Here is a 48,878-nt window from a genome sequence, read left to right as displayed (position 1 = left end):
CTCACCCGTCCGCCGCTAACCTTACCCCGAAGGGTAAGATCCGCTCGACTTGCATGTATTAGGCACGCCGCCAGCGTTCGTCCTGAGCCAGGATCAAACTCTCCATAAAAGTTAGTTTGACTTGCTCTAAAACGTTGTTGCTATTTCGATTCAACCTTGCGGTTGTATCGGGCAGTTTCGCTCGTTGTTCAGTTTTCAAAGAACAATCTCTTTCTTGTTCGTGTCGCCCGTGTCTCAGCGGCGACTTTTATAATATATCACATCCGCCTAGATTAATGCAAGCACTTTTTTTAATTCTTTTTTCGAACCGTTTTTCGTGCTCGTCCATTTCCTTGGCGCGAGATATAATGTAGCACATCAAGACAGCGCGCGTCAACTGACTTTTTATAGTTCTAATTTTCTGAACAATCTTCACACCGTTAAACAACGAATAACTGGACCCCCGCCATCATGACGACACCCGGTACACCAAGCACGACGGCCGTGCTGATCGTAATGGGATTAAGCGGGATGCGCAGCCCTTCGATAAGCCCCGTTTCATTCACGAGATACAAAACCCCGGCCGCCAAGACCAGGTGAAGCAGAAATCCGCGCAGCCAGTTCCAAGATAATCTATTCTTAAGCAGAATAACAATTAACATCAATGAGGACCCGATCAGCATGGCCAGCCAAACCGTTTTCATTTTGCAATTCCCTCCCATTGCGGCCAAGGGCCGGTCATTTTTTTAGCCTTGCAAAGCAGCATGGTATACCTCTTCTCAGCGGTAATGATAGCATGGATCGCATAATCCACCTGTTCATGTCCCCGGGCATATTCGAAATAACGTTTGGCGCTCTCCCATTCCTTTAGCGCTTCGCTTATTTCCTCCTTCAGTTTGCGCTTTCGCTCAAGCTCTTCAAGATCGAATGACTGCCTTTTGTCCACTCTCTGCCCCTCCTTGTCCACCCCGAGTAATACGGCTTCCTTCTATGTGTATAAGCCTGTATGCGAGATTAGAACTTGGGGAGACATGAAAGCCCTGTATGGACCGGAAATTAAAAAAGAACCGCTTAAGCATAGATAATCCATGCCTAGCGGTTCTTCCACCATTAAATAATTGCAAGGTTAATTAAGTTCTCGACGACCTTCCAAAGCTTTGGAGAGCGTTACTTCGTCCGCGTATTCCAGATCGCCGCCTACCGGCAGACCATGAGCGATCCGGGTCACCTTGATGCCGAATGGCTTAACCAAACGCGACAAGTACATCGCCGTTGCCTCGCCCTCTATATTCGGATTCGTAGCGAGAATCAGCTCCTGCACTCGCTCGTCGCTGAGCCTGCGAAGAAGCTCCGCGATGCGGATCTCATCCGGGCCGATTCCTTCCATCGGAGAGATAGCCCCTTGAAGCACATGGTAGTATCCTTCGAATTCTTTGGTGCGTTCCATCGCCACAAGATCCTTAGATTCTTGAACGACGCAAATGACGGAACCGTCGCGAGATTTGTCCTGACAGATCTTGCAGGGGTCCGTATCGGTAATATTACAGCATACGGAACAGTAAAAGAGATTTCGTTTGACGCTGACCAAGGCCTTGGCAAAGTCAATAACGTCGTCTTCTTTCATCCGCAGCACATGGAAAGCCAGCCTGGCGGCGGTTTTGGGACCGATACCAGGCAGGCGAGTAAAAGCGTCAATCAGTTTGGCTATCGGTTCCGGGTAAAACAAAAGGGGAACGCTCCTTTCAAGCTAACAGGAAAACGGGAGGACTCTGCTTAGAACAGACCTGGAATTTTCATGCCGCCCGTAAATTTGCCCATATCTTGGTTCGCAAGCTCGTCAGCTTTGGTCAGCGCGTCGTTCACGGCCGTCATTACGAGGTCTTGCAGCATTTCGACGTCGTCCGGATCTACCGCTTCCGGTTTAATGACGATATTCAGCAGCTTCTTGTGGCCGTTTACGGTAACCGTAACGACTCCGCCGCCAGCCGTGCCTTCCACTGTTTTGGTCTCGAGCTGCTCTTGGGCCTTCAGCATTTGCTCCTGCATCTTCTTCACTTGCTTCATCATTTGATTCATATTGTTCATTTCGATTCACCTCTGGTTAAATTTTGGTTTAAGCTTTCTCTTTGACTACGACTAAGTCTTCACCGAACAGCTTTACCGCTTCATCAACCCACTCGGGTCTCTGTGGAGGACTCGGTGCTGAATCGTCGCCTTCATGCTCCAGCTCCAGCACTTCTCCAGGCTCGTCGCCCGCGCCATCCAAGGCTGTCTGCCACTCCTTCTGCATGACCGTGACTAACCGTATCGGATACCCTAGGACATCCGAGGCGATCCGTTCGATAATGTCGCGGTGATCCGGCTTCTCGGTGGTTTCCCTATGAATCTCGTTCTTGAAGGCAAGCAGCAGGTTACCGCTGTCCACCGAAACGAGATCCCCGTTCTTAAGCCAGGCGTGAAGCGTCACCTTGGCGTCTTTGACCCGGTTCAATACATCGCCCCACTTGGAGCGCGCGATGCCCGATTCCGGACTGCTGACCGACGCGACATACGGATCCAGCTTAACTTTGGACCTAACCTTGCCGCCGCCTGCTCCGCCGCCGAAACCGCCGCGCAGTGCGCTTCTCGAATTCGAAGCGGCGCTTCTGCCATCGCTTGCTCCGGCCTCAGCCCCCGGTTGGGCGGCGACGCCGTTCTTCATTAAGCTTTCAAGCTTCCGCTCCAGCGTTTCGACCTGCATGCGCAGTTTGGTTACCTCTGCGCTATCGGCGCCTCCCGAGGAGGAGACCAGCTGCCCCGCGGCCGCCCCTCCCTCATCGCCGATGGAACAGAGCTTCATTAACGCCACTTCAAACAAGGTTTGCGGCTGGGAGGCATGCTTTAATTCTACTTGGTATTTGTTCAGGATATCAATCATCGCGAACAGCCTGGACGAGGAATAAGCCTCCGCCATAGTCTGGAACCTCTCCCGGTCCACCACGCGCTCTGTCACGGCCCCGCCGTTCGGAGCAAGCTTCAGGACGAGCAGGTCACGGAAGTAGTACATAAGATTCTCCATACACTTGTCCGCTGCTTTGCCTGCCTGCATCAAGCTCTCGACAAGAGGCATCAAAGCAGACACATTGCGGTCGCGCACGGCCTCGGCAAGCTGATAGAAATGATCGGCCGCCATTCCTCCCGTTACGTCAATCGCGGCGTCCAGCGTTATCCGGCTGTCGCCGAAAGCGGCAACCTGCTCCAGAAGGCTGATCGCGTCGCGCATGCCCCCCTCGGATAATCTCGAGATATAAGCAAGCGCATCCTCGTCTGCGCTGATTCCCTCTTCCTGGCATATCTGCATGAGCCGCCCCGTCTGCTCCTCCAAGGAAACCTGACGGAAATCGAATCGTTGGCAACGTGAAATAATGGTAGCAGGCAGCTTGTGCGGTTCGGTTGTCGCAAGGATAAAAATGACATGCCCCGGCGGTTCTTCGAGCGTCTTGAGCAAAGCATTGAAGGCCTCCGTCGTAAGCATGTGCACCTCGTCAATGATGTACACTTTGAAACGGACTTCGGACGGCGCATATCTCACTTTGTCGCGAATATCCCGGATCTCGTCGATACCCCTATTGGAAGCGGCATCAATCTCGACCACGTCCATAATATGGCCTGCGGTTATGCCTTGGCAAGCCGCGCACTCGTTGCATGGCTCGATCGCCGGTCCGCGCTCGCAGTTAACGGCTTTGGCAAGTACTTTGGCGGTCGTCGTCTTCCCCGTGCCTCTCGGCCCGTTAAAGAGATAGGCATGCGAGACGCGATTTTCTCGGATTGCGTTTTGCAAGGTTTGAATGATATGCTGCTGCCCGACCATGTCCTGAAACGTCTGAGGACGCCAGGCACGATATAATGCGATATGTGACACGCGACTCTTCCCTTTCGGCTTGCTCCTAAGCAGCATTTTTCTGATTCATCTATTATACTACACCTCGGCATCAAGCAAAATGTTTTCGTCCGAACAAATAAAAAAAGACCTCCGGGTTAATTGATCTCCGGATGTCTTCTATTATTGTTTATTTAGAACCGTGCACCTGCCCTCGATACATGCGATCCGAGCGGCATTCTTGCTACACAGCTCGAGTCAGGCACTCCCCCGGCACATGAACTAACTTGCTTACGGCTGCTTCCTTCCGGACCTGACCGGGTTCACAAGCGTCCATTGCGGAGGACCCAACTGTCAACACTGCTTGCAAGCGCCAAGCCTCACATCAGCATAACCTAAGACAGGAATTCAACCTCGCTACAGCGGATTGCGAGTTACAGGGCACCGCTACCTCCCCATCTAGCACGGCAAGGACAAGTATATTACATTCCCAAGCAAAGCGCAAGCTATGGTGGAATTTGCATGCCTCGAGGCTGTAAATTCCCCGATGGGTGTGTTTACATGTGCCGATCACGATCCCCTATCAGTCCGTTACCTTCACATGAACGTCATACCTCGGAAAATTCGATTGGAGAACGCTCTGCGCCTCGGCGCGAATTCCTTTGCGCTCCTGCTTCGTTGCATGGCCGTTCACGCGAAGCGTCACATTCAGCTCGTCGCCGTTGAATCCCGCTTCCGCTCTCTCGATGCCCTTCATAGGGCGGATGAGCTGATTGATGAGTTCCATGTCTTTATCATATAAAGTTCCGCTTCGGTTCAATAAATTAGGATTCGTATTCGTGTAACCGAGATAGCCGTCGTTCTGGTAAGATTTCGCGTTATAGCCGGCTTCCTTGCCGCAGCCCGCCGCCAGCAATACCGTTCCGAACAAGCCGATCCACAGCATTCTCCACATGCGCCTTCCTCTTCTGATCCCTTTCGTTTGACTCATAAAAAAACCTCCCTTTAACCATAGGATGGCTGAGGGAGGTTCTTGTATTCTGCCAAATAAAGGCCGAATGGCTGTATGCATTAAATGCCGTATTTCTTCTTGAAACGGTCGACGCGGCCGCCGGCATCCAGGAACTTCTGCTTACCCGTGAAGAATGGGTGACATGCGGAACAGATCTCTACGCGAAGAGTCGGTTTGATCGAACCTGTCTCGAACGTATTGCCGCAAGCGCAAGTTGCTGTAACGACGTGGTATGTCGGATGAATACCTTGTTTCATCTCGTTCACCTCTTTCTGCCCTGGATCACATGCGGACCCAGAGTTAAAATCACACTCAAAGGATTATATCACGACTGGGCACAATAGCGCAATCACCTTGTAAACGTCCTGCGAAGGTCAGCGGGCGGCACATGTGTGTAGGAGCCAATTACGACGTCCGGAAGCTCCTGACGGAAGATCTCAAGCATTTGCTTCATGCCGTAAATTTCCCCTTGCGCCTTCGGTATGAGGGCAAGATAGCTCTCTGGATCGATGTTCAGATTACGCATCTGGATCAGCTTAAGGCCGGTCCGCTTGGCAAAGCCGATCATCGCCTCGATCTCTTCCTCGCGGTCTGTGACGCCAGGGAAAATCAAATAGTTGATCGAGGTATAGACGCCCTTATCGGTTGCGTACTTCAGCGAGCGCTCCACGTTCTGCAAAGTATAGCCCCTAGGCTTATAGTAGGCGTTATAATGCTCGTCGATGGCGCTGATGGTACTCACCCGCATCAGGTCAAGGCCTGCGTCGACGATCGCCCGCATGAAGTCCGTCAGACCCGCGTTCGTGTTGATATTAATATAACCAAGCGAGGTGCGTTCTCTCACCTGCTTCATGGCTTCGACGATAATCTTCACCTGCGTGGACGGCTCGCCTTCGCAGCCTTGCCCGAAGCTGATGATCGACTCGGGCTCCTTCAGATGCTCGAGCATGATCTCCACGACTTCATCGACGGTCGGCTTGAAGTTCATGCGGGTCTGAGGCGCAGGGAATCCGCTGTCCTCCGGCTGCTCCGAGATGCAGCCGAAGCATCCTGCGTTACAGGAATACGACACGGGAACCGCGCCTTCCCAGCGGCCCAGGAACGTATTCGAAGAAGTCAAACATTCGTAGCCAAGGGCGCAGTGGGACAGGTGCTTATACAGACGGTTGTCCGGATACTTAGTCAGCAGCCGGTCCACCTGAACTTTCAGCTCCTTGCGATCGCAATTGAGCGGATCCCAGCGCTCGGGATCGTCGCATTGCTCCGCGGTTACGTAGAACCCGCCGTCCTTCCAGACGACAGCCGTATAGCCGAAGAGCGGAAGCTTCTCCTTCTTGTCCGACTTCACGTAGCCGGGCAGGCAGAGGCGCGTATACCCTTGCGGCAGCAGCGCGCCTACCGCTTGCGCTCCGCCAGGAAGCGCCTGCATTTCCCCTGTGTCGGGATTCAGCCCTATAGGTCTCGTAAAAGGCAGGCTGACGAGCGTCGCCCCTGCAGGCAGCGGAATAAGCTCATCCTCCATAATTTCCACGATCATATCTCCGCTGCGTCCGAGTCCGATATAGTCAGGGTGGTCGAACACGTTGCCGTGCTCGTCCGCATATACGAGATTCATGATGTACTCCTTTCCTCCGGCACTACGAGCTATGCGTCGTTCTGGCGACCGGCCTGCGGTTCGCCGCGGATGTCTGATTGCTCTTCATAGCCGGACGATCCGGCTTGGACGGCGCGTCCGCGGATGTATCCAGGGACATCAGGAACTGCTCGTTATTATCCGTATTCTTCAGCTTCTTAAGGAAGTTGTCTACAAAATCCGGGGTATCCGTCATGCTCTTGCGGATTGCCCATACTTTATCCAGCTCTTCCTTCGTGAGCAGCATCTCCTCGCGGCGGGTACCCGATCTGCGCATATCCAGCGCGGGAAAGATCCGGCGTTCCGCAAGCTTGCGATCGAGATGCAGCTCCATATTGCCCGTTCCTTTGAATTCCTCGTAAATAATATCGTCCATGCGGGAGCCCGTCTCGATCAGCGCGGTCGCGAGAATCGTGAGGCTGCCTCCTTCCTCCACGTTGCGCGCCGATCCGAAGAACCGCTTCGGACGGTGGAACGCCGCCGGGTCGATACCGCCGCTAAGCGTTCGTCCGGATGGAGGGATGACCAAATTGTAGGCTCGCGCGAGACGCGTAATACTGTCAAGAAGAATGACGACATCCTTCTTGTGTTCAACTAGACGAAGAGCTCTCTCCAGGACAAGCTCCGCTACTTTGATATGATTTTCGGGCAGCTCGTCGAACGTCGAAGCGACGACCTCGCCTTTCACCGAACGCTGCATATCCGTTACTTCCTCCGGACGCTCGTCGATAAGCAGCACAAAAAGCTCGATATCCGGATGATTCTCCGATATGCTGTTGGCGATTTCTTTAAGCAGCAGGGTTTTGCCCGCTTTAGGCGGCGCGACGATGAGACCCCTTTGACCGAGGCCAACGGGTGCCAGCAAATCCATCATGCGGGTAGATAGCTTCGACTGCGAGGTTTCAAGCACTAGCTTCTTCTCGGGATATAGAGGAGTAAGGGCAGGAAAGTGGAGTCGTTCTGAAGCTGTTTCGGGATTCTCGCCATTGACGGCATTCACTTGGAGTAGTCCGAAGTACCGTTCGTTCTCCTTCGGCGGCCGGCATTTGCCGGATACGAGGTCGCCGTTCCTTAAGTCAAATCTGCGTATCTGCGAAGCCGAGATATAGATGTCTTCCTTGCTCGGCAAGTAGTTGATGGGACGCAGAAAACCGAATCCCTCTTGCAGGATGTCGAGCACGCCTTCCATGAACATGAGCCCGCTCTTCTCGGCCTGCGCACGCAGGATCGCGAAGATCAGCTCTTTCTTCTTGAGTGTTCCGTAATAAGCGATCTGATATTGCTTGGCGAGCTTGTACAGCTCGGTCAGCTTCATGCCTTCCAGATCCGCTATTTGTAGATCCGACATATTCTCACCACTTTATTCAAAATAGTAATAGGACTGATTAATCAGCCTTTCCAAGGATAGGAAAACCTATACCCGACGCGGCAAGGCGGAGAGGAGTCCTATGACTCCTTCTCCCGCCATACTTCCGCGCCCAGGCTGGTTAAGTTCTCCACTAAATGATCATACCCGCGATCGATGTATTCGACTCCGGTAATTTCCGTGACGCCGTCTTCCACCGTTAATGCCGCGATGACCAGCGATGCGCCTGCTCTTAAATCGGCGGCTTTCACCTTGGCCGCATTCAGCTTGCCGCCTTCGATAATGGCGGAGCGGCCCTCCACCCGGATATTGGCGCCCATGCGCGCAAGCTCGGGGACATGCTTAAACCTCGTGCCGTATACGTAATCCGTCAGAATACTGACGCCTCTGGCTTGCGTGAGCAGCGTCGTCATCGGAGACTGCAAGTCTGTAGCAAAGCCTGGATAGACCAGCGCCTTGACGTCGACGGCGTTATAATCCGGCGCGCCGATGATCCGAATCGCTTCGTCCATCTCTTCGACGATGACGCCCATCTCTTCAAGCTTGGCGGTCAACGCCTCCAGGTGTTTCGGAATGACGTTATCAATAAGCACATCGCCGCGCGTCGCCGCAGCCATAATCATATAAGTGCCGGCTTGAATTCGATCGGGAATAATGGAATGACGACAGCCATGAAGACGGGGAACCCCTTCGATACGGATCGTCTCGGTTCCGGCGCCTTTGATCGTGGCGCCCATGGCGTTAAGAAGGGTAGCTACATCTATGATTTCAGGCTCTTTTGCCGCGTTTTCGATAATGGTTGAGCCTTTGGCCCGAGAGGCCGCGAGCATAATATTAATCGTTGCTCCAACACTTGCGACATCCAAATAAATTTTCGCCCCGCGCAATTCCTTGGCGGAGATATGAATGGAACCGTGCTCGTTCGTAACGGTGGCGCCTAGAGCTTCAAAGCCTTTGATATGCTGGTCGATCGGCCGCGGCTCGAAGTTGCAGCCTCCTGGCATCCCGATTATCGCTTCGCCGAAGCGTCCTAGCATCGCGCCCATCAAATAATAAGAGGCCCGCAGCAGTTTAACTTTGCCGTTCGGCATCGGCTTCGAGGTCAGCTTCGAAGGATCAATCCGCATCGTATCGCCGTCCCGTTTCACCGTGGCCCCAAGTTCTTGCAAAATTTCGCTGTACACCGCCACATCGCTGATGAGCGGCAAATTGTCGAGCACAACCTCGGATTCCGCCAGAATGGCTGCCGGAACGAGCGCAACCGCGCTGTTCTTGGCCCCGCTGATCTGGACGGTTCCGCGAAGCGGTCTCCCGCCTCGTATCATTAATTTCTCCATGAAATGTTAATCCTCCCGTTAGCCCAGAAGAGAACAAAAGGAAAAACCACCGAAGCGAACTAGCTTCCGCGTACGCATGATGCCCGCTAGCCCGCCAGGCGGTTTCTCCTCTTTGCTCCATTGCTTATGCTTGGTTGTTGCTTCCGAACAAGCGGATCCTATCATATATCGCGCATTATTTAATCATTACGGTCTTTATCCTAGAATGCAGACGTCAAGCCTTGTTCTGAGCTATTATATCATAATGCTCCGCCTAATAGTAAAGCTAGTTTTGCCCTGCCGCAACAGCGGACAAAAAAATAAGCATCGCGGCTCCGTAGAACCGCGATGCTCGAGTTCCGATCCCTATTACGAGCCGACCGCGAAGCGGCCCGGACTATTGCCTCCCTGCAGCTGCTTGTTCACTTCCATCCGCATCTCGTCGATGTCGAACGGCTTGGTGAAGTGCATCAGGGCGCCGTGATCCGTCGCTTCCTTGATCATGTCCAGCTCTCCGTACGCTGTCATCATGATGACTTTGATCGAAGAATCGATCGCTTTAATGTGCTTCAATATTTCAAGTCCGTCCATGCCCGGAATCTTCATATCGAGCAGAACCAAATCCGGCGATTCGCGTTTGACGATTTCCAGGGCGATCTTTCCGTTGGCGGCCTGAAACGTGTTGTAGCCTTCGCTGCTAAAAACCTCAAGAAGCAATACGCGGATTCCATTCTGATCGTCTACGATTAAAACCTTCTTCTTCTCCAACCTTCATCAACTCCCCGAATCAAAACATCATTTTTCTTATATATTCGTTAGACTCGGGGGATTTCCTCCTAATTCCAAACAAAAAAACTTACTGGAATGAGAGGATAGGTAACATAAAGGCGAAGAACAGGCGTTTTAACGTTCCGAGTAAGCCAGCGCCGCATGCACAAAGCCTTGGAACAGCGGCTGCGGGCGGTTCGGTCTGGACGTGAATTCCGGATGGAATTGCACCGCCAGGAACCATGGATGGTTCGCCAGCTCGACCATCTCAACAAGACGGCCGTCAGGGGAAGTGCCGGAAATCCGCAGTCCCGCGGACTCGATAGCTTCTCTATATTCATTGTTGAATTCGTACCGATGACGATGGCGCTCGTAAACCAGCTCATCCCCGTACTCGCGCGCCGCGACCGTCTCAGGCACGATCTTGCACGGATACAGGCCAAGACGCATCGTGCCGCCCAAATCCTCGATGTCCTTCTGGTCCGGCAGCAAGTCGATGACCGGATACGGCGTCGAAGAGTTGATCTCCGAGCTGTTAGCTCCGGCCAGACCAACGACGTTGCGAGCGAACTCGATGACGGCAACCTGCATGCCGAGGCAAATGCCGAAGAACGGCACGTTGTTCTCGCGAGCGTAACGGATCGCGCAAATCTTGCCTTCGATGCCGCGGTCGCCGAAGCCGCCCGGCACCAGAATGCCGTGAACGCCTTGCAGCTCGCCCGCCACGTTCGCGTCCGTCAGCAGCTCCGCGTCCACCCAGCGGAGCTTGATCTCGGAGTCAAGCGCGATGCCCGCGTGGCCAAGCGACTCAACGATGCTGAGATAGGCGTCATGCAGCGCCACGTATTTGCCGACAATCGCGATTTCCGTCGTCTTGTGCAGCGATTTGACTCGCTGAACCAAGCTTTCCCACTCGGCCATATCCGGCTGATCCGTCGTCAGCTTCAGATGGTTCACGACGATCTCGTCCAGGCCTTGCTCTCTCAACATAAGAGGAACTTCGTACAGGGTGGAGGCGTCGCGGCACTCCACGACCGCGTTCGCGTCGATATCGCAGAACAAGCCGATCTTGCGCTTCATGTCCTCGGCAAGCGGATATTCCGTACGGCATACGATCACGTTAGGCTGGATGCCGATGCTGCGAAGCTCTTTGACGCTGTGCTGGGTCGGCTTCGTCTTCACTTCGCCCGCTGCTTTGATGTATGGAATAAGCGTGACATGAATGTACATGACGTTGTCGCGGCCGATGTCGCTCTTGATCTGGCGAATCGCTTCAAGGAACGGCAAGCTCTCGATATCGCCGACCGTGCCCCCGATCTCCGTAATGACGACGTCGGAACCGTGCTCGCGTCCCGCGCGGAAGACGCGGTCCTTGATTTCGTTCGTGATATGAGGGATAACCTGCACCGTACCGCCCAAATAATCGCCGCGGCGTTCCTTGGTGATGACGTTCGAGTAGATTTTGCCCGTGGTGACGTTGCTGTTCTTGGACAGGTTAATGTCGATGAAGCGCTCATAGTGCCCAAGGTCCAGATCCGTCTCCGCCCCGTCGTCCGTTACGAACACTTCTCCATGCTGATAAGGGCTCATCGTTCCCGGGTCTACGTTAATGTAGGGATCGAATTTCTGGATGGTTACTTTCAGGCCTCTATTCTTCAGCAATCTGCCAAGAGAAGCTGCCGTGATCCCCTTGCCCAAGGATGAAACTACGCCGCCGGTTACAAAGATATATTTGGTCACTGTGATGATACCCTCCATGCTCCTATGTGTATTTAAGATTGCCTAAGTCTCCTAAAATTACCCTCTTCAAACAAAAAAAGTGACACCCGTAGCAACGGGGGCACTTTTCTCATCTGCATATGATATGCGTTATTTGTTATCCGAATCTTAAGCCCATGCAATAGTTTACTCCGGGCTCATAGGACATGTCAAGCGAAAGTAGCGCTCAAGCGAAAACAGCCCCCGCCGTCATCCGGCAGGGGCGTTTCGCGGCGATTCCACTATTTCTCGTCGTCTTCTTCGTCGTCGTCGAACGAGTCTTCCTCGTCCTCGTCTTCCGAGTCCAGCTCGTCTTCGTCAACCTCTTCGTCGATGTCCTCGTCCTCGATTTCCACGTCATCGTCGACTTCGGCGTCTTCTTCGGCTTCTTCGAAATCTTCGGCGTCTTCGTCGTAAGCGTCGAAGTCCTCGTCGTCCGCCGCGTAGCTGTCGTCTTCCTCGTCCGCAAATAGATCTTCGTCATCCAAATCGTCGTCATCGTTAATAATGCGGGTTCTCTTCGCGTTGCCGACCGGATCCTCGGACTTCTCGACCGGATACCAGCGCTTCAATCCCCACATATTGCTGCCGACGCAAGCGAAGCGTCCGTCGATATTGATCTCCGTGTACACCTGCGCGATGAATTGCTTGATGCCATCCTCCGACAGTCCGCGTATCTTAGCGATCTCCATCATGAGATCACGGTAATAGTAGGGCGTATTGGCCGCCTTCAGAACCTCGAACGCCAAGTCGACCATAGGCATTTCCTTCATGCGCTCGGGATCCAGCTTCAGTACGTAATTGCTGCCGCTCATATGGACACATCCTCTCTTGCTTAGAAATTATGTACGCAATCCTTAATCGTTGATATGCAAGCTAGTCACAGTATAGTAAAACCTATTTCATTCAAAAAATCAAGCACGCGAAGCTTGAAGCCGAAAACGGCAAAAAGCGGAGGGGAGGCCCCTCCGCTTTGACTGTATCCATCCGACCTGGCCGCGGGCGGCTTCAATCGGAAATGCAAGAGCATGGTTAGCTCTTCATTTATCCTATGTGCGTGTGCGGATTTTGACACCGTTCGCAGCCTATTTGCTGAAAAAAAGGCAGGTTGCTCATGCGGCTCCCTTCGCTGCTTCATACAATGATGAAGCATCGTCCTTCGGGAGGGGAAGCCAAAAGTGGATACCGCCGCATTAATACGTTGGTTACAGCAAGCGATGACAAGAAACGATGTTTCTAAGGACAAGAGAATCATCCGGTTCCAGAACGGCAGCGAATACCGCCGCTTCCTTCACAAGCTGAAGCAGAACGCTTCGAGCTCTACCGTCCTGAAAGCCGTACGGCCCTTGCCGATCATTCAGGGCATCACCTGCATGCTAGGAGCGGACGAAAGACTGCCGGAAGGGTTATCCGGACGCACATGGATGGAGAAGGACTGCCGGATCAGCGTCAGCCCATCCTCGCAGAAAGCGCCCGCCATCGAGAACGGCATCCCTTGGGGCGTGCAGCAAATCAAGGCGCCGCTCGTATGGGGCGTGACGACCGGCCACCGGGTAAAGGTAGGCGTCATCGATACCGGGGTCGACTTCAACCATCCCGACCTGCGCCATTCGCTGCTTCGAGGCATTAACCTGTTAAACCGGAGCAAAATGCCTTACGACGACAACGGCCACGGCACGCACATTGCCGGGACGATCGCCGCCGCGAACCAGATGCAAGGCATGATCGGCGTGGCGCCGAGAGCGATCATCGCTCCGGTCAAGGCATTCGACCACAACGGCAGCGCCTTCGTCTCCGATATCATACTCGGGATCGAATGGTGCGTGCGCAACGGCATCGACGTCATCAACATGAGCTTCGGCATGAAGACGAGAAGCAAGGCGCTCCTCGGCGCCGTCACGAACGCTTATAATTCCGGCGTCATTATCGTCGCCTCGTCCGGCAATGACGGCAAGCTGCGATCCGTCGATTACCCCGCCCGCTATCCGCAAACGATATCCGTCGGCGCAACCAACAGGCTGCGGCGCGTTGCCCCGTTCAGCAACCGCGGCCCCTATATCGACATTTACGCCCCCGGGGACAAAATCATGTCCGCCTGGCTGCGCGGCAATTATAACGAAATGAGCGGAACCTCTATGGCCACTTCGCACGTGAGCGGCGCTATCGCGCTTCTGCTCTCCCTCAGACCAGGGCTTACGCCCGGCGACATCAAAGCCATCATGAAACGATCCATGCAGCCTCTGCGAAGCAGCAAGACCCGCCGAAGCGTCGGCGAGCTGGATGTGCTGCGCATGCTTCAAGCCGCCGAGCGAATGTAGCTCCGCGGCTTGCTTGGCTTCCTTATTTTTTTGGTTCGAGCCGCAACAAAGAACCCCCTCTCTGCGTTTACTTCATATGTAAATTTATACGATTTCTACATATCGGAGGGGTAGCATGAAAAAGTTTGTATTGGGATTTCTTTGCGCATCCGCGTTCTTTGTAGCCGGCGCCGCAGCGTTCGCGTCCAATGAGATCAAAGCGTTGATCAGCTCGATCAACGTCAGCTTTCATGTACATGGCGAAACGAATGATTTAAGCTCGGATAACACCATCGCTTTGAATTACAAAGGGCAGCTGTACGTCCCGCTTCGCGCATTCACCGAGAAGGTAGGCGGAGACGTCCACTACAAAGAAGAAGAAAACGGCGGCAAGATGGTCGATATTTATCTGGCAGACGACCGGGATCTAGAGCTTCAAGACAAAGACGGGTATGTTCGCATGGGGCACCTGGATGTCAAATTCGCAGAGGAAGGCGATCCTTCGTCTATCTCGGGAACGATCAAATTTACGAGAAGCATCCCGCAGAACAAAGATATCGTGCTTGCGATTCTCGATCGGGACGGCAAAGAAGCAGGAGTAACCGAACCGCTGCGGCTGTTGAATCAGAAGGTATCGCAATCGGTAGGAGGAGACATCGCTTCCTTTGAGGCCGCCTTCCCCTACATGAAGCCGGTCGATGGCTATAAGCTCGAAGCGCGGGTCGTCGACAAAACCGACTGGACGTTCTTCCAGTCTTACGGCAATCTGCATGGCGCCGGCGGCGTCCAGGGCTACCCTCTTGTCGCGACGCTGGGAGGCGATGTCTCGAATCCAAAAAACGTGCCGTTCGAGCTTAACGTGAATCTGATTAACCTGGATGAAGAAAACACCATCTCTATTGTTAAGCCCGTTTCCTTCGATATCGAGATCATTCAGCTGAAGGATGATAAGACGATTCCGATCCGGACGATTCGAACCAAACCGTTCGCCGGGGAACTCGTTCGCCAATTGGGAGGCGTCGTCACCGCTGTTCAATGGGACCAAAAGAACGACAAGGGCGTTGTCGTTCCGCCGGGCGAGTACTGGGCCCGCTTGAAGCTGCCGGTTACCGCTCAAGGCGAGCATTCCAGCTACGTGTTCGAAAATTCCATGAGAGCGAAGATTCCGGTGTTTATCGACACGCCACTCCCATAAAAAAATGCGGGCCTCCCCTCGTGGGGACGGCCCGCATTGTTCTATTCGGCGGAATGCCTACATACGCTCCGGCGCCGATACGCCGACCAGTCGCAGCACGTTCGCGATGGCGACGCGAACCGCTCCGAGCAGCGCAAGCCTTGCGGCCGTCTGCTCCGCGTCTTCGGTGATGACGCGTTCCGCACGGTAATAGCTGTGAAGCTCCGCGGACAGCTCGTAGACGTAGCGGATCAGCCGGTGCGGCGCGTATTGCGCTGCGGCCTCGGCCACCTCCTGCGGCAGCTCGCCGACCTTGCGGATGAGATCGAATTCCGCTTCGGTGTTCAGCTTGCCGAAGTTTACCGATGCGATGTCGGGAATTGCGATACCCTGCTCTTCCGCTTGTCTGTAGATGCTGCAAATACGCGCATGAGCGTATTGCACGTAAAAGACCGGGTTCTCGTTCGACGTCGAGATCGCAAGGTCCATGTCGAAATCGAGATGCGAATCCATGCTTCTCATGGAGAAGAAATAACGGATCGCGTCGACGCCGACCTCGTCCATCAAGTCCTCCATCGTCACCGCTTTGCCCGTCCGCTTGGACATCTTCATCTTCTCGCCGTTCTGGAACAGGCTGACCATCTGGGCGATCAGCACCGTCAGCTTCTCGGGATCGTTGCCGAGCGCGGCCATTGCCGCTTTCACGCGCGGAATGTAGCCGTGGTGGTCGGCGCCCCAGATGTTGATCATCCGGTCGAAGCCTCTCGCGAACTTATCGCGGTGATAGGCGATGTCCGGCGTCAGGTACGTGTACGACCCGTCGTTCTTCACGAGGACGCGGTTCTTGTCGTCGCCGAACGGCACCGTCGAGAGCCACGTGGCACCCTCTTCCTCGTAGACATGGCCGGAAGCCTTGAGCGCTTCGAGCCCTTGCTCGACTTGGCCGCTCTCGTAGAGGGACGTCTCGCTGTACCAGACGTCGAAGCCGACGCGGAACCGGTTCAGGTCGCGCTTGATCTTCTCCAGCTCCTTCTCCAGGCCGAAGCTGCGGAAGTACGCAAACCGCTCTTCGTCCGAGAGGCTAAGCAGCTTGTCGCCCTGCTCTTCCGCAAGCCCTTTGGCGAAGCCGATAATGTCCTCGCCGTAATAGCCGTCCTCCGGCATCCCGGCTTCTTGGCCGAGCGCCTGGCGATAACGAGCCTCCAGGGACAACGCCAGATTCTCTACCTGCTTGCCGGCGTCGTTAATATAATACTCGCGCGTCACTTCGTATCCCGCGAAATCGAGCACATTGCAGAGCGAATCGCCTACAGCGGCTCCCCTGGCATGGCCCAGATGCAGGCTGCCTGTCGGATTCGCGCTAACGAACTCGACCTGCACGCGCTTGCCTTCTCCTGCGGTCACGCGTCCGTAGTCCTCTCCCGCATCCAGCGCCTGGCGCACGATCGGATACAGATAGCTCTTATCCATCCGGAAATTAATGAAGCCCGGTCCCGCGATCTCCGCGGACTGAATCGAAGCGCCCTTCTTGTCAAGATTCGCGATAATCGCCTCCGCGATTTGGCGGGGATTCTTCTTCGCCAGCTTCGTCAGCTGCATCGCCGCGTTTGTCGCCAGATCGCCATGTGACTTGTCCTTCGGCACCTCCAGCACGAAAACCGGCAGCTCCTCCCTCGCCGCCAGACCGGCCGCAACGGCTGCGTCCGCGATCGCCGACTTCACTTGCTCATACAAATTGTCCAGTACATTCCCATTCGAACTCATGCTTCATGATCCTCCTGTAAATGGAGGCGGATGTGGAACCGCCCCGATAATTGCTCGCTTACGTACAGCTCATACCGCCAATCCAGCGTGAACGGCGGCATCGACGGAAGCGCCGCTCCCGCATCGCCGCGCGCCTTGGCCTGCAGCGACAGCGACTTCGTTCTCGTCTCCAGCTCGAACGTCGTGAGAGCCGACCGATAGGTGCCGATCCTCGTCTGTCCCGGGACAAAGAGCTGCTCCGACTGAACGCCGCCGCTCCGCTTAAGGAAGAGCTCGCCGGGCGAATAGCGCACTATGGCTCGCGTGCTCTCGCTCTCCGCGTACCGGATGTATAGCGAACGCTCCTTGCGGAACCACTCGCCTTTGTGTTTATGGGTGCTCTTCTCTCCGTCCGCTTTGCTTTCTATCATAATAATGGCCTTGCCGCTGTCGTTCATTGCTTCGCTCCCGCATGTCTTTCATTCGTATGTTACTACTATATACAGGAAACCCCGCAATTTCAACGGCGGAATGCGGGGCCGCGGCGACGAGCGCATAGGAGCAGGAGTGATAGAGACGGACTCTGCGCCCTAGCCGGAGCCGCCGTCAATCCCCAGTCGCATAAGGAACGATCTTGCGCCACGCTTCGATCCGATCCTCCAGGTTTCGCATATGCTTCGTCGGGATCGGGCTCGTGGACGGCAGCTTGAGCAGCGCGATTCCCTCGAACACCGGATGCTTGCCGAACGCCCGGCGGAACGTGTCGTACGCTTTGCTTCCATTAAAGGCGATACAGCGAATGCCGGGGAACTTGGTCAGCAAGCCGGGAAAATCATTCGGTACTTCCCCCTTGATGTTCACGTCCAAGCTTCCTTCCCGCTCGCATGATTCGATGACGTCCCACAGCGCCAGCCGATTCTCCCTAATGAACCGGATGCGGTTCTCGTAGATGGGATCCGGAGGAGGATAATCCTCTTGCCCTTCCTCGCGCTCTTGGAACAACCCATAGATGACCCGCCAAAAAAAGTTTTGCGGATGTCCGTAGAACTGCCCGTGCTCGAGCGATTTCACGCTCGGCGCCGTCCCCGCGATCAACACCCGGGAACGCTCATCCGCCACAGGCGGAAATGAATAGATGCGCGACATAACCTCGCCCCTTTCTACCCTCCATTATATCCCTTACCGCGAAGCGCATGCGAAAGGGAGAGGTAACCGCGGACGAAAAGGCGCACGCGGGCAAAAAAGAAGAGTCATGCATCAAGCATGCCTCTTCCTCTAGGCTTCATAAGGTCACTATTCCAGATAATAACCGCGCAACAGCTCCAACTCTTCCGCGCTAAGGCCCAGCCCCTGCCGCCAATACCCTTCGAAGCTGCCGTAGCGAGCGTCGATCTCCTCGAAGGAAGCGGCCAAATATGCGGGCTTAGCCGCCATAAGCGCTTCGATCACTTCGGAAGGCAGCTTGGCGAGCATCGCGGAATGCTGTTCGGCCTGCGCGCTGCCGATCATCGCCGACCTGAACCGCTCCGAGAAGTCGTTCGTCATCGCGTAATCCTCCAGGATCGTGTCCCGGTCCACGCCAAGCGCCTGCAGGACGACGGATGCAATAAAGCCCGTGCGATCCTTGCCCGCCGCGCAGTGGAATAGGGTCGGCGCGCCCTCGCGCTGCAGCAGCCTTCGGAAGTACTCCGCCGTCAGCGCCGTATTGCCGACCATGCCCCGGTTCATGTGCGCCAGTATGTCGACCGTCAAGCTCTGCGCGGACATCATCTCCTCCGGATTGGCCGAAGCGAGGAAGCTCAACTGCTCGTTCACCGCCGAGCCGATCGGCGGACTCGGGCTGACCGCAAGCTCCGCGTCGGAGCGGAGATCGCAGATCCATGCCAGCTGGAGCGAAGCCAGGTAAGCAAGATCTTCCTCGGTCAAGCGCGACAAGTCCGCGGACCTGAACAGCTTGCCCCACTTGACGGAACGCCCGTCGCCAGCCCGGTAACCGCCCATGTCGCGGAAATTCAACGCCCCCTTCAGAGGCACGACACGCTCCGCTACCCTGACGCTTCTCCCGTCCTCGAATTTGACGAAGAAGTAACCGCGGACATACGGCTTCGGATCCGCGAACGTCAATTCGCGCGCTTGCGTGACGACCGCGATTAAATGCGCATCTTCTTCTATTAAATACGGAGAATCGCTGCGATAAATCGTCGCTTTGCCCACCGTAACGGGCGGGTGCCAGGACAGCCGAAGCTGTTCTCCGCCCAATCTCTCCAGCTTCACGGTCTGAATGCCCAGCTCCTCAGTTCCCCAGGCTTGTTCTTGTACGTTCATATTCGTCTCTCCTTCAAATATAGTGGCGGCATTCCTATTCAGTCACGCCCGTTTCCGCATGCGCAGCTTCAGCCGGTTGGATACGATCTCCACGCTGAATACCATAATGAATATGACAAAGCCGACAAACAATGCCTGATCGAACCTGTAGCTGCGCATCGCGTGGGACAGCTCGAAGCCGATGCCACCCGCTCCGACGGCGCCCAGAATGGTCGATTCGGCCAGATCGCCTTCGAACCGCATGACGCACCAAGCGAGCAGCGCGGACAGCGCGCAAGGCAGGACGCCTTGAAGAATGATCTGCAGCCAGCTTGCGCCCGTCGAACGAAGCGCCTCGATGACTCCTTCATCTACTTCTTCAAGCGACTGGGCGAATACCTTCACGAGGCTCCCCGCCGCGCCAACCGTAATGGCCAGCACGCCGGGAAGCGGACCCATGCCGACGGCCACGATGAAGATGAGCGCCCAGATGAGCGTCGGGATCGCTCGCAGCAGGGAAGCCGCGCTGCGAACCAGCCAGCCCACCGTCTTATGAGGCGTCGTGTTGTCGGCCGCCAGAAAAGCGAGGAAGAAGGAGATGATGATCGAAAGCACCGTACCCAGAATCGCCACCTGAATCGATTCGACCGCCGCGGCCAGCACATGCTTCCATTGCGACGCGTCGGGCGGGAACATGAGGGAGACCGTCTTCGCGAACTTCTCCGCTCCCGACAGCAGACGGGCGTAATCCAGATTCAGCTGGATGAGACTGAAGACGAAGAAGACGACGGCGAACAAAGCGTACCAGCGAAGACCGTGATTGCGGTTTGCTTTCGGCGTTTCGGAGAGCTTAGCCTCCAACGTTATGAGCGATGCTGCATTTTCCAACCTGTTCGCCATCTAGATGATCCTCCTCCTGATCCGGTTCGTCAGCATCTCCGTCGCCAGCACGATGACCAGCACCAGAATAACCGCCATGCTTACATCCTTGTATTGAAACAGCTTGATGCCGGACTGAATCGCAAACCCGAGCCCGCCGCCGCCTACCATGCCGACGATCGTGGACGCTCTTACGTTAATCTCCAGATTATAAAGCGACCAGCCGATAAAGCTAGGCAGAAATTGCGGGAGCACCGCCTGCCCGATGACCTGCCAATAGCTGGCCCCCGCCGCGCGGAGCGCCTCGACCTGTCCCATGTCGATCTCCTCGAGCGACTCCGCAAAGCAGCGAACCAGCATGCCGATGGAGACGATTAACAAGGACAAGGTACCGACCAAATTGCCGAGACCGAATGACGCCACCAGCAGTATCGTCCAGATGATGACCGGGATGTTCCGGAACATCGCGGAGAACGCGCGCAGCGCCACCTGCAGGACGGGATGCGGCGATGTGGTCGCCGCGGCGAAGATCGACAGCGCCCCCGCGATGATCGAGCCGATGAACATGGCTACGAAGCTCATATAGATCGTATCGAGCGCCGGCCCGATCAGATCGGGCAGACCCGATATATCCGGCGGCATCAGATCGACGAACAGGAACCGCGCCCCGTCACCGAAGCCTCCCCACAAGGCCGGCAGGCTGAAGCTCGTGCCGAACGCCGACCAGACCGATAAGCCGACGATCAAAACCAAAACAAGAATGAGCTGATCCCGTTTCGTGCGCTTCATTCTCTCAAGCTGTTCCGCGCTCATGAGTTACGCCGTCTCCTTCCGCGCCATATCCGTCTCGGCGAGCTCCTGTGCTTCGGCCGGCTTCTGGTTGTAGATCAACCGAATCATCTCGTCCGTCAACTCATCCGGCGTGCCGTCGAACACCTTCTGGCCTTTATGAATGCCGATGATGCGGGACGCGTACTTCTTGGCCATATCCACCTGATGCAGATTGCACAGGCAGGCGATGCCGTCCTCGGAGCAGAAGCGGTGCAGGCTGCTCATCACCGTCTCGGAGGCGGCCGGATCGAGACTCGCGATCGGCTCGTCGGCCAATATGAGCTTCGGCTTCTGCGCCAGCGCCCTGGCAATGCCTACACGCTGCTGCTGACCGCCGCTAAGCTCGTCGGCCCGCTTATGCATCTGCTCGCGAAGCCCGACGCGTTCCAGCAGTCGTCTGGCTTCCGCCACATCGTCCTTCAGGAATAATCCAAGGGCTCCCCGCCAGCTGCTCATGTAGCCCAGTCTGCCGTGGAGGACGTTGGTCAGCACGGACACGCGCTCGAACAGATTGAAGCCCTGGAAGATCATGCTCATTTCCCGGCGGATATTCCGGAGCTTGCGCCTGCCCGAACCGATCGTCTGCGCGCCCTGGAAGACAATGCTCCCTCCCGTCGGCTCCACCATCTGGTTCAGACATCTCAGCAGCGTGCTCTTCCCCGCTCCGCTCGGCCCGATCACCGCGATGAATTCGCCGGCCTTCACCTCGAAATCAATGCCGGAGAGCCCTACCGTTCCGTCCGCATACACCTTCTTCAAGCCTTCTACCTGCAGCAATGCCATGTTTCCTCGTCCTCCCGCTTCTTTTATGGTTCGTGAATGCCTCTGATTATTGGCTCAGCATCTCTTCCGGAGACATCTCCAGCATGTCCGCTATCTCGCGCACGCCGTCGAAGTCGGAATCCTCCGCAGGGAAGAAGCCTTTGGCGCCCATGCCTTCGAAGTAAGCCGGATTTTTCTCCGCGTAGCTAAGCGCGAACTCGCGCATTTTGTCCACGAGATCTTGCGGCAGGTCGCCGCGGTAAGCAAGCGCTCCGCCGCCCGGTATCGGATCCGATTCCGCGATGATGCGCACGTCCTCCGCCTTGATCAGACCCGCGCCGGCGATCATCTCGATGCATTGGCTGCATGTCGCCGCGCCGTCCGCGTCGCCGTTCGCGATAGCCAGCAGCGATTTGTCATGGCCGCCGGAGAAGGAGACGTTGCTGAAGTATTCCGGAATCTCGTCATTTTTCAAATCAAGAAGCTTCATTAGTGTAGCGCGCGGATACAGGTGGCCCGTCGTCGAAGCCGGATCCGCGAAGAGGAAGTTCTTTCCTTTTAAGTCCTCTACCGTCTGAGCCGGAGAATCCTTCGGCACGATAATGACGCTGGTGCCTTCCGAGCCCGGGCCGTTGTTCATCGCGGCCAGCAGCTTCGCGTTGCTTCTCTCCACCGCGATAATATAGCCGAACGGTCCGTATGTAGTCAGATCTATTTTTTTCGAGCGCATCGCTTCTATCATCATGTTGTAGTCTTCGCCTTCGAACGTCTCCACTTCGATGCCGAGGTATTCGCCAAGATCCTTCGCGAATTGGTCCGCGGTGCGGCTCATTTCGCCATCCTCCATCGGCAGGCTGCCGATTCGAAGCACCTCCGGCCATTCCGACGATACCGAGGCTTCCGCCGCCTGATCGTTACCGGAGCTTCCCCCGCTCGCCGTATTGCCCCCGTTGCCGGTATTCGCGTTATTGCCGCATCCCGCAAGCATCGCCATGACAGCCGTTAGTAGCAAAGCCATTTTCCACTTGTTTTTCCTCCACATTTTAAGCACGGTACAGCCTCCTAATGGGTTTGAGTTTACCTGGTACGCAACTAGAATACAAGTTGAATGTAAATAGAGTGTTTGCGCGATTTTGAGAGTTTGTGAAGGGGAATTATGACTTGCGCGGCGGAAAGTCCGACTGTTAAGATGAAGTTAAACCGATGGCGGTTACGCGGAACGAACGAAAGGAATAGAGATAAATGGCCTCTCAATCTTTGGTATCGACGGCATATACGATTTTGAAGGAAAGAATAATAGAAGGAAGGCTGCTGCCGGGCACATTGATCTCGGAGAACGAGATTGCGGACGAGCTGAAGATGAGCCGCACGCCGGTGCGCAACGCGATCACCCATCTGGAGTCGGAGGGCCTCGTCGTATCGCTCAAAAACCGGGGCGTGCTCGTGAAGGAAATACTGGGGAAGGAATTCCTCGATATGTACGAAGCGACCATGGCCATGCTGGTCTATACGCTGGACGTCATCCGGGAGAGAGGAATCCAGCTCAATCTGGCGCGTCTGGAGGACATTCTGGATAAGCAGCTTCAAGCGGAGCAGGCGGACGACTATTTGTCCTATATCAAGCACTCGATGCTCTTCATCAAAGCGGTCGTCTCTTCGATCCAGAATCAGGCGATGCTTGCGGTTATGGAAGGCTACGTGGACAAAATATCGATGGCGGCCTACCTGAATTACATGAACACGCCGTACGTGAAGCATTATTCTGCCAACGAGCTGAACCGCAGCATCTTCCGGGCGCTGTCCGAAGGCAAGGAGGACGAGGCCAAACGCATCGTCAAGGACGCGCTTGCGACCGCGCGCGATCGGATGCTCGCGAACGGGCAGTTTTGACGCAACGCGAACATAAGGCTCTTATCGAAAGAGAGGTACATCCCCTCACTGTGGAGGAGGCGGTACCTCTTTTCGTTTTTTATATCATTCGGATGCTTCGGCTTCAATCGGGCGCCGCCGGGCAAGCCATGTCCGCCAGTCTCCATCTGTGACCGCAACGGAACTGAGCGCCCTTATTTCGCGTATAACCGTATTTTTTTGGCGGTAACGGAACTGAGCGCCGTTATTAGCCTGTTTCAAAGGTGAATCTATTCAAATCGGGAGTAATAAGGGCGCTCCGTTCCGCTAGCTCCTCCAAAAGCTTATTTCTTCGCTAAATAACGTCTCTCCGTTCCGTTAGCTTCTGCCGCCCTTGTACGGGGCCTTTTTAATAGATTAATGTACTGGCGGGGAATTGCCGCAAATCCGCATCATTTTACCAGCGGTTCCTGCAGCGGATGAAGTTCCTGCCTCACCCACACACCACACCTAAGACCGCAAAAACCAACAAAAAAGGCTATCCCATCGCCGAACCAGCGAGGGATAGCCTTTATCCGTTTTCCGTGCCGTGAAGATTATGCCCGCTCGATCACGAACGAGAACGCCATATCCTCGTCCGCCGGGATGGTGAACTCATCGTGCACCGGAGCGCCCCAGCTGTCGTCGCCGCCGACGCCCATCTGGCGTCCCGCTACGGTGACGACGGTGTAGTGAACCGGCGGCAGCTCGTAGACGTGCTGAGCGGCTTCAAGCTCGAACGCCGTGTACGGCGAGAAATTGCATTCGACCGGCTCTCCGTCGGCTACGATGCGGATGCCCTTGCCAAGCGCGTCCGTCACGCTGACGCGGCGAACCCCGGTCCGGTTGCCCGATTCCTGAGGCATCGCGTAGTCCGACACTTGGCCTGCGACGGTTCCCTCGAAGCGGCACAGTCTTGCGCCGTTCGCGCGGTCGGCGTAGTTCTCCTCCGGACCGTGCGCGTACCAGTCGAGGCGGTCGTAATCCGCCGGCACCTTGAAGGAAACGGCGAAGATCGGCATTTGCGGCAAGCCCGCCGCGCCTTTATAGTTCGACTGCACGCGAATGCTGCCGTCGGCTCGCACGGTATAGGAGATGACCGTCTCCGTCTCCGCGTTAATCGAGAACGTGTAGCGGTAAGCAACGGTAACGCTGCCCGCTTCCTCCGTCACTTCAGCCACCACGCCCTTGCGCGCCAGGCTTGCGGCGAACCAAGCACCCGAAGTAAAGCCTTGCGCGAAGCCGCGGTCATTGTCCGTCGTCGCCCGCCAGAACAGCGGCACGGGGGGAGCCGCGATCATCTCGCGTCCGCCGTAGCGCAGCGAGATCAGGCTCATCGCCTGCTTGGAGAACATCGCGCTGAAGTCGCGGCCATGGACGCCGATGTTCACGTCGCCGTGCACGACCTTCAGCTCGCGGCCCACTCCTTCGGCTTCCACCGTCGCCTCGCCCGTCACGCGGAATACATGCTGGCCGAATGCAACTTCGAAGCCTTTCTCCGCCCAGAGCGCGCTCTCCTTCAGCCGATACGAAGCCTCAAGCACATATTCGCCCGCCTCAAGCTGCGGATCGCCCAGCTTCACCGGGAAGCGCTGCTCCGCAAGCGGAGCCACGATCGCTTCCATAACGACGCTCTCCAGCTCGCGACCGTCTACGTACAACGTGCATACCAGCTCATACGCCGACGTGTCGACGAACAAGTTTTCGTTGCGTACGTTCACACCGTTCCGGTCAACCGTCAGCTTCACGTTCTGGTACAGGAACTTGACCTCCTGCATCTTCGGCGATACTCTGCGGTCCGCATAGACGATTCCGTTCGTGCAGAAGCCGTAGTCCGTCGGCCGGTCGCCAAAGTCGCCGCCATACGCGAGGTATTCCTTGCCATACCGATCCTTCTTGTAGACAGACTGGTCGATGTAGTCCCAGATGAAGCCGCCCTGGTACATCGGGTACTCCCGCTCCAGATCCGTATACTTCTTCATGCCGCCAAGCGAATTGCCCATGGCGTGCATGTACTCGCAGCTGATATACGGCTTCGGCGGATCATTATCCAGGTATTCCTTGATATCCTGCGGCTTCGCGTACATGCGACTCTCCATATCGCTCGCTTCCGTGAAGGCGCGGTCGTAGAATACGCCTTCGTAATGGACGAGACGTCCGTCATCTACCGAACGGAAGTAACGGGCCACGTTCACCAGCACGTCGCCTACATAGGATTCATTGCCGAGAGACCAGATGAGAATGGACGGATGGTTCTTGTCCCGCTCGTACATCGAGATCGCCCGGTCCATCACGATATCCTGCCACTCCGGCTTGCTGCCTGGAATATTCCAAGATGGCTCAACCGCGCCCATCTTCTGCCAGGAGCCGTGCGTCTCGAGGTTCATCTCGTCAATGACGTACACGCCGTACAGGTCGCAAAGCTCGTACCACAGACTTTGATTCGGATAATGCGACGTGCGAACCGCGTTCATGTTGTTCTGCTTGAGCGTCTTAATATCCCACAGCATGTCTTCCTTCGTAATGGCGCGTCCCCGGCGCGGATTGAATTCATGCCGGTTCACGCCCTTGAAGACGACCCGCTGGCCGTTCAGCGTCATGATCTTATTCTTCATCTCGAAGCGGCGGAAGCCGACTCGCTGCGGGATCGCCTCCACCAGAAGCCCGTTCGCGTCCATCACCTCGATCAACACCTCGTATAGGTACGGATCCTCCGCGCTCCACAGCGAAGGGTCCCCGACCTGGGCGGACAACGTAGGCTGCAGCGTGCCGTCCAAATCCAGAGCCGCGGAAGCCGCCTCTCCGCCGGCAGCATCCTTCACCGTCATGATTACGCACGAGCCGGCTGGAGGAGCTTCACGGAACGTGAGCGCAGCCGACAATGTTCCGTTCTTGAGCGAAGCATCCACCTCCGCCTTCACATGCACGTCATACACATGCACCTCCGGCACGGTGTAGAGATAGACATCGCGGAAAATACCCGAGAACCGCCAAAAATCTTGATCCTCCAGCCAAGCACCCGTGCTTCGCTGGTACACTTCGACCGCGAGCTTGTTCGCGCCTTCGCGGACGAACGGCGTCAGCTCGAATTCGGACGGCGTGAAGCTGTCCTCCCCGTAACCGACGAACTCGCCATTCAGCCACACATAGAAAGCAGTCTCCACGCCTTGGAAGGAAATAAACAGCGGTTTGCCAGTCATAGATGCCGGCACCTCGAATTCCTTCACGTAGCTCCCGACCGGATTATCCGTTTCGGATATGGCCGGCGGCCGCAGCAGCTCATGACCGTCCCACGGATACATCGTGTTCACGTACTGCATCTGGCCGTAGCCTTGAATTTGAATATGGCCCGGCACCTCAATATCGTCCCAGCCGGACACGCCGAACTCCGGTTTATAGAAATCCGCCGCCCGCGAAGCCGGATTCGGCGCGTACATAAACTTCCACGCGCCGTTTAGGCTGTGCCTCATCGTCATCGCCGCGCGTGACATCGCTTCGTCTCGGTTGGCGTAATACGCGTGATCCGAATGCGCCGGTAGACGGTTCACCGCGAACACGGCCGGATCGCTCAGCCACTCGAGGCAGGGCTTCGTTACTCTTTCCACCACTTATCCCCTCCAATTTTTATATAAGTTGAACTTGAGAACTAAAAACGAAGAAGCGGAGCAAGAGTAATGAATCTGGAGAAGCGCCAGCGTTCGCCTTTGTTCGCGGATTACAGCCATAAACAACTTATTCAAGTAATCCGCGAACAACAGCGATCGGAAGATCATTACTCTTGCGCAGCAATTTTGTTATAAGCTTCAGTTTAACTTTTATTTCACCGAACCCGTCATGCCCGCTACGAAATGCTTCTGCATTAAGAAGAACACAATCGCGGTCGGTAAGGTCGCAATTAGAATAACCGTCATGATCACGCCGTAATCCGGCGAGTAGCTGGAGCCGAGGTTCGAAATCAGAAGCGGAATCGTACGCTTCTCCGGCGATTGCAGCACGACGAGCGGCCACAGGTAGTTGTTCCAGCTGGACATGAACGTAATGATCGCAGCCGCGGCGTACGTTGTCTTCATCGTAGGCACGTAAATGCGGAAGAATACGCCAAGCTCGGTCAAGCCGTCGATGCGGCCCGCCTCCAGCATATCCTTCGGAAACATCTTCGTGCTCTGGCGGAAGAAGAAAATCAGGAACGCCGTCGTCACCGTCGGCAGGATGACAGAGGAGATCGTATCAATGCCGAAGAACGGCGCCGTCTGCGAAATCGATCCGAACATCCGGTACAGCGGCACCATCAGCGCCGCGAACGGAATCATCATCGAGAGCAGCAAAATAGTGAACACGACATCCTTCGCTTTGCTGCGGAAAATTTCGAAGCCGTAGCCGGCCAGCGATGAGATCAACAGCGCCAGAATCGTTGTCGTTATCGAAATTTTGGCGGAATTCAGCAAGGCCGGCACGATATCGACCGTATCGAATACTTTTTTCAGGTTTTCGCCCAAATAAGGACCAGGCAGCAGCTTGCCTTGCGTGACGTCGATGGATCGGTTGGTGGAGCTGACGATCATCCACAGGAACGGGAAGATCGACACGATCGCCGCGATGCTGAGGAAGAGATACATGAACACGCGTTTCAGCTTACCCATTCTTATCACCTGCCAATTTGAACTGTAGGATCGAGAAGATGACGATCAGAATAACGATGCCGTACGATACGGTCGCGGCATAGCCGAAGTCCGGCGTGTATTTGAACGACAGGTTGTAAATATACTGCGACAGCGTCATCGTGGCGTTGCCCGGTCCGCCCTTCGTAATGTTCATGACCTCGTCGAACAGCTGCAGCGTGCCGATCGTCGACGTGATCGACGTGAACAGAATGATCGGCTTCAGCAGCGGCACCGTGATGCTCGTGAACTGGCGGAACGCGGACGCTCCGTCGATGCGCGCCGCTTCGTAGATGGAGCTGTCTATATTTTGCAGGGCCGACAGATAGAAGATCATGTTGTACCCCGTCCAACGCCAGGTGATGGCGATTATGATCGTGATTTTGGCCCAGAACGGATCGGTGATCCACTCGATAGGGGCGGAGATCAGATGCAGCTTAAGCAGCATCGTGTTGATGAGGCCGTCCGGCCCGAACAAGTATTTGAAAATAACCGAATACGCGACAAGCGACGTCACGGCCGGAAGGAAAATGGCCGTACGGAAAAAGCCCTTCAGCTTCAGGTTTTTATCGTTGAGCAGCACCGAGATGAACATCGCCAGAATGATCATGATCGGCACTTGGATAATCAGGTAAATAAACGTGTTCTTGAGCGCGGTAATAAATGTAGCGTCCGATATCAGCCTCTTGTAGTTATCGAATCCGGTGAACGACAAATTCGTCCCCGTACCCGACTGGAACGACATGATGAGCGCTTGAATCATCGGGTAAAAATAAAACGCGCAGATCATGACGACCGATATGGCGATAAAGGACCAACCGATCACATTCGTCTTCGCCCTAATATTCATGGTCCTGCCTCCCTCTTGCTTTTAAATAAAGTTCAAAAAAACCAGTTTTCAGCACCGAGAAGATCGGATGAAGCTAGGAAATGAGGAGCGGAGCGTAGTGATAGCTACGTGAGCACCGGAAGTTCCGGCTGAATTCGATATTCGACGTCGAATAGGCTCCCTGAAAAGCTTCGTGATCAAAAGCGGATTTTTTGAACGACCTTTAGAAAAGAAACCCCGGAGCGTTGTCCGCTTCTGCCCACTATGATCATGAGTCAGCAAGCGGTCGTCCGGGGTCCCCTTAACTAGCGATTCTTATTTGATTTGCGAATCGGCTTGCTTCTGAGCGTCCGCGAGTACGGCGTCGATGTCTTTGCCGTTCAGGTAGTTCTGCATCTCGACAACCAGAATGTCCTCGATTGCGTAAGTGTGCATGCCGTAGTTCACGTTCGGAATTTCAGCCGTCCATTTCGCGAAGTCCTGAACGATGTTTTGACCGCCGAAGAATTCGTTCGCCGCTTTGTACGCTTCGCCTTCGGAAGCCGGCTTGTAAGTGCCGATAGCGCCGATGTCCGTAACCAATTTCTGATACATGTCCACGTTGGAGCCGAACGTCTTGCCCAGGAAGTCCGCCGCTGTTTCTTTGCCGTCCACGTTCAGGACGTACCACGAGCTGCCGCCAAGGTTGGACGCGTGAACGGATGCCGAGTTGTTCGTCAGCTTTGGAAGCGGAACGATCGCCCATTTGCCGGCTTGATCAGCCGCCGCCGTGATGGAAGGCGTGAACCAGTTGCCCGTCGGTACGGATGCCGCCGCGCCGCTGTTGTAGTTCGCCACGAACTGGCTCCAGTCGGAGTGGATCTTCACGATGTTGGCATCCATCATTTTTTTGTAGGTTTCGAAAGCTTCTTTCACGGCCGCGTTGCCTGCCAGATCTGCCGTCTTGCCGTCTTCCTTCAGGTACCACGAGCCAGCCGATTGCGCCATCACGCGGATGATGCCGAGGTCGTTCGGGTCAAGCGACAGCATGTCTTTGCCCGTTTTTTCTTTGACCGCTTTGCCGATCTCGATATATTGGTCCCAAGTGATGTCTTGCATATCTTGGGCCGTGTAGCCCGCTTGCTCCAGGTAATCCGTTCTTACGTACAGGCCGGTTACGCCGGAGTCGAACGGAAGACCGTAGTTTTGGCCGTTCGAGCTGGTTGGTCCCAGCTTGTATTCCGCGAATTCTTCAGGCTTGAAGGAGCCCGTCAGCGGATGGAACATGTCCGGATAAGCTTGCAGGAAGCTTTGCGCGCGGTAGTCCTCGATCAGCACGATGTTCGGCAAGCCTTTGGTCGTGCCGGAGCTGAGGCCCGTGTTAAGCTTTTGGATAATATCAGCCTGAGCGTTCTCGATGACTTCGACCTCTACGTCAGGATTTTCTGTCGCGTAAACTTCCTTCGCGATGTTCATGGCTTTAATGTTGAAGTTCGGATCCCAAGCCCAAATCGTGATTTTGCTTGCTTTTCCGCCTTCGCCGCCGGCGTTGTTGCCGCCTTCGGTTCCCGTGTCCGCATTGTTGTTCGTGCCGCAAGCACCAAGCACGAGCGAGCAGGCAAGAAGCAAACCAAGCATTTTCTTCATCGTCAAGACCTCCGTTTATCTGTTTCTTTGACAAGTGTAAGCGCTTCATGGCCTACAACAAAATATTAGCACTTGAAGTTCGGCCCTCGTTAGGATAATATTTGCTTCCTCTTGTCGGATTATTACGGAGTTTGCGATCGAGCCCTTTTTGGAATAGGACAATTTTTTGATACTTGTAAAATCTTTATTATTCAAGCAGCGGCAGCCGGATTTTCACCTTGGTCCCTTCGCCCGGCGCGCTGTCGATCGTAATGCCGTACGGCTCTCCGTACAGCAGCTTGATCCGGTCATGGACGTTGCGCACGCCGATGCCCGCGAACAGCTGCCGGTTGCTTGTCCGCCTGGCGGGCAATCCGCTCTCATCGGCATCGCGCATGTCGAAGCCGTCCCCGTTGTCCGCCACTTCGCAGACGAGCGAGTCGCCTTCCTTGGCCGCCATAAAATAGATGTTCCCCTCGTTCTTCCGATTAAAGCCGTGGAAAAACGCATTTTCGATAAAAGGCTGAATAATCAGCTTCGGCACGTGGCAGCCCATACAGTCGGGCGACACAAAATAGCTCATCTTGATCCGGTCGCCGTATCTCACATGGTTAATGAATACATAGTTCCGGAGATTGACCAGCTCCTGGCTGAGGGAGATCGTCGCGCTGACGTTGCCGATCGAATTCTGCAGCAGAGAGATCAGGGCGTTGATCGTCTCGGCCGCCTTCTCCTTGCTGCCCTGCTGCACCATGAACTTCACCGATGCCAGCGTGTTGTACAGGAAGTGGGGGTTGATCTGCTGCTGCAGGGCTTCCAGCTCCGCGTTGCGCTGGCCCTTCTGCGTTTCCAGCAGCCGTTTCACGTAGTCCTGCAGCTCGCCCAGCATCGCGTTGAACGCCTGGGCCAGCTGCCTCGTCTCGTAGCTCCCTCCCACCGTAACCTCGTGATCGAACTCGTATTTGGAGATGGTCGCGATCTGCTTCACCAGCCTCGTCAACGACTTGGTCAGGCGGCGCGAAATGATGAATACGATAATGACGGCCGCCGCGACGATCAGCATCACCGTCAGTAGGATGGCATCCGTGTCCGTAAGCTGTCCGATGGCAATCTCCTTGTCGATGACATTGACGATGTACAAATCGAGCGAAGGCATGTACGTGGACAGAATGACCTGCGATTTCTCCATGAACTCCTCTTCCACGTACGGAAGCGTGCTTTCTTCAACGTTCTTAGCGACCCGCAGCAGCTCGGGAGAAGGCTGGCCGATCCACTCCGAGCGGTTCGACGAGAGGATCATCCCTTCCCCGTTCATGACGGCCACGTCGTTGCCCCGGCTCGTGAACGTCTCGTAGAACCGCTTGAACTCCCTCTCGCGAATGGGAAAATAGACCGCTCCGTACACTCTGTTCTCCGTCCGGTCGAGCAGCGCCCTTGACGCGACGATCGTCGGCGCGATGTCCTTGTTGCCGGAGGTGGAGGCATCGTCGTACTGGTAGTGCAATTTGCGGGGCTCGGCAAGCGTCCGAACGGTTATCGGGTGATCCCCTAAAGCATTGTCGGTAATCGGCCAAACCGAACGGTCCGTCGTTGCGAAGCTCCTCCCGTTCACTCCCGTTACGAGAACATTGACATCGTAAGCGTCGAGCCCGGAGTGGATGCGCTTGATCTGCTGGCCGATGTTGTAATAAATTCTGGCGCGGGAGAGCGAATCGCCGTCGCCTTCCGTGAGGAAGCCTCGAATCGATCCGCTGGACATCATATTATTGGAGGCGAGGACGATCGCGTAATTGAACGCGTCCATGTTGCTCTTAATCTGCTCGACCACCTTGGAATTGGTAATACTGAACGTCTGGAGGAACACCCGCTCCGACGTATTGATGGTCGTCCATGTCGTAATGACCGATACGGACAGGATACTGACGACCATGATGATGAATATTTTGACGAACAACCCGTTATATTTAAACCGATCGAATAATCGCTGCATGGTCTATCCTCGACTCTCATCATTCATATACTGCCTGCGGTAGCGGCTCGGGGATAAGCCCGTATGCTTCTTAAACACCTTGCAGAAGTAGCTGTGATCGGAATAGCCGACCATCCCGCTGATCTCCGATATCATCGCCTCGCCCTTGCGAAGCAGCTCCTCCGCCTTCTCCGTCCTGACCTTGTGCAGGTAATCGACGAACCCCTCCTCGTTATGCGAGGAGAAGTAGCTGGAGAGGTACGAAGGATTGAAGTGGAAATGCTTGGCCATCTCCGTCAGGCTAAGCGGTTCCGCGTAATGCTCGTGGATGTAATCGAGCAGCCGCTTCATATTGGCGTTCCCCGCGCCGGCGTGGCTCATCTTCTCCGCAATGCTGGCTTCCGCCTCCGCGATGAACTCCTCCAGGCGTCCTATCGCATCGCGAGCGGTACCGCTATCTTCAATCGCCTTGAAATAACGGTATTTGTTCTTCTCCAGCTCCTTGACGTCGTACTGCATGTTGCCGAGCAGCACCGTCACGTTGAAGACAACGTTCCCAAGGAAGGATTTGAATTCGAACACGTCAGCCGTGTAGCAGGCCGCCAGCTCTTCCGAATACGCGCGCAAATACTCGAAGGCCGCCTGGAAGCGGCCGCGCTTTAGCTCCTCGGTGAACCGGCTCAGCTGGAAGCTCTCGGGCACGGGCCCTGGCTCCGGCAGGTTATTCCCCGCAATAACCGAACGGTCCGGCAAATAAAAGGCATAATCGGCCAGCTTCAGGAACGCCAGCCTGTAAACGTCGTGCAGCTCGGCCAGCGAATGGAACGTTTCGCTGAGCAAGAGCGGCCGCCCGCTGCCGCTTCCGTCGCGCAGCTTGGCCGCTGCGCTTTGAGCCCAGAAGGGCAGCATGTCCAGCTGCGCCCGCTCGGCATTGACCAGATACGCCACGACGCGCGATTCGCCGCGGACGGCATGCAGCATCGCCTCGGGCACCTCTCGGCGGAGGAGCTCTTCCAGCTTGGCGCCTAGCTCCCCTCCGGAGGCGGCGGCTCCCACGATGCGGAAAGCCGGATACGGGAAGACCGCTTTCGTGTCTTCCTCGTCGCAAGGCAGCTCGTAGCCGGACAGCAGCCTCTCGATCAGCTGATCGCCGGATAGCTGAGCCGCCGCGGTGGCGGCCCCTCCCCCGCGCAGCGAAGGAATGCGCTCCGCCGTCAGTTTCAGCACGGTCAGCAAATGCTGGAGGTCCAGCTTCGGCTTCAAAATATAGTCCGCGACGCCGCTCTGGAACGTCGACCGGACATATTGGAATTCGCCGAAGCTGCTCAGCACGATGACCTCGATCTCAGGGTACTGACTCTTGATCCGCCGCGTCAGCTCCTCACCGTCCATGACGGGCATGACGATGTCCGTCAGCACGATATGCGGGCGCAGCCGCTCGATTTGCTCCAGCGCCTCCTGCCCGTTCGATGCCTCCCCGACGATCTGGAAGCCCTCCTGCTCCCAGTTCATAAAGTGCTTGATCCCCTGCCGGATGAGCACTTCGTCGTCCACGATCATGATTTTGCAAATGCCGCCAGTCGTCATCTCTTTTTCCCCCTATGCGTTTGCTCGCTGCCCGAAAAATAAAGTAGCTATAGTATATACCTCCCGGCGCGCAAGAAAAAAGAGCCCCGGCATGCAAGAAAGCCCGCTGAAGAAGTTTCGCTAGTTTAAATGGCTGGATTGGCATGGCGGCGGCAGTTCGGGAGAACGGGAGTATTGGAGAACTGAAGAACGGGAGAACGGGAGACTGAGAAAGGGAGAAGAGGCTAACGGAACGGAGAGACGCTATCCAGCGAAAAAGGGGGGATTTTCGAGGGCTTGCGGAACTGTGCGCCGTTATCTCCTTGGATTCGAATAGAATCATGCTAGAAACGGTCAAATAACGTCGCTCCGTTCCGTTACCCAGCTTACTGAACGACAGGTACGCAGGTACTGCTGCCTCGAGGACATCGACAGCGTTCAAAAACGAAAAAAGAGGCACAGCCCCCTAAAGCGTTTTAAGGAGTGTACCTCTATCTAAATCGGATTACTTCACCAAATCCTCGACGAATTTAGGAAGAATGAAGGCGGCCTTATGCAGGCGCGGCGAATAATATTTGGTGTCCAGCTCCGGAATGGACGACTCGTCCACTTGAAGCGGATCATGCTTCTTGCTGCCCATCGTGAACGTCCAGAGACCGGACGGGTACGTCGGGATGTTCGCGCCGTAGACGCGCACGATCGGGAACACTTCCTTCACGTCGCGGTTCACGCTCTGGATCAGGTCGGCCTTGAACCAAGGATTGTCCGTCTGCGCGACGAAGATGCCGTCTTCCTTGAGCGCTTCGTAGATGCCTTGGTAGAAGCCGCGCGTGAACAGGTTCGCCGCAGGGCCTACCGGCTCCGTGGAGTCGACCATGATCACGTCGTATGTATTCTTATGATCGTGGATATGCATGAAGCCGTCGTTCACGAGCACTTCGACGCGAGGGTTGTCCAGCTCGCCCGCGATCGTCGGCAGGTATTTTTTCGAATATTCGATAACCTTGCCGTCGATGTCGACCAGCACGGCCTTCTTCACCTTCGGATGCTTCATCACTTCGCGGATAACGCCGCCGTCGCCGCCGCCGACAACCAGCACGTGCTCCGGATTCGGATGCGTGAACAGCACCGGATGAGCTACCATCTCATGGTAGACGAACTCGTCCTTCACGGTCGTCATGACCATGCCGTCGAGCACCAGCATCGTGCCGAACTCTTCCGTCTCGATCATATCCAGCTGTTGAAATTCCGTTTGCTCATGTACGTAGCTTTTTGTAATCTTCGCCGTAATGCCGAAGTTTTCGGTCTGTTTCTCGGTATACCATAATTCCATGTCGATTGATCCCTTCTTTCCTTCAGTGGTTCAAGTTGTATTATAGTATTTCATGCGGAAAAAGCAACCATTCGGGGAGCCTTTGACCAAATATTTACCTGACCTTGCGCTTATCCGCTGATCGACGCCTCGGCAGGCGTTCGCCGCGCGTAACGCAAACCGAAGAGAAGGGTCACCGCAACCAGCACGAAAGCCGCGCAAGTCAAGTAAACGTTCCGGTAGCCGAACACGTCCGCCACAAAGCCGAAAAGCATAAATCCCAGCATGCTGCCCGCCTTGTTCGCGTTCGAATACAGATTCGTCGCGGTGCCGGGCATATCCGGCAGGAAGTCCTGAAAGTACGTAATCGCGATCCCCGACGTAATCGAGATATAAGCGGCGCTCAGAATTTGCAGGCCGAATATATGCCATGACGACTCGGCGAAGAACAAAACGCAGAAGTAGATGAGCGCAAGGATCGCCCCGAGACGGATCAGCTTGTCGCTCTTGACGCTCGTGGCCAAGATGCCGAAGCCCAGCATGAACGGAATTTCGAACACGGATGTAATGCTGAAGATCACGCCGACGTCCTGCTGGCTGCCCCCGATCTCCTTCGTAACGAACTGCGCCATATTCATCATGCTCATGTTATGCGCGGTGGAGATGCAGGCAAACGCGATTACATTAATGAGGATCAGAGGCTGGAGCATGATTTGCTTCAGCGGCAAAATCTCCTTCGCGGCTGACCTGCCCGCCGCTTCCGACTTCCGGCGCAGGAACAGCAAGGCAATAATCGAGACGATCGCGTAGCAGGTCGCGGCGACCATGAACAGACCGGTAAAGCCCATGTACAGAAGCGCATAGGACGCGATAGCGGGACCGACCGTCCAAGACAACGCGAATAACGTACGCAGGATGTTCATATAGAACGGCACCTGCTTCTCGGGCAGCTCCGACCTCGTCAGCATTTCTCTGCCGATCGCGAACACTTGAGAGAACGTCGAAGAGGAAATGCCGATGAACACGGAAGAGAAAAACAGCAGAACCGCGTAGTTGCGGGAAAACGCGAAGCCCAGGTAGCCGATGACGGCCGCAAGCGAGCATAGGATGAGTATGAACTTGCGATCCGGCACACGGTCGGACAGCTTCGCGATCCACGTGCTGAAGAAGATGCCGCAGAGGGAGGAGATCAGCATGAATACGCCGAACGAAGTATTGCTCATGCCTACCTCGTCGATTCCGAACATCGAGTTGAATGGAATGACGAACGAAAAGCCGATCCCGAGGAAAATATTAATCAACATAATAATAGGAAAGCCTTGAATGCCCTTGACCGTCCGGGCATGACGTTTCGTTGAGGCCAGTATGCCGCTCATCCGATCCACTCCGTTTTTTGTTTTTCTAACCATCCTCGCATAATTGTTGATTTCGTACAACAATTAATTAACTTTCCCCTTCTGTGTTAGTCACGGACACACCCCTCACAGTTAGATAAACATTAAATTAGATGATGGTCTAATTAGATATTAGTTAAATATGACATCATAGTCAAGAACTATATGTGACATTTACTTCCTATCGAATATTATCAGTCCATTGGCATGAATAGCTCGCTCCGCATTTTTCCATACTAAGGAAAAAGACCAGCAACACGCGGAAGGGAGTCTGCCGCATGACCAAGTCATCACCATCATCCCCTGGCGGGCAAGGCAAGCCGAGGCGCCGATTGGCGTTTCCCAAACTAACCGAAAGATTCCTCCCCCAGTGGCTGAGGCTGCGAAGATGGCTCGCATGGTCGGGCTTGGCCGCGCTTGCCGCTTTCATTGCCCTCGCCGGACTTTACTTCTACCTGCGCTCTCAGACGCTGCCCGTCTCTACCGTTAGCCAAACCTCCCAAATGCTCGACATAGATGGCCATGTCATCGATACGTTCCATGCCGGGGAGAACCGGCGTTCCGTCGACCTTGAAGATATTTCGCATTATGTCGTGGAAGCGACGCTTGCGATCGAGGATCGCCGATTCTATGATCATTCCGGCTTCGATCTGAAGGGCATGGCGCGCGCCGTCGTCGTCAACGTGCAAAGCATGTCCGCCAGGCAAGGAGCGAGCACGCTCACGCAGCAGCTTGCGCGCAACCTCTATCTGTCGCATGAGCGGACCTGGCAGCGGAAGCTGAAGGAAGCCATGTTCACTGCTCAGCTCGAGATGAAATACGACAAAGACGAAATTCTCGGCATGTACCTGAACCAGATTTATTACGGCCACGGCTCTTATGGCATCGAAGCGGCGGCCATGATGTATTTCGACAAGCACGCCTCCGAGCTCACGCTTGCCGAAAGCGCCATGCTTGCCGGTATTCCGAAAGGCCCTAAATATTATTCGCCTTATCTGAATATGAAGAACGCGAAGGATCGCCAATACCTCATTCTCGAGGCGATGAAGGAAGGCGGCTCCATTACGGAGGAGCAGGCGGCAGCCGCTTATGCGGAGGTGCTGAGCTTCCAGCCGATCGGAACGGATGAGCAGGAAGGCTTCGCGCCTTACTTCCGCGATTACATCCGGTACCTGGCCGTCGAGAAATATGGCATCGACGAGAAGCTGCTGAACGAAGGCGGCATTACGATCTATACGACGCTCGACCAGGAGGCGCAAGCCGCGGCCGAGGAATCGATCAAGCAGGTAATGCCCGCAAGCTCGGAGGAGCAGGCCGCGCTCATCGCGATCGATCCGCGGAACGGCTATATCAAGGCGATGGTCGGAGGCCGGGATTACAAGACGAACCAATACAACCGCGTCTTCGCGTCAACCCGCCAGCCGGGCTCATCCTTTAAGCCGTTCCTTTATTTGACGGCTCTCCGGAGCGGCTTCATGTCGCCGGTTACCCGCTTCAAGAGCGAACCGACCGTGTTCAGCTACGACGAAGGGCGCAAGACGTACGAGCCGCATAATTACGGCGACAAATACGCGGAGGACTTTATCGACATGCGGACCGCGATCAGCGGCTCGGACAATATCTACGCCGTGAACACGATCATGACGGTCGGAGCGGATAAGGTAATCGAGACGGCGAGGAAGCTCGGCGTCAAGAGCCCGATGGATCCGGTTCCGTCCCTCGCGCTCGGCACGTTCCCGGTCAGCCCGTTCGAGATGGCGTCCGCTTACGGCGCGTTCGCGAACAAGGGAGCCCGCGTCGAGCCGGTCGCGATTCTGCGAATCGAGGATCGCAAAGGCAACCTATTATATGAAGCGAAGCCCCGGGTAGATCAGGTCATCACGCCCGCGGAAGCGTACGTCATGACAAGCTTGCTCGAGAGCGTATTCGACGAGGGCGGCACCGCGCACCGCGTGGCCGCCGCGATTAAGCGGCCCGTCGCGGGCAAGACCGGCACGACGGCAACGGATGCCTGGCTTGTCGGCTATACGCCCGAGCTCGCCGCCGCGGTCTGGGTCGGCTACGACAAGGACCGCAAGCTGTCCGTCGCCGAAGCGCGGCGGGCGGCGCCGATCTTCGCCGGCTTCATCGAAGGCGCCTTGTCCGCGGTGCCGCCGAAGTATTTCCCGGTACCGGAGGGCGTCGTGAACGTCTTCATCGATCCGGAATCCGGCAAGCTAGCGGCGGCAACCTGTCCAAGCCGGCGGCTCGAAGCCTTCCTCGCCGGCACCGAACCGACGGAAGTATGCGGCACCGACAAAGCGGCCGGCACGACCGAGGAATCCGGAAGCGGCGACAGCTCCGGGAACGGCGAAGGCTCCGGAAGCGGCAAGGTTCACCGCTCCTGGTGGGAGGATCTGAAGCGCTGGTGGACGGATTAACGCGGAACACGAATATATAGTGATGAAGGAAGGCTCGCCCTGCAGGCAAGCCTTCCTTCTTTTTTTTCGTCCTATTCCGAAGCTCCATCCCTTAAACGATATTGTCTGTTTCGAACAGATCGTTGTGGTTGAAGAACGTAGCAGCGGATAACGGAGTCTCGCTTCCTACGACAAACGACACTTCGACGGCTCCTCCATCTTCGTCGATGTCATCCATGATCGTGCGTATGGCTCCGCTCATTTCTTGGCTTCTATTTCCAGATAACTTTATGTCTATTTTATGTGCAAAAAGTGAATTTTCTTTGAACAAACGACATAATATGTGGTATAGTAGGGGTAAGAAAGCACTTTCAAACCTTAAGGATATGCAACCCGAATATAAAGCTTCATTAACAAAACAACTTGAGGAGTGTTCGATATGACTACAAAAACGGCGACTATCAGCCAATTGGGACCTTCAAAATCGGATGTGAAGCGCTTGGTGAACGTAATGACCGCCATCGCTTGGGGCGTGCTCGCGATCGGCGTCGTGCTTTGCCTCGTTAACCTCAGCCATTTCAGCGACAAGAATATCGGCCTCATGGTCGGCATCGGTTTCTTGATCGGAAGCGTGCACATCTACGTCATCGGCACGGCGATCGGCCTGGTGCATGCGAGAATGAACGGCAACGCGGCGAATAAGGACTCCAATCTCGATTCGTAAGATCGATATATGAACAGAAAGCCCTTACGTTCCTAGACGGAACGCGAGGGCTTTCTTGCATAAGTCCCCAAACCCGGAAAGCCGAAGGACGGATAGGGCTAACGCCTTTTTTCAAGGAGCTCCGCTCTTTTCCAGTGCCATAACAATCTTATCTATGGCTGCTTTGGTTAGAAAATGATTACTTACTTTGGTTTTGATCTCGTAGAGCAACTGATCGGATCTGCATGTGATGAAGGCCGAGCTTGCGCCCGTCAACGTGCATTGCGGGTCGGAGAAGCAAATAATGCCGAAAATATCACAGGTTACCCCAGCCTCGGCCAATATCGATTCCAGTATATATTGGTGACGATACACTTGGCCGGTTGGGTCTTCGATTTCTCTTCCATCATGGGTTAGCCCGGAGGAATGAAACACCAGGCTGCCGGAATATGTCTTTGTTTCGATATGAAACACGCCGTTCGGTCCGATAACCAGATTATCAATCTCCTGCTGTTCCCTGTCATACCTTAACGTGACATGCTGCAGGACCCTATACGCTTTGCCGATATTCTTCAACTCATGCGACGAAGAGTCAGGTTCCGTCCTTCTAAGTGCTTTCGCTAAGAAAGCGGTCATCCTCCCGAGCAGGCGCAGGATGCGCACGATCCATTTCCTCCCTCTGTCCTGAAGAAACACTATAATTTCCCAAATAAATCCCATATCCATCATGATTCAAAAGTATTATAATTTTCAAAGGATTACACATTCATTACATAAGTCCTATTTCTCACGACCTATAGAGCGATTTCACCGAACAACAGGAGATTTTATGTCAAAACAAGAGCTCGTTCCTCATTCTTATTATCCGAGCAACTCTGGCTCCCCCACGCTGGTCCTCATTCACGGCAATGGGCTGAATAGGGATTGCTGGGAGCCGCTTGTCCCCCATCTCGTCCGATCCTTCAACGTCCTGAGTATGGATCTTCCTGGTCATGGGGATTACGTAGGCTGGGAAGGCAGCCTGCCTGACAGCCTTGAACTCGGAACGCTTATCCAGCGCTTTATCATGGATCGCGGAATGGAGCACGGTTTCGATTTCGGCAGTATTCACTTGGTCGGTCACGGCTTTGGAGGAAATATTGCGCTTCAGGTGGCGAGCCTCGCTCCTGAGCTGGTCCAATCGCTCGTGCTGATCTCCTCCGTATTTCACGTGCCGGCAAGCATCATCGACAAATATGTCGACTTCCTCCGCAGCATCTTCTTGGATGAGTATCAAGGCCGGGAACGGCTGACGGATTATATGCTGCCACTAGTCACGCACAACGAACGACATTATCCCGTGCTGAAGAACGCGTACGGCATCGTCAATCTACATATGATGTCTCATTATTATGATGTCTTAAGCAGCACCAACTGGACCGGTATCGCTCATCAAATCGACTGTCCCGTTCTTCTGATATCCGGTGAGTTCGATCCCGTGATTTCGCCTTACTTAACGATTGAAGGCAGCAGGCTTATGCAGAACGCCGTGCTTCATACCGCGCCCGGAGCTCTCAACGCCGTATTTATGGATGCTCCCGCGGAGACTGCGGACCGGATTCGCCGCTTTGTTTTCCGCTCGCCTCCATCTTTGACGAAGCCGATTATGTCGGAATTGCACTCCGAACTGCGCAGGCATCATAAGCGGGTGCGGGAGGAGCCGAACAAGCTTCAGCTGTCTCTTATTCGCACCTTCTCCGTTAAGGTCAATAACCGGGAAATAACCGATGGCTGGAACAAAAGATTTGCCAAAGAGATTCTCGTTTACCTCGCCTTGAACGAGTGGACAACGCGCGAAAGGCTCATCGAGACCTTCTGGCCGGACGCGGAGATTGGGAAAGCCAGGAACAGTCTGAGGGTGAGCCTGAATTATATGAAAACTCTTTTTAAGGAGAGCGCGGGAATAGAAATCATTCATGCGGGGAGGGAGCAGATTAGGCTCGATTGCAGCGTTCACTGCGACGTTGCGGACATGCTGTCCGCGGTGACAGAGCTGGCGAAGGAAGATAACCTGATGAAGATCGAAGCCAACGTCCGTTCCTACGTCGAAGTCATTTTGGAAGAACAATATTTGACCGATTTTTACCCGAATTGGTTTATCGAGATCAAAAACCGACTAAGCGCCGCCATGCTTTATCAAGTAGAAAAATTGCATCGGCATTACGCGGGAACGGACGCGGTCCGCGCTAAGTTTTATCAGTACTATTTGAACCGTCACGGTACTGGGGCCCTTTGACCTTCTATGGTCTTAGGGCCTTTTTTTCCTAGTCTGACCAAATCAACTTGTTCGGACTTGGGTAGTCTGTTACTTGGTCTGATGTCGTTTTTTGCATGCATCCGCAACCCGTTAATATCCAGTGCAAATCGAAGGTTGTCTGTAGTACCATGTCAGAAGCGAAGGCAAGTGCATTGCGGCGGCATTCCATCCGTTTTTCCGGGAGAAATCGCTGCCAATTTTGCCATATGTCTAAGTCGTGACTAAAGTATGGCGGAATCTAGTCTAAATGTTTACGTAATTGTGTATCCTTCGTTCAGGCCGTTTCAATTCCGGTCTACTAGTCGTAAACTATGAGCAAGCGCATTTTTTCACAAAGTACTTATGCTTCCGAAGCATGTTGCTTCACAAGCCTAATCGGCTTTGCATCACAACATTAGCTCATGCTTACGAAGTATGTTTGCTTCAAGAGTCGATAACTCGACTCATGCTACACAAACATTTAAGGAGTGTTCCATGATGAGACGAAAAATTCGAACGCTGGCAACAGGGCTCTTCCTTGCGATGGTCCTCCTCATCTCCGGCTGCAGCAGCGAGCAGTACATCGTGCTCGATCCCAAAGGGCCGATCGGCGAATCGCAAAAAGATTTGATTATTATTTCCACCCTGCTTTGCGCGGTTATAATCGTGCCCGTCCTCATCCTCACGGCAATCATCGTATGGCGCTACCGCGACCGTCCCGGACGCAAGGCGGCTTACGCGCCGGAATGGGAACACAGCACTAAGCTTGAAGTGACCTGGTGGGCGATTCCGATCGTCATCATCGTCACGCTGGCCATTATTACGGGCATCTACACTTATAAGCTCGAGCCTTCCAAACCGCTGGCTTCGGAGAAGGAACCGATTACGATTCAGGTTACTTCGATGGATTGGAAATGGCTGTTCAAATATCCCGGCGAGAATATCGCCACCGTCAACTATGTGAAGTTCCCGGAGGACACGCCGATCCGGTTCCAGCTGACGTCCGACACGGCGATGAACTCGTTCTGGATCCCGCAGCTCGGCGGCCAGCTCTACTCCATGTCGGGCATGGCGATGACCCTGTACCTGCAAGCCGACGAGCAAGGCAGCTACTACGGCTCGGGCGCGAACTTCAACGGCATGGACTTCGCGCAGATGACGTTCGACGCGGATGCCGTGTCGCAAGAAGAATACGACGCATGGGTGCAAGAAGTGAAAAGCTCCTCGCCAGCCCTCACGATGGAAGGCTACGAAGCCTTGGCGAAGCCCGGACGCTCCGATGTTCAGTTGTTCTCCAGCTTCCCGGAAGGCCTGTTCGAGCACATCGTGACGCAATACGTAGAAGAAGGCAGCAGCGGCGCCCATTCGCATCATGGCGCGCAAGCCGAGTCGGATGAAGAAGAAGCCGACGAGGAGGCGCATCATGATCATAGCGAGGCCTCAGCCGATACCCAAGCAACGGACGCGTCCGAAGCGAATCACGACCACGCCGGACACGCGGGACATTAACGGAACCCGTTAACGAAAGGAGCACTACTCAATGTGGGATAAAATCAAAGATTTTTCATCCGAGTTTTTCGTGACGGGCGACCCGCTGATTCTCGGCGCGCAGGTGTCGATCGGACTCACCCTTGTAGCGATTGTTTTCACCCTCACTTATTTCAAGAAGTGGCGCTGGCTTTGGACGGAATGGCTGACATCCGTCGATCATAAGAAAATCGGCATCATGTACATCATCGCATCGATTCTGATGCTGTTCCGCGGCGGCGTCGACGCTTTGCTCATGCGGGTGCAGCTGGCCGCGCCGGAGCTGGAGTTCCTGCATGCCGACCACTATAACGCGATCTTCACAACGCATGGCGTCATCATGATTCTGTTCATGGCCATGCCGCTCATGTTCGGTTTGTTCAATATCGTCGTGCCGCTGCAGATCGGCGCGCGCGACGTCGCGTTCCCGTTCCTGAACTCCCTGAGCTTCTGGATGTTCTTCTTCGGCGCGATGCTGTTCAACGTTTCGTTCATTATCGGCGGTTCGCCGGACGCGGGCTGGCTCGCTTATCCGCCGCTGTCCGAGCTGTCGGGAAGTCCCGGCGTTGGCCAAGACTTCTATATATGGGGCATACAGATTTCCGGTATCGGCTCCTTGGCGACGGGCATTAACTTCGTCGTCACGATTCTGAAGATGCGCGCGCCGGGCATGAAGCTTATGCAAATGCCGATGTTCAGCTGGTCCGTGCTCTCGTCCTGCGTGACGATCATGTTCGCTTTCCCTATTTTGACCGTAACGCTGTTCCTGTTATTCCTGGACCGCTACCTCGGCGCGCATTTCTTCACGCTCGACGGCGGCGGCAACCCGATGATGTACATTAACCTGATCTGGATGTGGGGACACCCCGAGGTGTATATCGTCATCCTGCCGGCATTCGGCATCTTCTCCGAGATCGTCGCGACGTTCTCGAAGAAAAAGCTGTTCGGCTACAAGTCGATGGTATTCGCGCTTATGTCCATCAGCTTCTTCTCGTTCTTCACCTGGGCGCATCACTTCTTCACGATGGGCTCCGGCGCGAACGTCAACGCGTTCTTCGCCATAACGACGATGATTATCGCGATTCCGACCGGCGTCAAAGTGTTCAACTGGCTGTTCACGATGTACCGCGGCAAGCTGTCGTTCCCTACCCCGATGCTGTGGACGATCGCGTTTATCCCGTGCTTCGTCGTCGGGGGCATGACCGGGGTGCTGCTGTCGGTAGCGCCTGCGGACTTCCAGTTCCATAACAGCTACTTCCTGATCGCGCACTTCCACCAAGTGCTGATCGGCGGCGTCGTATTCGGCTACTTCGCGGGTCTGTACTACTGGTGGCCGAAAATGTTCGGCTTCCGCCTGCATGAAGGCCTCGGCAAGTGGGCATTCTGGTTCTGGAATATCGGCTTCTATGTCTGCTTCATGCCGCAATACGCGCTTGGTCTTATGGGCATGACGCGCCGCTTCAACGAATACGACTTCGACATGGGCTGGCAGCCGCTGAACGTCGTTTCGACGGTGGGCGCGTTCTTGATGGGTCTCGCGTTTATTTTCCAAGTGTGGCAGATCGCGCACAGCATCAAGTTCTTCAAGAAAGAAACATCCGGCGACGCCTGGGACGGCCGCACGCTGGAATGGTCGATTCCATCTCCCGCTCCTATGTACAACTTCGCCCGTCTGCCGCAGGTGACGAGCCAAGACGACTGGTGGGAGAAGAAGCAGCGCCGCTTAAGAGGCGAAGCGGAGCTTCCGGAGGTCGCCGCGGCGGAGCAAGCGCCGCTTGAACCGATTCATATGCCGCGCAACTCGGGCATTCCGTTCATCATGTCCTTCTCCTGGTTCGTAGCCGGCTTCGGCTTCGTCTGGGATTGGAAGTGGATGATCGTCGTCGGACTCGCGGGCGTCATCATCAGCATGCTCGCCAGATCGTTTAGCTATAATACGGACTACTACATCCCTGTCGATGAAGTAGAGCGGACGGAAGCCGCTGCAAGGGGGGCTCATTAATGGCACACGCTATCGATACTCATAAAGGTGCGCACGGGCACTCTGCGCACGGCTCGCACGACGGCCATCATGGCCATGACCACCACGACCAAGAAGAGATGAAGACGTTCGGCTTCTGGCTCTTCCTGATCACGGACGTTATTCTGTTCGGCACCTTGTTCGCGACCTTCGTCGTCCTCCGCCTCAATACGGCGGGCGGACCGACGGGCGCGGAGCTGATCGAGCTGCCGGGCATTATCGCCTCCACGTTCATCCTGCTCACGTCCAGCTTCACGAGCGGCATCGCGCTGCTCGAGATGAACCGAGGCAACAAGAAAGGCTTGATCTTGTGGCTGATTATTACGGCGCTGCTCGGCGCTTCCTTCATCTACTTGGAGGTCACCGAGTTCATCCACCTCGTGCATGAGGGCGCTACGATCGGCACTAGCGCGTATTGGTCCGCCTTCTTCACGCTGGTCGGCACGCACGGCCTTCACGTCACGGTCGGCCTCGTCTGGATGACGGCTCTTATTATCCAGCTTAGCCGCCGCGGCATTACCCCGGTAACGAAGCGCAAAGTCAACATTATCAGCTTGTACTGGCATTTCCTTGACGTTGTATGGATCTTCGTCTTCACGATCGTTTATTTGATGGGGGTGATGTAGGATGGCGAACCATAACGCCCACTCCGGCCATGGAGGACATGAAGGCGGCCACGGCTCCATGAAGTCGTACGTCATCGGCTTCGTCCTTTCGATCGTGCTGACGATCATCCCGCTCGTCGCGGTCATGAACGATATGTTCAGCAAGCAAGTGACGACGGTGCTTATCCTCGTCATGGCGATCCTGCAATTCGCCGTTCAGCTGTTGTTCTTCATGCATATCCGGGACGAGAAGAAACCTCGTTTCAACCTGATCGCGTTGATATTCGGCCTCGTCATTATGCTGACGATCGTCGCGGGCTCGATCTGGATTATGACGTACAATGCGGTGGCGACATAAGAATTTATGCAAAGAGGAGATCGGCGTTTTGGACGCCGATCTCCTCTTTTTTTATCCGTTCCATCGCCCCATCAAGACGGTGTCGTAATACTTCCCGTCCGAGAGGAGCTTATCGTTTTTAAGCGTTCCCTCCACCTCGAATCCCAGCTTCTCATAGAGGCCGATAGCGGCGGCGTTGGTTTCCAGCACCTGCAGCGTCATTTTGGCGATCCCGTTCTCGTCTGCCCAAGCGATGGATCGCGCCAGCAGGTTCCTCCCGATGCCGCAGCCCCAGTAGTCCTTCAAGACGCCTACGCCGAACTCCGCTTTATGCCTTAGCCGCTTGAGCGGGCTGCCCGCGCATCGGGAGTAGCCGACGATCTGATTCCGCGCGACCGCGACCAGGAAGAGATGGTTGACCGCTTTGCCGTCCTCTTCTATGAGCCGCGCGAAGCCTGCGGGGTCGATAAACGCCTCTCCCGCTTCCCGGTCCATGTTCTCGGTTTCCCCATCAATTCGGACCCGCAGCGCGGACAGCTGCTCCGCATCGCTCTTCTCCGCCGATCTTACCGTGTAAGTTACTCCGTTTATTTCATACTCCCGTTCATCGATGACCATATTCTTTTTTCTCCTATCTCCAAAGGAATGCTGGCAAGGATACACAGTCTACCACAGAAAATAAAACAGGAGAAGCAGGCCGCCAACTACGTTTATAATCATCTATTACCTTTCCGCATCCCGACAGCCCGTGCCATAATGGGGTCAACGAGAACGAAAGACGGTGAAAATATGACATTTACATTGCGCCCCCTGCGCTTGCCGAACGACTATTCTATGCTGGCAGAGCTGCTGAATGGACATTGGGCCGAGCCTACCTCCGCGGAACGTCTGGAGGAAGACGATCGGAAGCTGTATGAGGTCGGGCATACATGGAAAAACGACGAGGGGCTGCTCATGGGATATGACCGGAGCCGCTATGTCGCCGTGGACGAAGACGATGACATTATCGGCTATGTCTGGCCTTGGCGCGCTCCTTGGACGGAGCCGGGCTACTTGTGCATGACGTTGGTCGTGAAAGAAGAGCGGCGGGGCCAGGGCATCGGAGAGGCGCTTCTGCGACATGCTTATGAATGGGGCAAAGGACTCGGCGCTTCCGCGTTCATAACGGAGGTATGGGACGATAACGAAGACGCGCTGAGCTTTGCGATCCGCAGAGGCTTCTTCGTGGAGCGCCAGACGTACCAGTCCACGCTCCGATTGAAGGACGCTGCTATTGACGTGGTCCATTCGAATCCCGCAGCCATGCTTGCGGCGAACGGCCTGCGGATGCTCTCCCTTGCCGACGCCCCCGGCGAAGAGACCGAGCAGAAGCTCTACGAGCTGTCAACCTCTACGATGAGAGATATTCCGGGCTTCCTGGGCGACGTGCCGGACTTCGTAGAATGGAGGAAATGGTACCTCCATGTGGACGGCTTTACGCCGGAGCTTGTTATGATCGCGGCCGATGGCGACCGGTTCGTCGGATTGGTCAACGTCATTCACATCGCCGCGACGAACGGCATGTACCATGAATATACGTGCGTTGACCGCGCCTATAGAGGCAAGAATGTCGCGATGGCGCTGAAGCTCCAAACCATTCACAACGGCAGGCAGCGCGGCGCGGATTATATCCGAACCGACAACGATTCCTTAAACGCGCCGATGCTCGGCATCAATCGAAAGCTGGGCTACGTGCCGCTCCGGGGCAACTACCGGATCATCGCGCAGATGGAGAAGCTGGAAGAGGCGCTCGCCGCGCAGCCGGCGGAGAAGGGGTAGGCGCGGGGCGCTTAACCCCGCTTAGGGGAGTCGTTTCCGGCTGATTTCCGGCATGACTACCTAACGCTGAATTAGCGGACATTATGCCCTTATTTCGAGCGTATCTCCTGCTAATCAGAAAATAGCGGCGATTTTACCGTTACTGCTGTCCGTATCAGCCGCTCGTGATGACGTACAATAAGTTGTGTACCAACATTTGGAGTCTTTCCAAGACACAAAAAAGTAGAGTATCCTCGGGGTTACCACGCCACCAAGAAGGGACTCTACTCGATGACAATCATACCAGAAAACCA

At 55.2% G+C, this 48,878-nt stretch carries 43 protein-coding genes, 1 rRNA gene and 1 other RNA gene; 11 read left to right on the top strand and 34 right to left on the bottom strand.

What is annotated here, in order from left to right; translation table 11 throughout:
• From NQZ67_RS28325 to rpoE, 15 genes are all read right to left on the bottom strand, one after another.
• Positions 1–109 (bottom strand): 16S ribosomal RNA (locus NQZ67_RS28325); the annotation flags it as partial.
• 310 nt (positions 110–419) lie between these two features.
• Positions 420–683 (bottom strand): pro-sigmaK processing inhibitor BofA family protein, encoded by a 264-nt coding sequence (locus NQZ67_RS28320; protein WP_257452605.1) that lies wholly within the window; start codon positions 681–683, stop codon positions 420–422.
• Positions 680–925, bottom strand: a complete 246-nt coding sequence (locus NQZ67_RS28315; RefSeq protein ID WP_257452603.1) for a YaaL family protein — start codon at positions 923–925, stop codon at positions 680–682. Before NQZ67_RS28315 ends, NQZ67_RS28320 begins: the two co-directional genes overlap by 4 nt.
• Before the next feature lie 180 nt (positions 926–1,105).
• Complete coding sequence (gene recR, locus NQZ67_RS28310; RefSeq protein ID WP_257452601.1) at positions 1,106–1,705, bottom strand: recombination mediator RecR; 600 nt, start codon at positions 1,703–1,705, stop codon at positions 1,106–1,108.
• 47 nt (positions 1,706–1,752) lie between these two features.
• Positions 1,753–2,064, bottom strand: coding sequence for a YbaB/EbfC family nucleoid-associated protein (locus NQZ67_RS28305; RefSeq protein WP_257452599.1), 312 nt, complete (start codon positions 2,062–2,064; stop codon positions 1,753–1,755).
• A 28-nt stretch (positions 2,065–2,092) separates the two neighbouring features.
• Positions 2,093–3,880 carry a DNA polymerase III subunit gamma/tau gene (gene dnaX / locus NQZ67_RS28300; RefSeq protein WP_257452596.1) on the bottom strand — a complete coding sequence of 596 codons (1,788 nt, stop codon included), beginning with the start codon at positions 3,878–3,880 and terminating at the stop codon, positions 2,093–2,095.
• Between the two features lie 158 nt (positions 3,881–4,038).
• Positions 4,039–4,306, bottom strand: an RNA gene (gene ffs / locus NQZ67_RS28295) — signal recognition particle sRNA large type.
• A gap of 115 nt (positions 4,307–4,421) precedes the next feature.
• Entirely contained in the window at positions 4,422–4,829 is a 408-nt protein-coding gene (locus NQZ67_RS28290) for a hypothetical protein (RefSeq protein WP_257452594.1), read from the bottom strand.
• Between the two features lie 80 nt (positions 4,830–4,909).
• Positions 4,910–5,107 (bottom strand): 50S ribosomal protein L31, encoded by a 198-nt coding sequence (gene rpmE / locus NQZ67_RS28285; RefSeq protein ID WP_087571721.1) that lies wholly within the window; start codon positions 5,105–5,107, stop codon positions 4,910–4,912.
• 92 nt (positions 5,108–5,199) lie between these two features.
• Complete coding sequence (locus NQZ67_RS28280) at positions 5,200–6,465, bottom strand: radical SAM family protein (protein ID WP_257452590.1); 1,266 nt, start codon at positions 6,463–6,465, stop codon at positions 5,200–5,202.
• Between the two features lie 22 nt (positions 6,466–6,487).
• The gene (rho, locus tag NQZ67_RS28275) at positions 6,488–7,831 is read right to left on the bottom strand and encodes a transcription termination factor Rho (RefSeq protein WP_257452587.1); all 1,344 of its coding nucleotides are present in this window, start codon (positions 7,829–7,831) and stop codon (positions 6,488–6,490) included.
• 98 nt (positions 7,832–7,929) lie between these two features.
• Positions 7,930–9,186, bottom strand: coding sequence for a UDP-N-acetylglucosamine 1-carboxyvinyltransferase (gene murA, locus NQZ67_RS28270; protein WP_257452585.1), 1,257 nt, complete (start codon positions 9,184–9,186; stop codon positions 7,930–7,932).
• A 348-nt stretch (positions 9,187–9,534) separates the two neighbouring features.
• Entirely contained in the window at positions 9,535–9,933 is a 399-nt protein-coding gene (locus tag NQZ67_RS28265; RefSeq protein WP_257452582.1) for a response regulator, read from the bottom strand.
• A 135-nt stretch (positions 9,934–10,068) separates the two neighbouring features.
• Positions 10,069–11,673, bottom strand: coding sequence for a CTP synthase (gene pyrG, locus NQZ67_RS28260; RefSeq protein WP_257452580.1), 1,605 nt, complete (start codon positions 11,671–11,673; stop codon positions 10,069–10,071).
• Positions 11,674–11,933: 260 nt separating this feature from the next.
• On the bottom strand, positions 11,934–12,506 hold the full coding sequence (gene rpoE, locus NQZ67_RS28255) for a DNA-directed RNA polymerase subunit delta (protein ID WP_257452578.1): 573 nt from the start codon (positions 12,504–12,506) through the stop codon (positions 11,934–11,936).
• 363 nt (positions 12,507–12,869) lie between these two features.
• Between rpoE and NQZ67_RS28250 the strand changes: the two genes are divergently transcribed.
• Both NQZ67_RS28250 and NQZ67_RS28245 read left to right on the top strand, forming a co-directional pair.
• Positions 12,870–14,009: a S8 family peptidase gene (locus NQZ67_RS28250; RefSeq protein WP_371825368.1), complete on the top strand. Its 1,140-nt coding sequence runs from the start codon at positions 12,870–12,872 to the stop codon at positions 14,007–14,009.
• A 115-nt stretch (positions 14,010–14,124) separates the two neighbouring features.
• Positions 14,125–15,183 carry a flagellar hook assembly protein FlgD gene (locus NQZ67_RS28245; protein WP_257452574.1) on the top strand — a complete coding sequence of 353 codons (1,059 nt, stop codon included), beginning with the start codon at positions 14,125–14,127 and terminating at the stop codon, positions 15,181–15,183.
• Positions 15,184–15,240: 57 nt separating this feature from the next.
• Here NQZ67_RS28245 and argS read toward each other — a convergent pair whose 3' ends face one another.
• The 8 genes from argS to NQZ67_RS28205 all read right to left on the bottom strand — a co-directional run bounded on the left by argS (position 15,241) and on the right by NQZ67_RS28205 (position 22,723).
• Positions 15,241–16,926: an arginine--tRNA ligase gene (argS, locus tag NQZ67_RS28240; protein ID WP_257452571.1), complete on the bottom strand. Its 1,686-nt coding sequence runs from the start codon at positions 16,924–16,926 to the stop codon at positions 15,241–15,243.
• Positions 16,923–17,363, bottom strand: coding sequence for a YwiB family protein (locus NQZ67_RS28235; protein WP_257452569.1), 441 nt, complete (start codon positions 17,361–17,363; stop codon positions 16,923–16,925). The genes argS and NQZ67_RS28235 overlap by 4 nt, the downstream gene beginning before the upstream one ends.
• Positions 17,364–17,511: 148 nt before the next feature.
• Positions 17,512–18,051 carry a DNA-deoxyinosine glycosylase gene (locus NQZ67_RS28230; protein WP_257452566.1) on the bottom strand — a complete coding sequence of 180 codons (540 nt, stop codon included), beginning with the start codon at positions 18,049–18,051 and terminating at the stop codon, positions 17,512–17,514.
• A gap of 147 nt (positions 18,052–18,198) precedes the next feature.
• Positions 18,199–19,230: a tyrosine-protein phosphatase gene (locus tag NQZ67_RS28225; RefSeq protein WP_257452563.1), complete on the bottom strand. Its 1,032-nt coding sequence runs from the start codon at positions 19,228–19,230 to the stop codon at positions 18,199–18,201.
• A 42-nt stretch (positions 19,231–19,272) separates the two neighbouring features.
• A complete protein-coding gene (gene phnE, locus NQZ67_RS28220; protein ID WP_257452559.1) occupies positions 19,273–20,109 on the bottom strand; it encodes a phosphonate ABC transporter, permease protein PhnE in 837 nt (278 codons plus the stop codon).
• Positions 20,110–20,901 (bottom strand): phosphonate ABC transporter, permease protein PhnE, encoded by a 792-nt coding sequence (gene phnE, locus NQZ67_RS28215; protein ID WP_257452556.1) that lies wholly within the window; start codon positions 20,899–20,901, stop codon positions 20,110–20,112. It lies immediately after the preceding gene.
• Positions 20,902–20,904: 3 nt separating this feature from the next.
• Positions 20,905–21,702: a phosphonate ABC transporter ATP-binding protein gene (phnC, locus tag NQZ67_RS28210; RefSeq protein WP_257452552.1), complete on the bottom strand. Its 798-nt coding sequence runs from the start codon at positions 21,700–21,702 to the stop codon at positions 20,905–20,907.
• A gap of 46 nt (positions 21,703–21,748) precedes the next feature.
• Positions 21,749–22,723, bottom strand: a complete 975-nt coding sequence (locus NQZ67_RS28205) for a phosphate/phosphite/phosphonate ABC transporter substrate-binding protein (RefSeq protein ID WP_257452609.1) — start codon at positions 22,721–22,723, stop codon at positions 21,749–21,751.
• A 200-nt stretch (positions 22,724–22,923) separates the two neighbouring features.
• On the opposite strand from NQZ67_RS28205, the gene NQZ67_RS28200 reads away from it, so the two are divergent.
• On the top strand, positions 22,924–23,571 hold the full coding sequence (locus NQZ67_RS28200) for a GntR family transcriptional regulator (protein WP_257452550.1): 648 nt from the start codon (positions 22,924–22,926) through the stop codon (positions 23,569–23,571).
• Between the two features lie 554 nt (positions 23,572–24,125).
• On the opposite strand, the gene lacZ is transcribed toward NQZ67_RS28200, so the two are convergent.
• The 8 genes from lacZ to NQZ67_RS28160 all read right to left on the bottom strand — a co-directional run bounded on the left by lacZ (position 24,126) and on the right by NQZ67_RS28160 (position 36,883).
• Positions 24,126–27,176 (bottom strand): beta-galactosidase, LacZ type, encoded by a 3,051-nt coding sequence (gene lacZ / locus NQZ67_RS28195; protein WP_257452547.1) that lies wholly within the window; start codon positions 27,174–27,176, stop codon positions 24,126–24,128.
• A 207-nt stretch (positions 27,177–27,383) separates the two neighbouring features.
• Positions 27,384–28,208, bottom strand: coding sequence for a carbohydrate ABC transporter permease (locus NQZ67_RS28190; RefSeq protein ID WP_257452544.1), 825 nt, complete (start codon positions 28,206–28,208; stop codon positions 27,384–27,386).
• Entirely contained in the window at positions 28,201–29,076 is an 876-nt protein-coding gene (locus tag NQZ67_RS28185; RefSeq protein ID WP_257452541.1) for a carbohydrate ABC transporter permease, read from the bottom strand. The genes NQZ67_RS28190 and NQZ67_RS28185 overlap by 8 nt, the downstream gene beginning before the upstream one ends.
• Positions 29,077–29,370: 294 nt before the next feature.
• Positions 29,371–30,681 carry an ABC transporter substrate-binding protein gene (locus tag NQZ67_RS28180; RefSeq protein ID WP_257452540.1) on the bottom strand — a complete coding sequence of 437 codons (1,311 nt, stop codon included), beginning with the start codon at positions 30,679–30,681 and terminating at the stop codon, positions 29,371–29,373.
• A gap of 187 nt (positions 30,682–30,868) precedes the next feature.
• Complete coding sequence (locus tag NQZ67_RS28175) at positions 30,869–32,650, bottom strand: cache domain-containing sensor histidine kinase (protein ID WP_257452539.1); 1,782 nt, start codon at positions 32,648–32,650, stop codon at positions 30,869–30,871.
• Positions 32,651–32,653: 3 nt separating this feature from the next.
• Positions 32,654–34,216: a response regulator transcription factor gene (locus NQZ67_RS28170; protein WP_257452538.1), complete on the bottom strand. Its 1,563-nt coding sequence runs from the start codon at positions 34,214–34,216 to the stop codon at positions 32,654–32,656.
• 484 nt (positions 34,217–34,700) lie between these two features.
• Positions 34,701–35,528 carry a polyamine aminopropyltransferase gene (speE, locus tag NQZ67_RS28165; protein ID WP_257452537.1) on the bottom strand — a complete coding sequence of 276 codons (828 nt, stop codon included), beginning with the start codon at positions 35,526–35,528 and terminating at the stop codon, positions 34,701–34,703.
• Positions 35,529–35,638: 110 nt separating this feature from the next.
• Positions 35,639–36,883: a sugar efflux transporter gene (locus tag NQZ67_RS28160; protein ID WP_257452536.1), complete on the bottom strand. Its 1,245-nt coding sequence runs from the start codon at positions 36,881–36,883 to the stop codon at positions 35,639–35,641.
• 296 nt (positions 36,884–37,179) lie between these two features.
• Here NQZ67_RS28160 and NQZ67_RS28155 point away from each other — a divergent pair, with 296 nt between their 5' ends.
• Positions 37,180–39,321, top strand: coding sequence for a transglycosylase domain-containing protein (locus tag NQZ67_RS28155; protein ID WP_257452535.1), 2,142 nt, complete (start codon positions 37,180–37,182; stop codon positions 39,319–39,321).
• Between the two features lie 91 nt (positions 39,322–39,412).
• Here NQZ67_RS28155 and NQZ67_RS28150 read toward each other — a convergent pair whose 3' ends face one another.
• Positions 39,413–39,562 (bottom strand): hypothetical protein, encoded by a 150-nt coding sequence (locus NQZ67_RS28150; protein ID WP_257452534.1) that lies wholly within the window; start codon positions 39,560–39,562, stop codon positions 39,413–39,415.
• 177 nt (positions 39,563–39,739) lie between these two features.
• Here NQZ67_RS28150 and NQZ67_RS28145 point away from each other — a divergent pair, with 177 nt between their 5' ends.
• Entirely contained in the window at positions 39,740–40,024 is a 285-nt protein-coding gene (locus NQZ67_RS28145) for a hypothetical protein (RefSeq protein ID WP_257452533.1), read from the top strand.
• Between the two features lie 111 nt (positions 40,025–40,135).
• Here the strand turns inward: NQZ67_RS28145 and NQZ67_RS28140 are convergent, their stop codons facing one another.
• Positions 40,136–40,666 carry a nuclease-related domain-containing protein gene (locus NQZ67_RS28140; protein WP_257452531.1) on the bottom strand — a complete coding sequence of 177 codons (531 nt, stop codon included), beginning with the start codon at positions 40,664–40,666 and terminating at the stop codon, positions 40,136–40,138.
• A 166-nt stretch (positions 40,667–40,832) separates the two neighbouring features.
• Here NQZ67_RS28140 and NQZ67_RS28135 point away from each other — a divergent pair, with 166 nt between their 5' ends.
• The 5 genes from NQZ67_RS28135 (at position 40,833) to cyoD (ending at position 46,788) form a co-directional block, all read left to right on the top strand.
• Positions 40,833–42,278, top strand: a complete 1,446-nt coding sequence (locus tag NQZ67_RS28135; RefSeq protein WP_257452529.1) for an alpha/beta hydrolase — start codon at positions 40,833–40,835, stop codon at positions 42,276–42,278.
• Between the two features lie 498 nt (positions 42,279–42,776).
• Positions 42,777–43,787 carry a ubiquinol oxidase subunit II gene (gene cyoA, locus NQZ67_RS28130; RefSeq protein WP_257452607.1) on the top strand — a complete coding sequence of 337 codons (1,011 nt, stop codon included), beginning with the start codon at positions 42,777–42,779 and terminating at the stop codon, positions 43,785–43,787.
• Positions 43,788–43,818: 31 nt separating this feature from the next.
• Positions 43,819–45,807, top strand: coding sequence for a cbb3-type cytochrome c oxidase subunit I (locus NQZ67_RS28125; RefSeq protein ID WP_257452526.1), 1,989 nt, complete (start codon positions 43,819–43,821; stop codon positions 45,805–45,807).
• Positions 45,807–46,451 carry a cytochrome o ubiquinol oxidase subunit III gene (gene cyoC, locus NQZ67_RS28120; RefSeq protein WP_257452524.1) on the top strand — a complete coding sequence of 215 codons (645 nt, stop codon included), beginning with the start codon at positions 45,807–45,809 and terminating at the stop codon, positions 46,449–46,451. The genes NQZ67_RS28125 and cyoC overlap by 1 nt, the downstream gene beginning before the upstream one ends.
• A 1-nt stretch (position 46,452) precedes the next feature.
• A complete protein-coding gene (gene cyoD / locus NQZ67_RS28115) occupies positions 46,453–46,788 on the top strand; it encodes a cytochrome o ubiquinol oxidase subunit IV (protein WP_257452521.1) in 336 nt (111 codons plus the stop codon).
• A 51-nt stretch (positions 46,789–46,839) separates the two neighbouring features.
• Here cyoD and NQZ67_RS28110 read toward each other — a convergent pair whose 3' ends face one another.
• Positions 46,840–47,385 carry a GNAT family N-acetyltransferase gene (locus NQZ67_RS28110; protein WP_257452520.1) on the bottom strand — a complete coding sequence of 182 codons (546 nt, stop codon included), beginning with the start codon at positions 47,383–47,385 and terminating at the stop codon, positions 46,840–46,842.
• 171 nt (positions 47,386–47,556) lie between these two features.
• Between NQZ67_RS28110 and NQZ67_RS28105 the strand changes: the two genes are divergently transcribed.
• The gene (locus NQZ67_RS28105) at positions 47,557–48,585 is read left to right on the top strand and encodes a GNAT family N-acetyltransferase (protein ID WP_257452517.1); all 1,029 of its coding nucleotides are present in this window, start codon (positions 47,557–47,559) and stop codon (positions 48,583–48,585) included.
• Positions 48,586–48,878 lie beyond the last annotated feature (293 nt).

Source organism: Paenibacillus soyae (assembly GCF_024623455.1).
In the GTDB taxonomy this organism is placed as follows: Bacteria; Bacillota; Bacilli; order Paenibacillales; family Paenibacillaceae; genus Pristimantibacillus; species Pristimantibacillus soyae.
This window is presented reverse-complemented; position numbering and strand designations above follow the sequence as displayed.

What these genes read in the sequence shown, in the direction of transcription:
- NQZ67_RS28205 (WP_257452609.1), bottom strand. Translation starts at nt 22,723, where the DNA reads ATGTGGAGGAAAAACAAGTGGAAAATGGCTTTGCTACTAACGGCTGTC.
- rpmE (WP_087571721.1), bottom strand. Translation starts at nt 5,107, where the DNA reads ATGAAACAAGGTATTCATCCGACATACCACGTCGTTACAGCAACTTGC.
- cyoD (WP_257452521.1), top strand. Translation starts at nt 46,453, where the DNA reads ATGGCGAACCATAACGCCCACTCCGGCCATGGAGGACATGAAGGCGGC.
- NQZ67_RS28290 (WP_257452594.1), bottom strand. Translation starts at nt 4,829, where the DNA reads ATGAGTCAAACGAAAGGGATCAGAAGAGGAAGGCGCATGTGGAGAATG.
- NQZ67_RS28150 (WP_257452534.1), bottom strand. Translation starts at nt 39,562, where the DNA reads ATGAGCGGAGCCATACGCACGATCATGGATGACATCGACGAAGATGGA.
- NQZ67_RS28110 (WP_257452520.1), bottom strand. Translation starts at nt 47,385, where the DNA reads ATGGTCATCGATGAACGGGAGTATGAAATAAACGGAGTAACTTACACG.
- murA (WP_257452585.1), bottom strand. Translation starts at nt 9,186, where the DNA reads ATGGAGAAATTAATGATACGAGGCGGGAGACCGCTTCGCGGAACCGTC.
- NQZ67_RS28190 (WP_257452544.1), bottom strand. Translation starts at nt 28,208, where the DNA reads ATGGGTAAGCTGAAACGCGTGTTCATGTATCTCTTCCTCAGCATCGCG.
- phnE (WP_257452559.1), bottom strand. Translation starts at nt 20,109, where the DNA reads ATGGCGAACAGGTTGGAAAATGCAGCATCGCTCATAACGTTGGAGGCT.
- NQZ67_RS28105 (WP_257452517.1), top strand. Translation starts at nt 47,557, where the DNA reads ATGACATTTACATTGCGCCCCCTGCGCTTGCCGAACGACTATTCTATG.
- NQZ67_RS28305 (WP_257452599.1), bottom strand. Translation starts at nt 2,064, where the DNA reads ATGAACAATATGAATCAAATGATGAAGCAAGTGAAGAAGATGCAGGAG.
- speE (WP_257452537.1), bottom strand. Translation starts at nt 35,528, where the DNA reads ATGGAATTATGGTATACCGAGAAACAGACCGAAAACTTCGGCATTACG.
- rpoE (WP_257452578.1), bottom strand. Translation starts at nt 12,506, where the DNA reads ATGAGCGGCAGCAATTACGTACTGAAGCTGGATCCCGAGCGCATGAAG.
- NQZ67_RS28135 (WP_257452529.1), top strand. Translation starts at nt 40,833, where the DNA reads ATGTCAAAACAAGAGCTCGTTCCTCATTCTTATTATCCGAGCAACTCT.
- NQZ67_RS28160 (WP_257452536.1), bottom strand. Translation starts at nt 36,883, where the DNA reads ATGAGCGGCATACTGGCCTCAACGAAACGTCATGCCCGGACGGTCAAG.
- argS (WP_257452571.1), bottom strand. Translation starts at nt 16,926, where the DNA reads ATGAGTTCGAATGGGAATGTACTGGACAATTTGTATGAGCAAGTGAAG.
- NQZ67_RS28320 (WP_257452605.1), bottom strand. Translation starts at nt 683, where the DNA reads ATGAAAACGGTTTGGCTGGCCATGCTGATCGGGTCCTCATTGATGTTA.
- phnE (WP_257452556.1), bottom strand. Translation starts at nt 20,901, where the DNA reads ATGAGCGCGGAACAGCTTGAGAGAATGAAGCGCACGAAACGGGATCAG.
- NQZ67_RS28170 (WP_257452538.1), bottom strand. Translation starts at nt 34,216, where the DNA reads ATGACGACTGGCGGCATTTGCAAAATCATGATCGTGGACGACGAAGTG.
- NQZ67_RS28200 (WP_257452550.1), top strand. Translation starts at nt 22,924, where the DNA reads ATGGCCTCTCAATCTTTGGTATCGACGGCATATACGATTTTGAAGGAA.
- NQZ67_RS28125 (WP_257452526.1), top strand. Translation starts at nt 43,819, where the DNA reads ATGTGGGATAAAATCAAAGATTTTTCATCCGAGTTTTTCGTGACGGGC.
- NQZ67_RS28175 (WP_257452539.1), bottom strand. Translation starts at nt 32,650, where the DNA reads ATGCAGCGATTATTCGATCGGTTTAAATATAACGGGTTGTTCGTCAAA.
- cyoA (WP_257452607.1), top strand. Translation starts at nt 42,777, where the DNA reads ATGAGACGAAAAATTCGAACGCTGGCAACAGGGCTCTTCCTTGCGATG.
- NQZ67_RS28155 (WP_257452535.1), top strand. Translation starts at nt 37,180, where the DNA reads ATGACCAAGTCATCACCATCATCCCCTGGCGGGCAAGGCAAGCCGAGG.
- NQZ67_RS28180 (WP_257452540.1), bottom strand. Translation starts at nt 30,681, where the DNA reads ATGAAGAAAATGCTTGGTTTGCTTCTTGCCTGCTCGCTCGTGCTTGGT.
- NQZ67_RS28230 (WP_257452566.1), bottom strand. Translation starts at nt 18,051, where the DNA reads ATGTCGCGCATCTATTCATTTCCGCCTGTGGCGGATGAGCGTTCCCGG.
- NQZ67_RS28225 (WP_257452563.1), bottom strand. Translation starts at nt 19,230, where the DNA reads ATGAACGTACAAGAACAAGCCTGGGGAACTGAGGAGCTGGGCATTCAG.
- NQZ67_RS28280 (WP_257452590.1), bottom strand. Translation starts at nt 6,465, where the DNA reads ATGAATCTCGTATATGCGGACGAGCACGGCAACGTGTTCGACCACCCT.
- NQZ67_RS28185 (WP_257452541.1), bottom strand. Translation starts at nt 29,076, where the DNA reads ATGAATATTAGGGCGAAGACGAATGTGATCGGTTGGTCCTTTATCGCC.
- NQZ67_RS28145 (WP_257452533.1), top strand. Translation starts at nt 39,740, where the DNA reads ATGACTACAAAAACGGCGACTATCAGCCAATTGGGACCTTCAAAATCG.
- NQZ67_RS28245 (WP_257452574.1), top strand. Translation starts at nt 14,125, where the DNA reads ATGAAAAAGTTTGTATTGGGATTTCTTTGCGCATCCGCGTTCTTTGTA.
- cyoC (WP_257452524.1), top strand. Translation starts at nt 45,807, where the DNA reads ATGGCACACGCTATCGATACTCATAAAGGTGCGCACGGGCACTCTGCG.
- rho (WP_257452587.1), bottom strand. Translation starts at nt 7,831, where the DNA reads ATGTCGGATCTACAAATAGCGGATCTGGAAGGCATGAAGCTGACCGAG.
- NQZ67_RS28235 (WP_257452569.1), bottom strand. Translation starts at nt 17,363, where the DNA reads ATGAACGACAGCGGCAAGGCCATTATTATGATAGAAAGCAAAGCGGAC.
- phnC (WP_257452552.1), bottom strand. Translation starts at nt 21,702, where the DNA reads ATGGCATTGCTGCAGGTAGAAGGCTTGAAGAAGGTGTATGCGGACGGA.